This is a genomic window from Leminorella grimontii (genome assembly GCF_039789245.1).
Lineage (GTDB): Bacteria > Pseudomonadota > Gammaproteobacteria > Enterobacterales > Enterobacteriaceae > Leminorella > Leminorella grimontii.
In genome coordinates, this window is record NZ_CP146357.1 from 3895001 (window position 1) to 3952671 (window position 57671).

Annotated in this window: 43 protein-coding genes, 1 tRNA gene, 1 pseudogene and 1 riboswitch (2 of these 46 running past the window's edge); of the genes and pseudogenes, 21 read left to right on the forward strand and 24 right to left on the reverse strand. The window is 54.5% G+C overall.

Going from position 1 to position 57671, the window contains the following annotated elements:
• On the reverse strand, positions 1-1589 hold the 5' portion of the coding sequence (gene btuB / locus V8L73_RS17890) for a TonB-dependent vitamin B12 receptor BtuB (protein WP_422655600.1). 259 nt of this gene lie to the left of the window's left edge; 1589 of the gene's 1848 nt are visible here — the first part of the coding sequence; it begins with the start codon at positions 1587-1589; its stop codon lies off the left edge, out of view.
• Between the two features lie 70 nt (positions 1590-1659).
• Positions 1660-1870, reverse strand: a riboswitch (cobalamin riboswitch).
• 123 nt (positions 1871-1993) lie between these two features.
• On the opposite strand from btuB, the gene trmA reads away from it, so the two are divergent.
• Positions 1994-3097: a tRNA (uridine(54)-C5)-methyltransferase TrmA gene (trmA, locus tag V8L73_RS17895; protein WP_347253629.1), complete on the forward strand. Its 1104-nt coding sequence runs from the start codon at positions 1994-1996 to the stop codon at positions 3095-3097.
• Positions 3098-3152: 55 nt separating this feature from the next.
• On the opposite strand, the gene V8L73_RS17900 is transcribed toward trmA, so the two are convergent.
• The 4 genes from V8L73_RS17900 to oxyR all read right to left on the reverse strand — a co-directional run bounded on the left by V8L73_RS17900 (position 3153) and on the right by oxyR (position 8302).
• Complete coding sequence (locus V8L73_RS17900) at positions 3153-5951, reverse strand: autotransporter outer membrane beta-barrel domain-containing protein (RefSeq protein ID WP_347253630.1); 2799 nt, start codon at positions 5949-5951, stop codon at positions 3153-3155.
• Between the two features lie 293 nt (positions 5952-6244).
• Complete coding sequence (locus V8L73_RS17905) at positions 6245-6619, reverse strand: YijD family membrane protein (RefSeq protein WP_347253631.1); 375 nt, start codon at positions 6617-6619, stop codon at positions 6245-6247.
• A gap of 31 nt (positions 6620-6650) precedes the next feature.
• Positions 6651-7286, reverse strand: coding sequence for an HTH-type transcriptional repressor FabR (fabR, locus tag V8L73_RS17910; RefSeq protein WP_027275062.1), 636 nt, complete (start codon positions 7284-7286; stop codon positions 6651-6653).
• A gap of 98 nt (positions 7287-7384) precedes the next feature.
• Positions 7385-8302, reverse strand: coding sequence for a DNA-binding transcriptional regulator OxyR (oxyR, locus tag V8L73_RS17915; RefSeq protein ID WP_027275063.1), 918 nt, complete (start codon positions 8300-8302; stop codon positions 7385-7387).
• Between the two features lie 160 nt (positions 8303-8462).
• On the opposite strand from oxyR, the gene V8L73_RS17920 reads away from it, so the two are divergent.
• The 4 genes from V8L73_RS17920 to V8L73_RS17935 all read left to right on the forward strand — a co-directional run bounded on the left by V8L73_RS17920 (position 8463) and on the right by V8L73_RS17935 (position 13131).
• The gene (locus V8L73_RS17920) at positions 8463-9194 is read left to right on the forward strand and encodes a glutathione peroxidase (RefSeq protein ID WP_027275064.1); all 732 of its coding nucleotides are present in this window, start codon (positions 8463-8465) and stop codon (positions 9192-9194) included.
• A 146-nt stretch (positions 9195-9340) separates the two neighbouring features.
• Entirely contained in the window at positions 9341-10789 is a 1449-nt protein-coding gene (locus tag V8L73_RS17925) for a dihydrolipoyl dehydrogenase (protein WP_347253632.1), read from the forward strand.
• Between the two features lie 141 nt (positions 10790-10930).
• Positions 10931-11836, forward strand: a complete 906-nt coding sequence (eamA, locus tag V8L73_RS17930; RefSeq protein ID WP_347253633.1) for an O-acetylserine/cysteine exporter — start codon at positions 10931-10933, stop codon at positions 11834-11836.
• Between the two features lie 452 nt (positions 11837-12288).
• Positions 12289-13131 carry a class I SAM-dependent methyltransferase gene (locus tag V8L73_RS17935; RefSeq protein ID WP_347253634.1) on the forward strand — a complete coding sequence of 281 codons (843 nt, stop codon included), beginning with the start codon at positions 12289-12291 and terminating at the stop codon, positions 13129-13131.
• 54 nt (positions 13132-13185) lie between these two features.
• On the opposite strand, the gene V8L73_RS17940 is transcribed toward V8L73_RS17935, so the two are convergent.
• The 4 genes from V8L73_RS17940 to V8L73_RS17955 form a co-directional block, all read right to left on the reverse strand.
• Complete coding sequence (locus V8L73_RS17940; RefSeq protein WP_347253635.1) at positions 13186-13767, reverse strand: hypothetical protein; 582 nt, start codon at positions 13765-13767, stop codon at positions 13186-13188.
• Positions 13768-13869: 102 nt separating this feature from the next.
• Positions 13870-14514 (reverse strand): CPBP family intramembrane glutamic endopeptidase, encoded by a 645-nt coding sequence (locus tag V8L73_RS17945; protein WP_027275069.1) that lies wholly within the window; start codon positions 14512-14514, stop codon positions 13870-13872.
• A gap of 135 nt (positions 14515-14649) precedes the next feature.
• Entirely contained in the window at positions 14650-15948 is a 1299-nt protein-coding gene (locus tag V8L73_RS17950) for an anaerobic C4-dicarboxylate transporter (protein WP_027275070.1), read from the reverse strand.
• A gap of 158 nt (positions 15949-16106) precedes the next feature.
• The gene (locus V8L73_RS17955; RefSeq protein WP_027275071.1) at positions 16107-17537 is read right to left on the reverse strand and encodes an aspartate ammonia-lyase; all 1431 of its coding nucleotides are present in this window, start codon (positions 17535-17537) and stop codon (positions 16107-16109) included.
• A 141-nt stretch (positions 17538-17678) separates the two neighbouring features.
• Between V8L73_RS17955 and V8L73_RS17960 the strand changes: the two genes are divergently transcribed.
• Positions 17679-18626: a LysR family transcriptional regulator gene (locus V8L73_RS17960; protein WP_027275072.1), complete on the forward strand. Its 948-nt coding sequence runs from the start codon at positions 17679-17681 to the stop codon at positions 18624-18626.
• A gap of 67 nt (positions 18627-18693) precedes the next feature.
• Here the strand turns inward: V8L73_RS17960 and V8L73_RS17965 are convergent, their stop codons facing one another.
• The 3 genes and pseudogenes from V8L73_RS17965 to V8L73_RS17975 all read right to left on the reverse strand — a co-directional run bounded on the left by V8L73_RS17965 (position 18694) and on the right by V8L73_RS17975 (position 30492).
• Positions 18694-28680 (reverse strand): autotransporter outer membrane beta-barrel domain-containing protein, encoded by a 9987-nt coding sequence (locus tag V8L73_RS17965; protein ID WP_347253636.1) that lies wholly within the window; start codon positions 28678-28680, stop codon positions 18694-18696.
• A 342-nt stretch (positions 28681-29022) separates the two neighbouring features.
• Positions 29023-29167, reverse strand: a pseudogene (locus tag V8L73_RS19930) (IS1/IS1595 family N-terminal zinc-binding domain-containing protein); the annotation flags it as partial.
• Positions 29168-29919: 752 nt separating this feature from the next.
• The gene (locus V8L73_RS17975) at positions 29920-30492 is read right to left on the reverse strand and encodes a helix-turn-helix domain-containing protein (RefSeq protein WP_036024105.1); all 573 of its coding nucleotides are present in this window, start codon (positions 30490-30492) and stop codon (positions 29920-29922) included.
• A 49-nt stretch (positions 30493-30541) separates the two neighbouring features.
• Here V8L73_RS17975 and V8L73_RS17980 point away from each other — a divergent pair, with 49 nt between their 5' ends.
• The 10 genes from V8L73_RS17980 (at position 30542) to V8L73_RS18025 (ending at position 38461) form a co-directional block, all read left to right on the forward strand.
• A complete protein-coding gene (locus tag V8L73_RS17980; protein ID WP_347253637.1) occupies positions 30542-31060 on the forward strand; it encodes an N-acetyltransferase family protein in 519 nt (172 codons plus the stop codon).
• Positions 31057-31503: a DMT family transporter gene (locus V8L73_RS17985; RefSeq protein ID WP_027275077.1), complete on the forward strand. Its 447-nt coding sequence runs from the start codon at positions 31057-31059 to the stop codon at positions 31501-31503. The genes V8L73_RS17980 and V8L73_RS17985 overlap by 4 nt, the downstream gene beginning before the upstream one ends.
• 77 nt (positions 31504-31580) lie before the next feature.
• Complete coding sequence (locus V8L73_RS17990) at positions 31581-32399, forward strand: helix-turn-helix domain-containing protein (RefSeq protein ID WP_347253638.1); 819 nt, start codon at positions 31581-31583, stop codon at positions 32397-32399.
• Between the two features lie 62 nt (positions 32400-32461).
• Positions 32462-32770 (forward strand): DUF6506 family protein, encoded by a 309-nt coding sequence (locus V8L73_RS17995; RefSeq protein ID WP_027275079.1) that lies wholly within the window; start codon positions 32462-32464, stop codon positions 32768-32770.
• A gap of 388 nt (positions 32771-33158) precedes the next feature.
• Positions 33159-34127 (forward strand): 2-keto-3-deoxygluconate permease, encoded by a 969-nt coding sequence (locus V8L73_RS18000; RefSeq protein ID WP_261832181.1) that lies wholly within the window; start codon positions 33159-33161, stop codon positions 34125-34127.
• 60 nt (positions 34128-34187) lie between these two features.
• Positions 34188-35429 (forward strand): four-carbon acid sugar kinase family protein, encoded by a 1242-nt coding sequence (locus tag V8L73_RS18005; RefSeq protein WP_347253639.1) that lies wholly within the window; start codon positions 34188-34190, stop codon positions 35427-35429.
• 58 nt (positions 35430-35487) lie between these two features.
• On the forward strand, positions 35488-36501 hold the full coding sequence (pdxA, locus tag V8L73_RS18010; RefSeq protein ID WP_347253640.1) for a 4-hydroxythreonine-4-phosphate dehydrogenase PdxA: 1014 nt from the start codon (positions 35488-35490) through the stop codon (positions 36499-36501).
• Between the two features lie 98 nt (positions 36502-36599).
• Complete coding sequence (locus V8L73_RS18015; protein WP_347253641.1) at positions 36600-37355, forward strand: DeoR/GlpR family DNA-binding transcription regulator; 756 nt, start codon at positions 36600-36602, stop codon at positions 37353-37355.
• Between the two features lie 94 nt (positions 37356-37449).
• On the forward strand, positions 37450-37869 hold the full coding sequence (locus V8L73_RS18020) for a helix-turn-helix domain-containing protein (protein WP_347253642.1): 420 nt from the start codon (positions 37450-37452) through the stop codon (positions 37867-37869).
• A gap of 88 nt (positions 37870-37957) precedes the next feature.
• Entirely contained in the window at positions 37958-38461 is a 504-nt protein-coding gene (locus V8L73_RS18025; RefSeq protein ID WP_347253643.1) for a PIN domain-containing protein, read from the forward strand.
• A gap of 86 nt (positions 38462-38547) precedes the next feature.
• Here V8L73_RS18025 and dcuC read toward each other — a convergent pair whose 3' ends face one another.
• Positions 38548-39918 carry a C4-dicarboxylate transporter DcuC gene (gene dcuC / locus V8L73_RS18030; protein WP_261832159.1) on the reverse strand — a complete coding sequence of 457 codons (1371 nt, stop codon included), beginning with the start codon at positions 39916-39918 and terminating at the stop codon, positions 38548-38550.
• A 232-nt stretch (positions 39919-40150) separates the two neighbouring features.
• Here dcuC and V8L73_RS18035 point away from each other — a divergent pair, with 232 nt between their 5' ends.
• A complete protein-coding gene (locus V8L73_RS18035; protein WP_027275087.1) occupies positions 40151-41038 on the forward strand; it encodes a MurR/RpiR family transcriptional regulator in 888 nt (295 codons plus the stop codon).
• Between the two features lie 63 nt (positions 41039-41101).
• Here V8L73_RS18035 and V8L73_RS18040 read toward each other — a convergent pair whose 3' ends face one another.
• The 3 genes from V8L73_RS18040 to V8L73_RS18050 form a co-directional block, all read right to left on the reverse strand.
• Complete coding sequence (locus V8L73_RS18040; RefSeq protein ID WP_347253644.1) at positions 41102-42472, reverse strand: adenylosuccinate lyase family protein; 1371 nt, start codon at positions 42470-42472, stop codon at positions 41102-41104.
• 636 nt (positions 42473-43108) lie between these two features.
• A complete protein-coding gene (gene argG, locus V8L73_RS18045; protein ID WP_027275089.1) occupies positions 43109-44452 on the reverse strand; it encodes an argininosuccinate synthase in 1344 nt (447 codons plus the stop codon).
• 533 nt (positions 44453-44985) lie between these two features.
• A complete protein-coding gene (locus V8L73_RS18050) occupies positions 44986-45270 on the reverse strand; it encodes a SymE family type I addiction module toxin (protein ID WP_347253645.1) in 285 nt (94 codons plus the stop codon).
• Between the two features lie 134 nt (positions 45271-45404).
• Here V8L73_RS18050 and V8L73_RS18055 point away from each other — a divergent pair, with 134 nt between their 5' ends.
• Positions 45405-45596: a toxin-antitoxin system HicB family antitoxin gene (locus V8L73_RS18055; RefSeq protein ID WP_347253646.1), complete on the forward strand. Its 192-nt coding sequence runs from the start codon at positions 45405-45407 to the stop codon at positions 45594-45596.
• 47 nt (positions 45597-45643) lie between these two features.
• Here the strand turns inward: V8L73_RS18055 and V8L73_RS18060 are convergent, their stop codons facing one another.
• The 7 genes from V8L73_RS18060 to xylF form a co-directional block, all read right to left on the reverse strand.
• Positions 45644-46885 carry an N-6 DNA methylase gene (locus V8L73_RS18060; protein WP_347253647.1) on the reverse strand — a complete coding sequence of 414 codons (1242 nt, stop codon included), beginning with the start codon at positions 46883-46885 and terminating at the stop codon, positions 45644-45646.
• 1 nt (position 46886) lies between these two features.
• Entirely contained in the window at positions 46887-47513 is a 627-nt protein-coding gene (locus V8L73_RS18065) for a restriction endonuclease subunit S (RefSeq protein ID WP_347253648.1), read from the reverse strand.
• A 233-nt stretch (positions 47514-47746) separates the two neighbouring features.
• Positions 47747-47841, reverse strand: a tRNA-Sec gene (locus V8L73_RS18070).
• Between the two features lie 150 nt (positions 47842-47991).
• The gene (xylR, locus tag V8L73_RS18075) at positions 47992-49173 is read right to left on the reverse strand and encodes a D-xylose utilization transcriptional activator XylR (protein ID WP_347253649.1); all 1182 of its coding nucleotides are present in this window, start codon (positions 49171-49173) and stop codon (positions 47992-47994) included.
• Between the two features lie 130 nt (positions 49174-49303).
• Positions 49304-50470, reverse strand: coding sequence for a xylose ABC transporter permease XylH (gene xylH, locus V8L73_RS18080; protein WP_347253650.1), 1167 nt, complete (start codon positions 50468-50470; stop codon positions 49304-49306).
• Positions 50460-51989, reverse strand: a complete 1530-nt coding sequence (locus V8L73_RS18085; protein WP_261832153.1) for a xylose ABC transporter ATP-binding protein — start codon at positions 51987-51989, stop codon at positions 50460-50462. Before V8L73_RS18085 ends, xylH begins: the two co-directional genes overlap by 11 nt.
• 101 nt (positions 51990-52090) lie before the next feature.
• Entirely contained in the window at positions 52091-53089 is a 999-nt protein-coding gene (gene xylF / locus V8L73_RS18090) for a D-xylose ABC transporter substrate-binding protein (RefSeq protein ID WP_027275094.1), read from the reverse strand.
• A 571-nt stretch (positions 53090-53660) separates the two neighbouring features.
• On the opposite strand from xylF, the gene xylA reads away from it, so the two are divergent.
• The 3 genes from xylA to V8L73_RS19935 all read left to right on the forward strand — a co-directional run bounded on the left by xylA (position 53661) and on the right by V8L73_RS19935 (position 57358).
• Positions 53661-54980, forward strand: a complete 1320-nt coding sequence (gene xylA / locus V8L73_RS18095; RefSeq protein WP_027275095.1) for a xylose isomerase — start codon at positions 53661-53663, stop codon at positions 54978-54980.
• Between the two features lie 286 nt (positions 54981-55266).
• A complete protein-coding gene (gene xylB / locus V8L73_RS18100; protein ID WP_347253651.1) occupies positions 55267-56721 on the forward strand; it encodes a xylulokinase in 1455 nt (484 codons plus the stop codon).
• 346 nt (positions 56722-57067) lie between these two features.
• Positions 57068-57358: a PsiF family protein gene (locus V8L73_RS19935; RefSeq protein WP_373876173.1), complete on the forward strand. Its 291-nt coding sequence runs from the start codon at positions 57068-57070 to the stop codon at positions 57356-57358.
• 81 nt (positions 57359-57439) lie between these two features.
• Here the strand turns inward: V8L73_RS19935 and V8L73_RS18115 are convergent, their stop codons facing one another.
• Positions 57440-57671, reverse strand: the final stretch of a protein-coding gene (locus V8L73_RS18115) for a hypothetical protein (protein WP_027275098.1). It continues 377 nt past the right edge of the window; only the last 232 of its 609 coding nucleotides appear in the window; its start codon lies beyond the right edge, outside the window; the stop codon is at positions 57440-57442.

Here is a 57671-nt window from a genome sequence, read left to right on the forward strand (position 1 = left end):
CAATCAAGCTGATATTTCGCTTTCTGCTTGGAGCGACGCGCTAAAACTTCATCATCCTTATCGCGACGCGGATCGAGATACTCCAGCGTTATCCGATGTTCAACCGGCCCGGTGCTGAATGTACCGCTCCACTCTACCCCCTTAATGGTCGCCGATTCGATGTTGTAATACTGCCCTTCCCAGGTAACGGGATCGGACTCATAGCCAATCAGGTTAGTCACCTTATTGCGATAGGCCGAAAGGCGCCAATTCAGCGGCCCAGAGTCCCCTTCAAGCCCAACTTCCCACTGGCGGGATTCTTCCGGCTTCAGGCCTTTGTTGGAAGAAATAGAAAAACGTTCTGAACCATACTGTTGGCCCAGAGTAGGCGCCAAGAAGCCGGTGCCATAGGAAAGCGTCAACCGGTAGGAGGGAATGAACTCCCAGGCCGCCGCCGCCTGCCAGGTCTCATGCCAGCCAAACTCTTCGTTGTCGTCGGTGCGTACCGCGCCTTCAAACAGGAAATTACCCAACGCCTGTTGGCCCGTAAAGTAATAGCCTGAGTTGTCTCGCTTATAGCGATCGGAAGCGTAGTTATCCGACGACTCCAGCTTCTCCTGACGCCAGTCGACGCCAGCGTTCAGCACCGTTTTATCAAAGTGATAAGAGTTGCCCCATTGCACGCTGCGCTGCGTTACGTCGTCCAGCGTCGTGCCGTCTTTGTAGCGCCCTTTGATGCTGTCGTAGTTATAGTCCTTATACCTTTGATAGCTGGTGATAAGCTGGGAAGAGAAGCTTCCTTCAAGAAAGCGCAGTCCCATATCATAATTACGGCTGTAAAGCTGGCGCTCGTCACCGTAGCTGCCGTCATATTCCGTATTGTTGCCGTAGCCGTATGCGCGCAGAAAACCGGAAAACTGAGATGAGAACTGTTGGTCAATGCCGGCCCACAGCGACTTGCTTCTGAAACCATCGCGATCGCTGTCGGGTGGGTAAGAAGAAGATGGCTGAATATTGAATCCGCGGGAGTCCTCAAACGAGCCCGCCGCCGTTATTGTCGTTTTCTCGCCAAAAGTATGGCGAACGCTGCCGTCATAAAGCTGATAGTGGTTTGAACCAACGCCGGCCTCAATCTGCCCGCCGTCTTTATCGCGGGTAGTGATAATATTAATCACGCCTCCGATGGCCTCGGAACCGTATACCGCCGAGCGAGGCCCGCGAATAAACTCCACGCGCTGCACCAGAGAAATCGGCACCTGATTAAAGTCCGCCGCGCCCATAATGCCCGATACAGGAAGGCGAATGCCGTCCACCAGCACCAGAACGTGACGGGATTCGGTTCCGCGTACGTAAAGGCTGGTTGACTGGCCGCGTCCACCATTTTGGGAAATATCCACGCCGGGCAAACGGCGCAATACGTCGGTCAGGCTTTTTGACTGCCAGAGGTCTATCTGATCTCGCGTAACGATGTCCATCGGCGCAAGCACGGTCGATACCGGCTGGGGGAAACGATTTGCCGTAACCACCATCGTTTCTGCATCATCATCCGCCCATGCGGAAAAAGCCAACGCGGGAAGCGAGGCCAGTAACATTCTCTTTTTTATAAACATAAGGTTAAGCATCCAACGTCAGTTGCAGGATGCCGCAAAAAGACAGCGCGTAGTACGCGACGGCTGTTTTCCATGCGACAGGATCCCGGCAGGTCTTCGGGCTTAAGAACATTGATGGCCAACGACTTCCCATTTAATAAACAGTGTCTGTATCCAGCCGTAGCCGATACGGTCGCCATCGTTCTATTTACCGCTGCGCGTCAGCTCTGGATTTGCACCAGATTCCCTTTTCACGTTGAAGCCTTAAAGGCTCCATGCAGACCGGAACCACACATGCTACAGGCTGTTAATATGGATGTCTAGACTGCTATTTATTGAAAATCCCTTGAAAGGCTAGACATCATCAGGTCATGCCCTACAATGCCGCCTTAAGATAATTTCAACAGCATCAACCCGAGACGCCGATGACGCCAGAAATACTCCCAATAGAAAACTATGACGCCCAACTGACGGAAAAGACCGAGCGCCTGACCGCCATGATGGCGCCCTTCGGCGCGCCGAAGCCGGAAGTTTTCGCCTCGCCGAAAAGCCACTACCGCATGCGGGCGGAGTTTCACATCTGGCATGAGGGGGATGACCTTTACCACGTCATGTTCGACAGAAATACCAAACAGCGAATTCGCGTTGACGCGTTTCCCGCCGCTAGCGAGCTGATAAATCGGCTCATGCCTCAGCTTCTGAATGAAATCAAGCCTCATCATTCGCTGCGCTACAAGCTGTTTCAAATTGACTATCTGTCGACGGTAAGCGGCGAAGTCATCGTTTCTCTGCTGTACCACCGCAAGCTCGATGACGAATGGCAGCAGCACGCCGCCAGCCTGCGGGAAAGCCTGCAAAAGCAAGGATTCAATCTCCAGCTTATCGGCCGGGCGCTAAAACAAAAGATTTGCCTGGAGCGGGACTACGTGGATGAAAAGCTGACGGTAAGCGGTAAAGAGATTATTTATCGCCAAACGGAAAACAGCTTCACTCAGCCGAACGCCGCCGTAAACGTACATATGCTGGAATGGGCGCAGCGCATAACTGAAGGCTCTCGCGGCGACCTGCTGGAGCTCTACTGCGGCAACGGTAACTTTTCTCTGGCGCTGGCGGGCAATTTCGATCGCGTGCTGGCTACCGAAATCGCCAAACCGTCCGTAGCCGCCGCGCAGTACAACATCGCCGCTAACCGAATTGATAACGTTCAGATCGTTCGCATGTCGGCAGAAGAGTTTACTCAGGCAATGCGGGGCACGCGGGAGTTTAACCGCCTGCAGGGCATCGATTTAACGAGCTACCGCTGTGAAACCATCTTCGTCGATCCGCCGCGCAGCGGGTTGGATGAGCAAACCGTTCGCTTGGTACAGGAATATCCGCGCATTCTCTACGTTTCCTGCAATCCCGAAACGCTGTGCGATAACCTGAAGACGCTGAGCGAAACGCACCGCATTACCCATCTGGCGCTGTTCGACCAGTTCCCGTACACCCATCACATGGAAAGCGGCGTACTGTTGGAAAGAAAAGGTTAACGTTTCCCCCATAAAAAAGCCCCAATCACCGTTGGGGCCTTCTAACTAAAATAAACTAGAACAAATACTTTACGCCAAACTGGGCGCTGGTGTCGCTATAGCCGTCAGCGCCTATCTGCTGGGCCACATTGCCCCAAACGTTAAAGTTCGCGTTGATTTGCCCCTCAACGCCCAGCTTAACCTCACCCACGTCTTTTGCACCGACCTGCCGGTTTTCTTCCCCGCCGATCTCTACCGCAAAATCTCTCATTAGGTGCAGCCAGTTAATTTCCACAAACGGTTGAAACAGGCGCTGTTTATCGGCATCGCTATCGTGGCGCCCCTGCGCGTAGGCGCGCAAGCCTAGACGGGTCAACAGGTTTCCAGACGAGCCGTCCGCAGCCATACTTCCGTTCTCCTCGCGATGGTCATCTGCCTTAATTCCCATCCAGACCACCTGCGCCTTTGGCTGTAGCCAATAGCTATCGTGAGCTTTTTCTCCAACCTTAAAGCTGTATCCCCCCTCCAGAGAAGATGAAATCCCTTTTGAACGATACTTCTCTGTCGCCAAGCCATCACCGTTTACCTGATTTTTAAACCAGCCGTACTGTATCCAACCGTCCAGATAGGCACCGGTTTTATTCGCTTCGTTTGCATACCAGGTTCCATAGGCCCCCACGCTGTAACCTTCGACCTGCCCGCGTGAACGATAGTGGGTCAGCGAAGACTGCGTATTGTTTTGACTATTGCCATAGCCCGCCATTAATCCCAGATGCAGCCGACTGTTGCCATTGCCGTACCACTGCGCGATATCGCCCCCCATCTGGGCTACGTAGCGGTTGCTCTGGGTTTTTAGCTGCTCGCTGCTTTCGCGAAAACGGTTATGTCCGCCAACCTGGCGCAGCCACAGGCTCGTTACGCGGCGTTCGCCCGTTAACACATCGGTATACTGAGTTTCTCCCAGCCTGTCGTGCAGCCGGGTAATAAACATCGTATTTGCCGCTACGCGGTTGGCTAAATAAGAGCCCGACTCTGGACGGACAACCCTGTCGGCTGGCGCAGGCTCCGGTTTGGGATCGGGGATAGGATCGTTCTGAGGATCGGGCTCCGGGTCAGGATTAACGGGCGTAACGGGTGACAGAGCGCTGGTCAGATACCAGTTCTTTTCCGTCGCGCTATCCTGACCACGAACCAAAAAGTAGTCATATAGGCCAGCAACAATCCGCCCTGACTGCTCAAAAGTGCCGTCCGAGTTCCCGCCAACGGTAATCAACTCAATACCGTTTATCGTATCCGCGCCCTGCCCGCCAATATTATTTACGGCGACATAAGTTCTACCCGACGTATTGCCCGCAATCTCTAAACGATCCGTCGGTGAAGCATCATCACCTAGCTGAGTATTAATTACGATAAGGCCGTTTTGGCCGCTGTAGTCACCCGCAACGCTAAGCGTTTTAAACGAAGCTCCGTCGTTAAGAAAATTCAGCGTAGACTGGTTGAGCGCTAAATCCGTCAAAGACGAGTTAGCAGTCATGTCCCAGACGCTGCGCTGACCGCTTAGCGTCAAGTTTACCTGCCCCCCATTTTTTACTGACGTTCTACCCCAGATATAGGAATTATCGCCGGCGTTCGCATTAATTTGTGCGTTAGATGATTCAATGATGCCGTAAGAAGTCAGCTTGCCGTCGTTGACGTTGATAGAAGCGCCGTTAGAGGCATACATTGCATAGAAAGCCTCATCTTTCGTCCTTTCACTGCCCAGGCTGACGTTTTTATTCAGTTGGATATTCCCGTTATCCGGAGCATAAAGGTAAACGACGCTTTTGGCCTTACTGGCGTAGTCTGAAAAATCGGCGGAATAGTTCCCTTCGACAGTTACAGAACCTCGGCGGCTGTATATGCCATAAAAGTTATTACTGCTCTCCGTCGTCGCCTGATTGTTAAAAACAACCGACGTGTCGTTCAAACGCGCATTGGCGTTATCCGCCATAACGCCTCGAAACGTGCTGCCGGTGGAGGTTGCCGCAGCGGAAAGCGTTATCTCGGCAGAGCCGTCCAAAGAAAGGCTGAGGGTATTATTGTTATAAAGATTCTTACCCGAGGCATAAATGCCAATAACTTGCTGAGTCTTTCCTTCGCCCGACAGGCGCAGACTTGTGTTACCGCTGGAGGTTAAATAGCCATTGAGGGAATACAGGCCGTAGCTATAGGCATTATCGTTTTTTACAGACGACGTCAGGGAGGCATTGCGATATGACAGGCCAAGCCCGGCGGACTCAATGCCCCGAGAAGCTTCACCGCCCTGTAGCGTTATCAGCAGGTCTTCCGCCTTGATGTAATTGAGCCCGGCGCTGTTGCATCCGGTCGTACCTCCTGAAGACGCAAGCGGCAGGCACTGAGAAAGAATGCCAGACACCGTTTGGTTACTGGTGACATCAATCGACGTCAGGCCGGTTAACTCCATATGGCTCAGATCGTTAACGCCTACAGAGTCGTTGGCAACGCCAATCGTATATTTTCTGCCGCCGCTGCCTACGGCTTTGACTGTCAAGTCATCGGCTTTAAAAGAGTTGTTATTGCCTCTGATATAAACCGCATAAGTATGGGTAGGATCGCCGGTACCAAATCCGGTGGAAGTCACGCTTGAACCGGAACCAAGATCGAGCGTCCCGTTGCCATCGCTAAACACCAATCCAGGCCAATAGCGGCTTGCGTCAGTCACCGTAACGGAACCGACGGCAGAAATGTTTTTGTTGGTAAAGTCAATGTGAGTGGTATCACCGGAAAGCGTTTCCGCTTGAGACGGAAAACCATGCAAATAAGTTGCGGCAATGATAAAAAAGCCGGCTTTATTCCCTAAGCCAAGATTACGCATAAGTTCCTTCTTATGTAAAAAGCAGACTATATATTCAAGCGGTTAGCGGAACATTCTGTGTTCACACGTATAAAGCGACAGCTTTTGATAAAAACTTAAGCTACCTGATAGATTTATTTTAATTTCTGAAAAGAATTTTCTGAAAAACAAAATTAAACGTGAATACGTTGAAAATAATAATATCACAGAGAGGTAATATTAATAAAATGATTAATAGATACTAAAAAGAGGTAGATAGCCAACTCTTAAATATTTTCAATACCTAAGAGCTGGTCTATTAATGGACATTGCGATTAGTCGGCCTGTTTGGCCACCTTGCGGCGAGAAACGATATTGAGCTTGTGGCCGATCCAGAACACCAGCGCCACGCAGACGATCGTTAGCAGGAAGTTAGAACCCATCCCGTTGTACTGCGCGCGGATAACGGCGCTGTATAAAAACAGCCCCAGCAGGAAGCAACAGCCCGCAAGCGACGGCGTACCTTCCGGCATCGGCTGAGAAACGTAGCGTTGATGCAGGAAATAGATAGAAAACCCCAGCGCAATCAGCGGGAAAATGGAAAAGGAAATAACGGAATCAAACAGCGCATTGAAGGAACCGTTAAGGGATATGCCGACGATAAACGCTATCAGCAACGTGCCGAATTCTTTTTTTGTTTTTTCTGTCATTACTGCTCTCCTTCGTTTCTTCTACCGCGATTTACAGCGAAACGGGCACTGAACCCTTCTCTTGTTCCCGGCGATACCAATAGTACACGCCTTTAGAAATCATCCTCAGCTGTAAGACTAGCCGTTCCTCCAGCTGATTGCGTTGGGCTACGTCAATATCCAACGCTTCTGCGCCGGCGCTGAAAACGATGGTGACCATCGCTTCGGCCTGCGCTTCGGTAAAGCTTCTGGGCATCTGGTTCGCCTGTTCCAGGTAGTCCGCCAGCTCAGCGATAAAGTGCTGAATTTCACGCGCAACGGCGGCGCGAAACGCCGCAGATGTCCCTGAACGCTCGCGCAGCAACAGCCGAAAAGCGTTAGGGTTATGGTCAATAAATTCCATAAACGTGGAAACGGAAGTGCGGATCACGCTGCCGCCCTTAGCGATGCGCTGCCGCGCCTGACGCATCAGCTGACGCAGCATAAGGCCGCTTTCGTCCACCATCGTTAACCCCAACTCGTCGACGTCGCGAAAGTGACGATAGAACGACGTTGGCGCAATACCCGCTTCTCGCGCGACTTCGCGCAGGCTCAGGCTGGCAAAGCTGCGTTCTGCGCTAAGCTGACTAAACGCCGCCTGAACGAGAGAACGGCGCGTACGCTCTTTTTGTAGTGCTCTGACGCCCATCACGTCTTGGTTCCCCACTTGTTTCTGTCTGAAAAACCGCGCATTCGTTTAATGCCGCTCTCTATTGGACCGAGAAACGGCGCAGAATGCTTAGCAACCTATGCCGTTTTTTTCTGTTCCGACTCAATGACGCTCGGCATATGCTCGGCAATACTTTCCGCCAGCTGTTCATAGCGAGCGCGCAGCGGCGAACCAGGGCGATAGACCAAACCGATAGTACGCTTAGGCTCCGGCTTAAAGCAGGGCAAATAGCAAATACCGTCGCGCTCGCGCTCAGGCGGCGTAGCTAACAGGGGCAGCAGCGTAATGCCGCTGGCGGCGGCCACCATGTTGCGCAGCGTTTCCAAGCTGGTCGCTCGGAAATGAGAGTCTTCATCGGCACCGGCCTGGAAGCAGAAACCCAGTGCCTGATCGCGCAGGCAGTGGCCGTCTTCCAGCATCAAAAGCTTCTCGCCGGAAAGCTCCGACATCATAATTTTATCGCGCCCTGCCCACTTGTGATCGGAATAGATAGCCAGGCGCATCGGCTCATCGTACAGCGGGATCTCAATGAAGGACTCCGTCTCTTTCACCAAAGCCAAAATGGCGCAGTCGAGCTTACCGCTGTCCAACTGGGACAACAGATCTTTAGTCTGCGCTTCATGCAGATACATCTCCAGCTTGGGAAACGCCTTGTGCAACATGGGAATGATGTGCGGCAACAGGTAGGGGGCGACGGTCGGTATCAGGCCGATATGCAGCGGTCCGGACATGGTTTCGCCCTGCTGGCTCGCCATTTCTTTTAATACTTTGACTTCCCGCAGCACCTTTTTCGCCTGATCGACCAGCAGCATCCCCGCTTGAGTAAACAGCACTTTACGGCTGGTACGCTCGAGCAGCATAACGCCAAGCTCATCTTCTAACTTGCGGATTTGCCCGCTCAGCGTGGGCTGGCTGACGTGACAGGAATCCGCCGCACGCCGGAAATGGCAGTGTTCCGAGAGCGCGACGAGGTATTCTAAATCTCGAATATTCATAACCTAATCCCTTACCTCAAGATAGACAGTGTCAATAGATAGAATAGTGACTAACGATTATACCTATTAACCTACCACATGGATAATCCACATCAACGAAAACATGACATACGGCCACAAAAAAATGCGCCGTCAAATCAACAGGCTTACGAGGATATCCATGTTTACATCACGCGAAGGACAGAACGTACCGCAAACCACTTTTCATACGCGCCAGGGAGATCGTTGGGTTGATGTCACAACGGACGATTTGTTTGCTAACAAGACCGTCATCGTATTTTCTCTGCCGGGCGCCTTTACGCCAACCTGTTCATCCAGCCATCTGCCGCGCTACAACGAACTGGCGCCGGTGTTCAAACAGCACGGCGTTGACAGCATTCTGTGCGTTTCCGTTAACGACACCTTTGTAATGAACGCGTGGAAGTCCGAACAGAGCGCAGAAAATATTACCTTCATTCCTGATGGAAACGGCGAATTCACTAAAGGCATGGGCATGCTGGTCGAGAAAGCCGAACTGGGCTTTGGCCCGCGCTCATGGCGCTACTCCATGCTGGTACGCAACGGCGTGGTTGAAAAAATGTTTATCGAACCGAACAAGCCGGGCGACCCGTTTGAAGTTTCAGATGCGGACACCATGCTGAAGTACCTGGCGCCGGACTGCAAGCTGCAGGAGTCCATCGCCCTGTTCACCAAGCCTGGCTGCCCGTTCTGCGCGAAAGCCAAGCAAATGCTGCAAGAGCGCGGCCTTCAGTATGAAGAAATTATCCTTGGAACCGACGCGACGACCGTCAGCCTGCGCGCCGTGACCGGTCGCTCAACGGTACCGCAAGTCTATATCGGCGGTCGCCACATTGGCGGCAGCGACGACTTGGAAGCGTTATTTGCGGCCTGATGGTTTCAACCAAGCAATATGATGTAGCGCCCGCAGGCAGAAGCCTGTGGGTGAAAGAGAGCACTCCTGTCTAGTTTTAGTTAGCCAATGGTAAGTTTTGGCGGACTTCGGTCCGCCTTTTTTTTCTCTCAGGGAGCCCCAACAGAATGAAAGAGTTACAGGTTGACGTCGCCGTCATCGGCGGCGGAACCGCCGGCCTCGGCGCATACCGTTCGGCAAAGCGCTTTACCCCCAGCGTAGTGATGATAGAAGGCGGGCCGTTCGGCACCTCCTGCGCCCGCGTCGGCTGTATGCCCTCCAAACTGCTGATCGCCGCTGCTGAAGCGGTGCACGAGATTGAAAAAGCGCCTGAATTTGGCATCCATACGACGGGAGAAATCAAGATTAACGGCCGAGAAGTCATGGGCCGCGTCAAGCGTGAGCGCGATCGCTTCGTCGGCTTCGTGCTGGAAGGCGTTGATGAAATCCCGGCAGAAGACAAAATCCTGGGCTACGCCAGGTTCCTCGACAACAACACGCTTCAGGTTGACGACCATACCCGCATCGTTGCCAGACGCATCGTCATCGCTACCGGCTCTCGCCCAAGCTGGCCCGCACCGTGGAATTCCTTAGGCGATCGCCTGATTATTAACGACGACGTATTCAATTGGGACGACCTGCCCACCTCCGTCGCCGTTTTTGGCCCGGGCGTTATCGGCCTTGAGCTAGGCCAAGCCCTGCATCGCCTTGGCGTCAAGGTGACGATGTTCGGCGTTGGCGGCGCCGTCGGCCCGCTAACCGATGCGGCAATTCGTCAATATGCCGAAAAAACCATCAATCATGAATTTTATCTCGATCCGGACGCAAAGGTTGAGATTATGGAACGCCGCGGCGACGCCGTATTCATCCGCTATCAGGATAAAGCGGGACAGGCGCAGGAAATTACCGTCGACTACGTGTTGGCCGCCACAGGCCGCCGCCCGAACGTAGACAATATCGGTTTGGAAAATACGACGCTTGCGCTGGACCCACGCGGCGTCCCCGTCGCGTCGCCTCAAACGATGCAAACCAGCGTAGCGCACATATTCATCGCCGGCGACGCCAGCAACCAGCTTCCGCTGCTGCACGAAGCCAGCGATCAGGCGCGCATTGCCGGTGAAAACGCAGGATCCTATCCGGAAGTTTCCCCAGGCCTGCGCCGTAGCCCGATATCCGTCGTGTTCTCCGATCCGCAGATCGCCATGGTAGGCTCAACCTATCGTGAGCTTAACCAGAAGTTCAGCGCCTGCGGCTGTTTTGAAGTAGGAGAGGTCTCGTTTGAAAATCAGGGCCGCTCCCGCGTTATGCTGCGAAACAAAGGCCTGCTGCACGTTTACGGCGAACAGGGCACCGGTCGCTTCCTCGGCGCAGAGATGATGGGCCCAGGCGCAGAACACATCGCTCACCTGCTGGCCTGGGCGCATCAACAGCAGATGACCATCGGCCAAATGCTGGACATGCCGTTCTATCACCCGGTTATCGAAGAGGGGCTGAGAACCGCCCTGCGCGATCTTCACGCCAAGCTGCGCCTTGGCGACGATGAAATCGAACGCTGCCAGCGCTGCCCCGGCGATTAAGCCAACCTGCGCCTGCGCGACCAATGCGCGCGGGCGCAGCCTTTTCATCATTAAACGTCCTATAATTTAACGCCGTCAACTATACAAACCATTTTCACCTCGCTACATTCCTTCTTTACCTATAAAAAATCGAGACAAAAAATGACGCGTAAAGACGGATTTCTGGCGCTGCTGGTCGTTATCATATGGGGCATCAACTTCGTGGCGATAAAGATGGGGCTCCAGAATATGCCGCCCCTGCTGCTTGCCGGCCTGCGCTTTCTGCTGGTTGCCGTTCCCGCGATGTTCTTTATAGCCAGGCCCAAAATACCGCTGTCTTTACTACTGGGCTATGGGCTTACCATCAGCTTCGGCCAGTTCGCTTTTTTATTCAGCGCCATCAAGTTCGGCATGCCGGCCGGGCTGGCTTCACTGGTCCTTCAGGCACAGGCGTTCTTTACCATCATTCTCGGCACGCTGACGTTTGGCGAACGCCTACAGGCCAAGCAGTTTATCGGCATTGCGCTGGCCGTCGTCGGCATACTGGTGCTGATTGAGGGAAGCGTCAGCGGGCAGTCCGTTACCGTCCTCGGCTTCCTGCTTACGCTGGGCGGCGCGTTCTGCTGGGCAAGCGGCAACATCTTTAATAAAAAGATCATGCTGCTGCCGGAACGTCCGGCGATTATGTCGCTCGTTGTATGGAGCGCCCTGATTCCCATCGCGCCATTCTTCCTTGCAAGCTACCTGTTCGAAGGCGAAGGCGCCATACGGCAAAGCCTTGAGGCCATCAACATGACCACGATAATTTGCCTGCTCTATTTGTCCTTTCTGTCCACCATCGTCGGCTACGGCCTGTGGGGAACTTTGCTAGGGCGCTATGAAACCTGGCGCGTGGCTCCGCTGTCGCTTTTAGTACCCGTTGTAGGCATGGCGAGCGCAACGCTGTTTTTAGACGAAACGCTTTCCCTTACTCAGATATCGGGCGCGGCGCTAGTTATGGCAGGTTTGTACATTAACGTGTTTGGGCTGAAGATCCGCCGCCGAATGAAAAAAGCGAGTTCGAGTTAAAATTACCTGGTTTATATTCACTAATGCGGCAGCGCCCGGCGGCAAAGTAACAAGTCAATTTAACCCACCTTCCGGTGGGTTTTTGCTGTACGTCACACCTTGAAAAGCGGCTCTCGCGTTTTACAACACTTTCATTTAGAGTGATTGCCAGATCTACTCTTTCCCCTTAACTTCTTCCGAGGTCTGCCTATTGGAAACTGTGTCAAATCAATAAACGCTGCGGCTTAATGCCCGCACGTTGACGCCATGCTTAGCGCGTATGCGCATAGGCAGCGGTCTTTGATTGCACAAAATTCCGGCACGCCTCGCTCATTGAATATTCCATTTGAAAGACAAACTGAGCGCATCGCTTTTCTATTCCGTGTCGGATTTTGTTGCCCGTATTTTTACCGCTCACTCAGGTGAGTAATGAACGGGATAAAACGCCCGATAAACACGTAAGGAATCCACTTATGACGCTCAGCAAACTTATTCATCGCAAAATCCCTCTTACCGCCGATGTGGGAAGTGGAAAAATTCCCTGGAATGAGCCGGAATTCAGCGCCCGCATGCTCAACAATCACCTCAGTCAAGAACACGACTGGGCTAGCCGACGCGGAGAGCTTATTGAACGGCACGTTGAGTGGATAGCCCAGCGCCTTGCGAAAAAAGCCCGCATTCTCGACCTCGGCTGCGGTCCCGGCCTGTATCTACAGATGCTGGCCCGAAAAGGGTATCAGTGCAGCGGCGTCGACTTCTCTCCGGCCGCAATCGACTATGCCCAAAAGCGTGCGAAAGAAGAAACGCTGGCCATCGACTATTGCTGTGAAGACGTAAGGACCTTTTCCCCGGTCGGAAATTACGACTTTATTATGATGACCTTTGGCGAACTGAACGTCTTTAGCCGGGACGACGCTACGCGGTTGGTCAACGGCGCCGCATCGTGGCTTGCGCCAAACGGCCAAATGTTGATTGAAGTACACTCATGGGAAGAAGTTCGTCGTCAAGGCCTACGGCCTTCAACGTGGGAAACGCTGTCGACCGGGCTGTTTTCCGAACATCCTCACCTGTTGTTGACCGAAAGCGCCTGGGACGAACAGAAAGCCGTCGCGTCCACCGCCTGGTGGACTATCGACGCCTGCGCTGAAACGTCCTTTTTTACCAGCCACATGCAGGCCTGGAGAAACGACGAATATCTGGAAATGCTAAAAAGCGCGGGGCTTGAGGACATTTTCCAACTAAAGGATACCGAATGGCCGGTGGGACAAGCGTTTGATAACGGGTTGTTTGTACTTTGCGGGCGAACTCGCAAATAGGCTAAGCCATATACCAGACGGGAAGGAGCGACAACCAAAATGCCCTTCCCTTCTTCATTCCAACGCCTCGCGCTGACGTACTATCCTGTCGATAAGCGCCGAACAGGTTGTCGCCAGCCGCCTTTCATATATCTGCATGTGGTCGATTAAGTTACGCAGATCGGACAGCTCCTGCACCGTATAGGAGACGGCGCCGGGCTTCTTGATATTATTGCGATAGTCTGCTGGATTCGCATTAAGCAGTACGATCGCATCTCGATGAGGCAATCGCTTGGCGGCGAAGTGCGCCAGCAGGTTCCTCTGCGGGCGACAGCGTTTGATTTCCTCTAAATCGGCCTGAAAGGCTTTCAGCATGTCGTCTTCCATATAGGGCGCACAGCCGTCTTTGATAGCGTCGATCATGCGGTGTATCGACAGCTTCCCGCTGATGCTGGGCTTCTGGAAAGAGGGCGTTGACGAGAGAAACGCATACAGCCGCTGAATGTTAAAGTCCATAAAGTTATAGACCTGCACATAAAGCCCGACGAGAACAAAGTCATCCCTGTCGAGATTATCAAGCTCGCCGATGTCCAGACGGCGAAACTCTTCATTTAACGTTACGGCCTCTTCTGCATTCATATCTTCCGGTGAGGTCATTCTTTTTCATCCCATAATGTTGGCGCAACCGTTTAACCATAAGCGTTTTAGGATATATCAGAACAAGCTTTAATATTCAAACGAGAAGAAAACGAACGCTCGCTATAAAAGCGTCACGACGGCGCACCACGTATTAAACAGTGAATGAAGCACGATAGGCATAATCAGCCCTCGGGTATGTATTCTGACAACGCAAAGAATGGCTGAAAAAGCAAACAGGCTTACAAACGTCGTCGGCATGACGTACTGCGTATGCAGGAGAGAAAAGATTAAAGAGGTCGTAACGATACCGACCGTTTTTGAACGCGGGCCCCAGCCGATGCTGGCGTTTAAAAGCAGTCCGCGAAAGATAATCTCTTCATTGACTGGCGCCAGTACGATAAACACCACCGCCAGTGCGACTTTGACCATTGGAGAATGGGAAGGAAGCTCACCGACCCAGGGTTCAGGCATTCCAAGAAACGCACCAATGACTACGAGTATAAAAATCGCCAGCATGGGCAAAGGCAGATCGCGCCATGCAAACTTTCCCAGCGTCAAAAAGCGATAGCGTTTCGAATATTCCCACCAAAAGATCAGCGAACAGGGCAGCAGCAGGAAAAAATGCATGACGAAGGCGGCCATTCCCGATTGATAAAGATAGGCATAGTTCGGCAGCAGCAGCATCACGTACGACAAAGCATACCAACAGAAAAGCGCCGCCAGGCAAAAAAAGGTGTGCTGTAATCTATCCGATTGATTATTCATATCGCTAACTGGCTGTCCCCATATCCGTCTGACGGCGCATTAATTTCAGGAAGCATTATAAATAATCGGCGGGCGGGCGTCTCATGAAAACGGCTACCCGCCCTTTAAGACGGATAGCCATAGATGCCCAAGCCGCTACAACACGAGTTTGGAGAGGACAAAGCCAAAGGGCACTGCGCAGAGTATTGAGATGCATCCTGGCAAAAAGAACGGATGATTAACGACCTTCGAGCCGTTCCAGCGCTTGCTTAAAAACGACCCCGTATCGTCAGTGGCGATAGCAAAGGCGGTCGTTGGATAAATGTTGGTGATGTATAGCGCGCTGACGGCGACGAACCCGGCGAGGATCGCATTGGGACTGATGCCTATCGACGCCGCAATCGGCATCAGCAGAGCGCAGGTCGCTCCCTGGCTGAAAAGCATTGAGCTTGTAAAGAAGAACACTACCGCCAGCAGCGCCGGATACTCCTGCAGCATCTCCTTGGCGAAGTCTTTTATTTCCGGCACGTGTACGCCGATAATCGTACTGCTGAGCCACACAATCCCCAAAACGACAACCAGCGATTCAGCGCCAGACTTAAATAAGGGCGTTTCCTTAATGTCCTTAAACGCGATTTTACAGACAAAGATCGTCACCGTAGACACGATGAACATAGTAATAATAATCAGATCGCGCGAGCTGACGCCGTGTTTGATAAAGGGTTTAAACAGCAGCATGCCGACGACAAAAAGCACGCCAAGCAGGAAAATGCCAACCGAGAGTTTCGCATTTTTCTTAACCAGAACGTCTTCCGGCTTGCGAATATTCACCAGATTGGCCTTCAGGCGCTCCTGATATATAGGATCTTCGGCCAGACTGACGCCCTGCTTATTGGCGATAAACGCCGCGACCAGCATGGCAAACAGCGCGGTCGGAAAAATAACCAACAGCGCAGAGCCGAAGCTAACGCCCATTGTTTCCACCGTCGCGTACATAATCGCCGTCGCCGCCGAGATTGGTGATGCGGTAATTGCAAGCTGTGAAGCCACGACCGCAGAGCTTAAAGGCTGGCTCGGCCTGATGCCGTTATCTTTCGCGACTTCCTGAATAACGTTAAGAACGGACATTGCGGTATAGCCCGTTCCCGATAAAACGGTTAATACAAACGTCACGCTCGGCGCCAGAATATTTAAATACTTTGGATGATTGCGTAATAGCCTGTCGGTAAAGTTGACCAAATAATTCATTCCTCCGGCCTGCTGCATAACGGCCAGTGCAATAATGACGGAAAGAATAATAAGCATAACGTCAATAGGCGGATCGCCCGCCGGTATTCCCAGAATAAAAACGGCGATCCCAAGCCCCACGCCGCCTGCAAAGCCTACGCCAATGCCGCCCCACCTTGCGGCGACCATGATTGTGCCCAATAGCAATACGATATGCAGTATTAACATATTATTCTCCATCGTCTTGTCGTTATATTTATAGAACGAACTTAATTTCTATTTTTTCGTTATTCTGAATTTCGGATAAAAGCCTCCTTTGCCATGGATACGATGAATATCCATGGCCCCAATACAACTCAACTCTCTTTTTCTAATACAGCGGTAAATTAACTTATTCCGTTTTCATCCCGATAGCGTTTCAATGCCGCGGCGCTTCTTTTCGGATCGGTCATCACCATCGGGTCCAACAAATAGTCGGCCTGTTCCGGCGTCAGGAGGTTTTCCTCCAGCACAATCTGTCTTACGCTGCACTTTTTCCCATAGGCGGCTTTAGCGACGCGGGAGCCGACCTGATAGCCGAACAGAGATGAAACGACGGTCGCCAGCGCAGTACTTTCGCGCGCATAGCGTTCGCTCACCTCTTCGTTGATCTCAATGCCCGCCAGGCACTTATCGATAAACAGCGGAATAACGCGGGTAAGCAAAGTACAGGACTCAAACAGCGCCTTGATAATCACCGGTTCCCAAACGTTAAGATCCAGCTCGCCGCCTTCCACCGCCATCGTGACGGCGACGTCGTTGCCGATAACCTGATAGGCTACCTGATTGACCAACTCCGGCATGACGGGGTTAATCTTGCCCGGCATGATGGAAGATCCCGGCTGAACGGCGGGAACCCTGATCTCATTAAAACCCGCGCGAGGGCCCGAGCCCTGAATGCGGAAGTCGGTCGCCATCTTGGACAAAAATGCGGCTATCTTCTTTAACTGCGCGGAAATATCGAGATAAAAATCGCCGTTTTGCAAACCGTCAAAGAAGTCATCCTCCGGACGATACTTTTCCCCCGTCGCGGCCTCGAGGCACTGATAAACCGCGTCCAGATAGCCCTCATGCGTAGACAGCCCGGTGCCGATCGCCGTCGCCCCCAGAGGCAAAGCCAGCGCGTCCTCATTTGCCTGAGCCAGACGTTCCACAAGCCTGGCGACCTGTGAACGATAGCCGCCAAACTGTTGGCCAAAGGTCATCGGCACGGCGTCCTGCAGGCAGGTTCTTCCCAGCTTGACCTTATTTTCAAAGGCACGGCTTTTTTCCGCCAGCGCGGCTTCAAGCTTCTGAAGCTCGGTAACCAGCAGCTTGACGTTAACGCGACAGGTCATTTTCATCGCCGCCGGGATCACGTCGTTGGTGGACTGCCCCATGTTAACGTGGGTATTAGGATGAACGGCGTCATAGCCTATTTTCCCGGTCATGATTTCATTCGCCCGGTTAGCCACCACTTCATTCATATTCATGTTGGTCGACGTCCCACCGCCGCCCTGAAAAATATCGATAGGAAAGTGGGCGTCAAACGCGCCCTCCATAACTTCATCCGACGCCTGAACTATCGCATCGGCAATCCCTGCGTCCAGCGCGCCAATCTGTGCGTTAGCCTGCGCCGCCGCCCGTTTGATAGCGGCAATGGACCAGAGAAAAAAGGGCACGTCGACGGCGGTTCTGCCCGATACGGAGAAATTGTCCACCGCCCGCTGGGTTTGTATTCCGTAATAGGCATCGGCCGGTATCATTAACGTTCCTAATAAATCTGCATCTTCCCGCATAAGAGATCCTCATCAAATAAATAGTCAACAAGGCCACTCTACGTTTTAACCAACGTAGAAAAGCTGATCCACGTCAATGAAAAAAAAGTACAAAAAACATAGATATATTTTATTAAAAAATCTAATAGTTCAACAAACCCTATGAAAGAGATCCTCTTTGACTTCAGGCAAATTCAGGCTTTTCTGGCAGTCGTTGAAACAGGCGCGTTCACGTCGGCAGCAAAGAAGCTGGGGCTAACGCAATCCTCCATCTCCCAACAAATCGCCAATTTGGAAGGCGCGCTGGATACCGAACTTATCAACCGTTCGCAGCGCCCTATTCAAATGACCGTCACCGGGCAGGAGCTCTACCGATTGGGTACCAAACTGGTCAATGAAGGGAAATATCTGCAGGACAGGCTCAACGCTATCCGTCAGGGGCAAATATCCCACCTCAGGATCGGCTTCGTCGATTCCATCAGCAAGACGGTCGGGTTGGATATCCTTCAGTTCTTACAGCCTAAGGTTAAGCATATTTATCAGATAACGGGAACGGCCGCCGGCCTGCTGAGCGCCTTGACCAAAGGGGAGATCAATCTTGCTATCACTATGATGCACACCGAAATGCCAAACAGCGTGAAGATGTATCCGCTGATCGAAGAGGAGTTTCTGTGCATATGTCCCAAAGACTGGCCGGAAACCCGTTTGGAAGAGCTGTGCCAAAATCGGGACTATATCGCCTATACCAGCAACACGCCGACCGGCATGCAGACCCTGAACTGGCTGAAGTGGAACAACCTCCACCCCAACATTCAGTTTGAAATCACCGACGCGGACGACATCCTCAAACTTATCGCTAAAGGCTACGGCTGGACGCTGACCACCCCGCTCTTTATCTCCATCGAACCTGCACTTTCAGAAAAGCTCAAGCTGGTCAAAATTGACCACAAAAAGGCGAACAGAAAGATCGTGCTGCTGTGCAGGGACGACGAGCTATCCGACTTTTATCAAACGCTCGCGCCGGAAGTAAAAACCATTCTGGAAAAAATGCTGGAAAATCGCTTCTACCGCATGATGCGGGCTGAAGGGAAGGCGTTAGGGATTTTTTAGCTGGCGGAGTCCTAAAAAAAGGGAAGGCGCCCCGCCTTCCCTCTCTACTTATCACATTGCCGATAACCTAGAACCGGTACTTAACCCCCAGCATCACCGCCGTATCGCTGTAGCCCTTGTCGCCCAGCTGCTGCGCCACGTTGGTCCACAGGTTCAGATTGCGGTTCAGCTGCCCCTCGGCCCCCAGCTTCAGCTCGCCCACGTTACGGCTGCCCGCCTGGCTTACCGTCACCCCGTCCATCGTCGCGCCCGCCTGCTCGCTGTTGTACAGCCAGTTCGCTTCGGCATAGACGGTGAACAGCTTCTCCTTGCCCTTGTCGACATCGCTCACGCCGTCTCGCGACACCTTCAAGCCCAGCCGCGTCTGCACGTTGTTATCCCCGCTCGACGTTACCCTGGTGCCGTTAGCTTCACGCACCGTGTCCGCCGTTATCCCGCTCCAGGTCACCTGCCCCTGCGGCGTCAGGTAAACCCGTCCGTTGGCGCTCTCGTAGACCGGCATCCGGTAGCCCGCCTCTATAGAGGCGCTGAAGCCGTCCATGTCGTACGACTCGCTCGCCACCTGCTGGCCACTCACCTCCGCATCCAGCCAGCTGTACTGCACCCAGCTGTCCACGTACGCGCCGTTTAGCGTTACCGCGTCCTGATACCAGGTGCCGTAAAGGCCGGTGCTGTAGCCCTTCACCGAGCTGTCCGCCCGATAGCCGGTCTTCTGTGAATCCGTTTTGCTCTTGGCATAGCCGTAGCCCAGCATCACCCCCAGCCCGGCGCGGCCGGTGTCGGAGGTATTGGCGCCAAAGAACTCGCCGCCGCCCTGTATCACGTAGCTGTTGGTCGAGGTATTCAACTGTCCGCTGTTGTCGTGATAGCTCTGGCGACTGCCCGCCTGGCGCAGCCACAGGCTGGAGTTCTCCGCTCTGCCCTCACGGTCCGCCAGCCGCAGCGTAAACAGCCGGTTGGCCGCCGCCATGTTGGCCATGTAGCCCCCTGCCTCCGGGCGGTAGATGGACGGATCCGGATCCGGTGAGTACAGCGACGAACGCAGGTACCAGTCGCCGTCGTCCGGCGAGGTTACGCCCCCCTGATACAGGAAGTATTCGTAGGCTCCGGCTATTGCGCGGCCGCTCAGCGCAAAGGTTCCGTTAGATGCCCCCTGCACCTCGATAAGCTTGATGCCGTTCTCAGTCTGTTCCCCTTCTCCCCGGGCGCTGACCACCGATACTTTGCTGGAACCGCTGGTATTGCCGGTAATCATCAATTTGTCGGTGGAAGAGCTGTCTCCCGCCAGATCGGTATTGAATATTACCGTGCCGCCGTTGCCTACATAGTCGCCGTCAATGGTGAACGTACCCTGACCCGCGCCGGTCAGCGCGTGGCCCATAACCAGATTACCCGCGTTGGTCACGTTGCCCGTCACCGTGCCGTAGCCGCCCAACGCGCCATACTGACCGATGGTAACGTGACTCTGAAGGTTGGCGACGGTTGCCGCGGCGTTGCCCAGCTGCAGCACGCCATTTTCTACAGACGTCAACCCGGCCTGAACGTTGTCTCCATCAATAATGACCGTTCCTGTACCGCGCTTGACCACCGTTCCGCTGCCGCTTACCGCATTGGTCAACGTCCACAGGCTGTCAGTTTCCAGTACAAAGGAACCCGCGTTATTCACCGTGCCGTCACCCAGATTGGCGGCAGCGGTAGCCGTTAGCGTAGTCCCCGCCGTAGTAGTGAAGTTACCGTCGAAGTTCTGGCTGTTGCCGCCCAAATACACGTCAGCGGCATTGGTCAGTAGAACTTCTCCGCCGCCGTTGAGGTTGTTGAACAGCGTGCCGCTGGCCGTATCCAGATTAAGCTGGCCTGCCAGACTGATGTCGCCCAACCCCAGCCCCTGCGGTTTGGTCAGCCTTGCCGTCGCGCCGCTTTGGATATCGGTGGCCGCCGTCAGGCTGCCGTTATTTTGAGTGACGCTTAACGTTCCGCCGGTCAGAGTCAGCTGGCCGCCGCCCGTCAGAGTACCCGCTGCCATACCGCCGTTGCTTACGGTCAGCTCGCCCGCGTTAAGGTTAAGCACAGAGCCGGTAGTGGAATTAAGCTGCCCCACCGTCTGCGCGTTGCCGTTGAGGTCCACGCCCGCGCCGCTCTGCATATTCAGGCTCGACGTCTGGCCAAAGCCGTTGTCGGTAATCAGCACCACCGTACCGCCGTTAACGTCGGTAGCTCCTTGGTAGTCGCTGGCCGCGTTGCCGATGCGCACTGTACCCGTGGCGTTGACGGTAAAGCCGCCGTCACCGGTAAGCTTCGCGCCAAGCTTGTTATCCGTTGCTCCTGCGTTGCTCAAGATCACCGACTGTCCGGCAAAGGCATCCAGCTGAGTCAAACCGTAGCCCAGATACAGCCCGTCGCTCCTCACCGCACCAAAGTAGTTGTAATGAGCGTTGCCCGCTGTAATACCGTTTTGTACCAGCCCCACCACCGTGTCCGGCGCTACCGGCGTTCCGTCTGTCTGGGTCAGCGCCAGCTGCGTACCGTCACCGTTGACCGTAGTCGCCGCCACGATTTGGTCACGTACCTCATCGTCTTGGTCAAACAGCGATGTACCGGTCACGGGCAGAGGATTTGGCAGATTGGCCGGAGTGGTGACGGCAAGCGTGCCGCCGCCGGTTACGTCAAGGCTGTCGACCGTCAGATGCCCCTCTGGACGATGATCACTGCTGCTGTAGTCGACTTCCAGTTGGCCTCCGTCCATCACCAGCCCGCCGATGGCGTGGGAACCGTCAAGCTTCATGCTGCCAAGCTTGCTGCCCGAACCGTTGAGTTGCAGCGTCGCCAACCCCATCGCGGCATCCGCGTTAGCGTCCAGCACAAAGCGGCCGTCGTCCATCGCCACCGTCCCGCTGAAGTTGCCGCCTGAAGCGCTGGCATTGAAAGTAAAGTCATTCGTACCGCTACCCAAATCGACCTTCAGGATGCCGCCGCCCGTAAGTTCGCGGGTAAAGTCCAGATCGGAGGCTGCGGTCTTAAGCACCGATAAGGTACCGCTTGCTCCCAGATTCACCGTACCGGTACCGCTCGCCAAATTATCCATTTCAGCGATTTGCAGAGTACCGCTATTCACGTTGACGTTCGCCGTATTGGCGCTGTTGTCGCCATTCCAAATCAGGGTGCCATCGCCCGCTTTAGTGATGGCGCTGGCGCCGTTGCCCAGGTCGTCCCAACCGTTCATGGTGGCCGCTACGCCGCCGTCAACAATAACGCTGCCGCTTTGATTCAGCGTTACGTTACGCGCGCTGGTCAGGTCTGCCGTGATTTGCAGATTGCCGCCGTTAAGCACCGTCAGGTTGGTGGCGGAGCCGTCGCCCAAATTGGCATCGGCAGAGATAGCCACCGTGCCAGCCTGAATGTCGGTTTTGCCGGAGTAAACGTTGGTTCCATTCAGCGTTAGCGTGTCCGCGTTTTGTTTAACCAGGTCGCCGGTCCCGCTGACGATAGCGTTCAGCGTCATCGAAAGCGCGTTATCGACAACAAGTTGATTAGCGTTTTGAATGCCGCTGGCCCCGCCGAGGTGTTTGGTTTCGCTGACCGTCAGCGTGGAGGCCGCATCGATATCCATGATGCCGCTAAAGCCGCCGTTGTTGCCGCTCAGGCGCACGTCGCTGCCGCTGTGGCTGTTCAGCGCGCCGCTACCGCTGAGCGCATTGGCAAAAGTACCGTCGGCGTTATCCAGCGTCACGTCGCCGTTAGCTACCACGCTACCTGCGCCTAAAGACTGTACGTCCTTAAGCAGCGCCTCGGCTCCGACATCCACCGTCGTCGTTGCGCTCAGGCCGGTATTGGCGTTAGTCACCGCAAGCGTTCCGCCTGCGACAGTCAGGTTGCCGCTGCCGGTTAAGGTACCGGACGACGCGCCGCCGTTAGTCAAGGTCAGGCTGCCGCCGCTAAAGTTCAGGGTTGAACCAGCAGTGCCGGTTAACGCGCCGATGGTCTGGGTCTTACCGCTCAGATTAACGGTGGTGGCCGCCGCCAGCGCAAGCTCGGACGTCTGCCCCAGCGCGTTGTCAGTGCCTACTATCAACGTACCGCTCTGAACGTCCGTCTTACCGGTGTAGCCGTTGTCGAGATTGCTTAGGGTCAGCGCGTCTGCGCCGTTACCCGCGATAATCCCCAGGTCGCCGCTGCCGGTTACCTTGGCCGACAGCGTTTTTTCGTTACTGGCAGCCGTATCGATAACCAACTGGCTGCTGCCGGTGGTCAATAGTTCAAGACGCGTCAGGCCGTAGCCCACGTACAGGCCGTTGGCCGTCCCGCCATTATCTTTGGTAGTCAGGCGGTAGTCGTAGTAGGCGTCCGCCGCATGTACGCCGTTCTGTAACAGGTCAGTTGCCGTGGCGTTGGTGATAGCGCTGCCGCTCTCGTCAACCAGCTGGAGGTTGCCCCCTTCGCCGGTGACGGACGTTGCTGAAGCCAGCTGCACCAGCGTCTCGACCTGCTGGTCCAGTAGCCCTTTGGTCTGATTTGGGATGGCCGGCGCGGCGTTGTCAAAGCTGCTGTGGTTAATCATCACCTTACCGACGCCGCTGGCGTCAAGTGACGTCGCCGCAATGCGGTTAGCCGCAACCGACGCGTTTGGAATATTCACGCCGAAGTCCACCGTACCGCCGCTAAAGGTCAGCCCGCCAATGGTCTGTACTCCGCTGCCCACGGTGGTGGTGTTATTGCCCATCACCGACAGGATGGCTTTGGTCAACGCCGTGGCGTTAAGGCCCGACAGCGCAAAGTCATCGCTGTTCATCTGCACCGTGCCCGCAAACTGCGCGCCGACGTTGGCGCCGAAGTCAAAGACGGTGCCTGACTGCACGTCAACGACACCAGTCCCGCTCAGAGCATGATTGAGGGTATAGGTAGACGCCGGGTTCAGCACCAGTGAAGACGCCCCGTCAATGGCAATCTGCCCCGAGGACGTGGCGGTATCGCCCATCTGAATAAGCTGGTTGGTGGTAAAAGCTGCGCCATTCGCCAGATTCAACCGGTCAAAGTGCTGAACGTCTGCCGTATTGGCCAGCGTATAGTCCGCGCCGTCGAAGGTCAGGCTGTCAGCATTGCCGCCCGTACCCGCATCCAGGGTGTCGAAGGTGGCGCCGTCTTTCACCGTGACGTGATGCTCGCCGCCTGCCGCACCGACAAAGCCGTTGAGGTGAGCATTATCAGACAGCGTGACGATATTTTTACCTGCCCCTGCGGCAATCGAACCGTTAACGACCGCCGTGTCTGTCAGGGTCAGTACGTTATCACCGTCGCCGAACGTCACGTCGTTCATCGTCGTCGCGCCCGAGGCGTTGACGGTGTTGTCGCCGTGACCAAGCGCGATATCGCTAAGCACCGCCGTCGCCAGCGTCAGCAGGCTGTTGCCGTTTCCTGCAGCCACGCCTCCGGCAGTGGTGTCACTAAGGGTTATCGTATTATCCCCGTCACCCAGCAGGCTATCCCCCAATGTCGCGCCGCCGCTGGCGGTCAGCGTGTTGTCACCGTTGCCCAGCGTTAAATTACCCAAGCGTGAGCCTCCGCTCACCGTCACAAGGTGGTTGGCCGTGCCGCTCATCGTCAGGTCGCCCAGCGTAGAGGCCTCTTTCACTTCAACCGTGTTAACCTGATTGCCCGCCAGAACCACGTCACCGGCATGCGTCGAACCGCCAGTCGCCTTCAGCACGTTGGCGCCGCCGCTGGCAAGAATATTCCCGTCAATCGAGCCGCCGCTCAGGTTAAGGGCGTTATTACCGCTGGTGAAGTCCAGCTTACCTACGATGGTACCGGTGTTGGTGAAGGTTTTATTGCCGGAATTGCTCATCGCGATAGCTGCAATGGATGACGACGATGCCTGAATGGTGCCGCTGTTGCTGATAGTGGACGCATCATGCACATTTAGCACGTTGCCGGAGCTGACCGTCGACTGCGATACCAGGTTGCCCGAGTTAGACACCGCCTTCGCGCCGCTCACGTCTATTGCCGAACCGCCCGCCGCACTAAGTACATTAACGCTCGCGCCGGTGTTCACCTCGCGGTCGTTACCGTCCAACGTCGCCTTCACGCCGATACCGCTGCCGCTCACGTTAATGGTCAAATTCGCTGAATCAGAGAAGTCCAAGTTAGCGGCTACCGCGCTGCCGTTCTCGTTCAGGTACAGGATGCCCGTGCCGTTGGTGACGTCAATCGTGCCGGAGTTAGTCCTCGCTAACGACGCGCCGGTCTTGATGCCAATACCCGTCCCCCCCACTTTAATGTGGGTGTTGTCCAACGATATTCCTTCTATCCCCGCCACGTTGTGAATGCCGATACCGCTGGCCGAGGCGTCGCTCATATCGATAATCGTGTTGGCGACGTTCAGGCTTAGCGCGCCGGTATCGAGCAAAATGCCGTCCGCAGTGCCCTTAGCTACGATTGTACCGCTGCCGGACACCGCGCTCAGATTTAGCCCAGCGCCCGCGTCCACGTGAATCGCCGCCACGCCGTTTACCGCCTCGATAGTGCCGGAATTGCTGATGGTGCTGTCAGCGCCTTTGATATGAATGGCCGTGCCGCTGGCCTGAATGTCTCCGGTGTTGACCACGTGGCCGTTATCCAGATCTATCGCAGTATGGCCGCCGCCCTGAGACAGGTTGATATTGCCCTGATTGTTGATGGTACCGCCGTCCTGCGCCAGGAAGGCGGTTGAACCGGAACTGCCGGTAAGCGAGGTTACGGTGGCATGGTTCTCTACCGTACTGCCCGCTCCTGTCGCTTTACCCACCACCGCATTGTCGCCGCTGACGCTAAACGCCGCGCCGGCGGCTATCACTGCCTGTCCAGCGTTCTCCGCCAGCACGCCAGTGGCATTGGTGCCAATGGTTAATTGACTGCCGCCGGCAAGCGTAGCCAATGAACCCGTACCGCTGACTCGAATGCCTGACGTCACCTTGTCGCTGCCGGTTTTGCCGGTAAGCTTCAGATTCAGGTCGCCGTTCATCGTCGCTCCATCGGTGACGTAAAACAGCGTCGCTCCGTCGCCGCTTACTTGGGTTTGAGTACCGCCCGCCAGGGTCTCTATTGCGGAACCTGCGCCGTCTATCCAGAAAGCAACCTGATCGGATTTAGCGCTGTCGAAGTTGACCGCCACTCCGTCATTGAGGGTAACCTTACTCCCCTGAGAGGCGTGAACGCCGACCGTCCCGGCCCCGTTGAGGCTAACCGCCGCCGCGTTGACGCCGTCGCCAATGGTCACTTTCACCTGGCCGCCGCTGGCCATGACGCCGGTAGCCCGGGTCGCGTCGTTCGCACCGTCCCAGTCGCCGTTAAGGATAATGTTGCCCGTTGAGCTCAGGCGGGTTGCCAACGTCGCGGCTGAAGCTGACAGACCAACGCTTCCCGCACCGCCTAGAGTGATATTGCCGCTGTTAGCGCCAACCGCCCCTTCTTCGACCTGAATACCGGTGGCTCCCGTTCCGCTGAAGGTAATGTTGCCAGAGTTGGTAAGCGTCGCCAGATTACGAGCGATATAGCCCACCACGCCGTCAAGGGACGAGCTAAGATCCGCACCGGCAGTCAGCTTAGTAGATTGCTTTTCAGCGTCAGTCATCACCCGCTCAGCGCCGGTCAGGTCATAGCCCTGCCCGTCGGCAATCCCTGCTATCGCCCCAACGCCAGACAGATTAATGGTGGCCGTTGAGCCAATAGTCCCCGTAGCGCCGCCTTCCACCAGAAAGCCCGTCGCATTTTTACCGTTGACGTTAACCGTCATGCCGCCGGAATCCACCGTCGTACCGTTACCGGTAGCGACAATTACGGTCGAGCCCTCCCCCGAAGCGGACATCGTAGAGGTAGCCGCCGCCGAACCGGTAAACGACGCCCCGCCGTCAAGACGCATCAAAGTAGAGTTATTGGTGGTAACGTCCTGAGTACCGGAACTGGTGTTGGTGATTTTGGAGCCCGTGCCGTAAACGTAATAGCCAATCTGATTCTCACCGTCGGCAAAGGTCACCTGGCCGTTGCCGGACAGACCGATCGAGCCTTGGTTACGGGCGTGAACGCCAATCGCGCCATTGCCTTTTAAATTGACAGTGCCCGAGATGTCGACCAGCGAGTTCGCCCCTTCAGACCAAGCCCCGTAGTTACGCAGGCCGGTGGACGGATCGGCGCCGCCGGTGATATTAATCTGGCCGGTTGAGCTTACCTGCCCTCCGCTTAATGTCTTGATGCCAATGGCATTGATGCCCTGAATATCAATCAGGCCCGTATTTTTGAGTCCTTTAGCGTTGCTCTGCGCCTGAATGCCGACGTTTTCTTTAGGAATAAACTGCCCGCCGCCGCCATCGCCCAAGAGAGTGATGGCGCCACTGTTAGTCACATCCAGCGAACCGCCGCTCACCGCAAGAATGCCAAACGCGCCTTCGGCCATCGAACCTAAAACAATTTCACCCTGGTTATCAACTGTCCCTATCGTACCGCCATTAACGCGAATGGCGGTGGAACTATTAGCAGCATAAACGTCGCTGCCGTCTTTAGCTCTGCCGATATACATCACGCCGTTAGCGCCGTTGGTAAAGCTGCCCTGATTGTCAATTCGCGCACCGTATACGTAGCCCAGAACCGCATTGCCCTTATTACCGGCGGTAATGCCAATATTCATCGTGCCGTTATTGACGGCCCGCCCCCCGTTAAGCGTGGAGATCCCCATTGCGCCACCATTTGACGTTGCGCTCCAGAAAGCTGGGGACACGTTCAATATGCCGCTATTGGTAAACAGGCTGTCCGCACCAGATACATAAACGCCAAATCCAGACACTCCACTGTTGGGAGTCCCCGTCGTCAACGTACCGTTATTGAGAAAATGAGAGCCCGATAAAACGGTAGCCGTATAGTGAGTCGTTTCGATTTCGCCATCATTAATGCCCGTCGCGCCGTTGAGCAACCTGAACACGCCTGCGTTAATGACGCCAACGCCCGGCCCGCGAATATCGCCGCTAATTTTGCCGGTTTCGGACAGGCGCACCGTCGCCTTGTCACCGTTGGCCATAAATACCGTCACTACGTTGGCGGGAAGGGTGAGTATCGGATCCACACCGGCTGGCACTTTATTGATCGTATAGTTGGTGGCGACGGTAGTGTAAGCCTTCGACAGCTCGACATCATATTGATTCGCAGCAAGCGCACCGGACTGCACTTTAGCCGTCAACCAGTCGTTGTAGGTTTTAAGATCGCCAAGGGAGTTCACGGCGACGGAGCTGCCGTCAAAAGCAGAAAAACTTCCCTTATAGGTCGTTTTTCTCGCTACCGCAGTTTGAGTTTGGGCTGACGACGCGGAATAGTCGGGTTCAGTAGAAAAAGAGACCGAGTTTTTTGAGTTCCAAGTCGCTTCCGCTGACTGGTTGGTCGACGTACTATCGACGTAAACTAACTGGGTATCCCTGTGTGCGCCGATAAAGTTTACCCCATCGGCATAAATATCGGCCGCCCCTGACGTGACGGTGGCAAACCGGGTTTGGTAGTAGACGTCCACCGGGCCGGTTTTAGCCATGCCAAAACCGCCGTTGGAATAGCCGCTTTCAAATTCCTTAAAAGCCGTGGCGTCATAAACCGAGACGACTTTAGAAGAATTAGTAATAGGATCGATAACCGTAATATTCTTGCTTTTAGAACCTAAATTAACCTGGATTTCGCCAGCGGGAAGCGGTGCCGCGTTTATATATCCGGCGGCAATCATCTGATTTATCGTACTAAAGGTGATATAGCTGCCCGATGCAGAAGAGTAGGAAGAAGGCCCGTTTACGCGATAGCTCTGCCCGTCCGAGATAGTCACCGATCCCGCGCCGTAATTATTGGTCGAAAACGACCAGTTGCTGTCCAGATCGCAAACCATTGTGACGGAGTTACAGCTGCTGGCCTGTGCTGCTGAAACCAACGACAGTCCCAGAGCTACTGCGGCCAACGTTTTGTTGGCAGCGCGCTTGATTTTTCCCCGACCCAGCTCGGAGGTGACCACCCACTGCATTAGCGTACTGTTCCAGATGATGCGGTATATTTTATTCATTTTTAGTGTCCATCTACGGTATTGATTCAAACATCAAAAGGTGTGCGAACTCCCTGCCTGGCCGTCCGCCTTTAATTCGTCGCTCAGAGACGTACAAAGCCCCATAGCCCACTATGGAGTCGGCGTCAGACTAAGTTGGGGATAAGAAAAGAGTTGTTAATGATGTAAATTCCTTTTATTGCGGCTCCTCTTATTGGCGCCAATCCTTGAATTAAGGGGTATGAATAAGCTGCTCCTGATGCAGGAAGCGCTTTACCGTCTCGGCGTTGACTTTTACGCCTAGGCTTATTTCAAAGACGGATTCCCCGGTAAGGTAGCGGGATATAATTTCCTGCCGGAGTTCGGGCTGATAAGCCTGATATATGTATTTGGACTGAAAAGTCCGCTGACAATTTTCACAGCGATAGCGTTGCAAACCGCTTTTTCCTCGCCCGTGCTTACACACTCGGTCGTTTTTTCCGCAGTATTTACACTCCGGCGCCGCCATTAATCTGTATGCATTCCTTGCCATATATCACCCTAACAATACGATGGACGTACTTTTTCCTACGTGATAAAAAATGACAAACAGGCCGAACAGCAACTCATATAAATGAGTTAGCCGCCGAAATATACACGTATTAAAACTCCATTTGTGCATACTAAAACCCGCAAAAAACGGAGGTAGAAGGAAAGACAATAAGGATAGTCTCACCCTCACCAAGCAACATAATAGATCGATTTAACCTGATCAAACAACCTTTTAAGACTGAAAATATCAATTAAACAATATAAACAAAATTAAATATTGTTTATATCAAAAAATGAATAGAAAAGATCGAGGATAATATAAAAACAAGGCATTAACGTTACATATATCCACAATAACAAAAACAACAACCCATTTAGATTTTAGGAAATCAGATAACACTTCAGAAAACCCGACCGTAATACGTGAAGGCCACTTTATTTATAAGAAAAAGCACAGGATATAGAATTCATTAATAAAAAGTATCTGAGCATAAAGAAAGGCGTTGATAGTAGTGATGAACGCTTTGAGTTATACGACAACCTAGGCATGCCGCACGGCAGATGAGCTAGAAAGGCAATTAATTCTTACCATATAGCTACTTTGCTCCATTCCTGGCGCCCGCCCAGGCAAGAGATGCCCCCCTCTCCTAATCCCGGCAGGAAGAAACGGCGTTCGAAAGCGTTATATCGTTATAAATGGCGCAACGAATGGAAGCAAGACAATGAAAATCAGACGACAGCAGCCTTTTGCCCATTAAACCGCACTACCAGATAAACGCAGACGTCCTTGCTCTCATTTTTAAACGCACAGTCGTTCGGCGGGCCAAGTTCAAGGCAGTCCCCAGCGCCCATTTCATGCCGCGCATCCCCTTCGATAAACACCAGCTCTCCACGCTGCACCCAGATAAGGTGGTGAGAGTTTAGGTAAGCGGAGGCGGGCATAGGGATATCTGTTCCCGGCGGAAGCTCGATTTCAACCATATCCAGAGGAAATTCCGACAGAGGTGAAACGTGGCGACGCAGGTAGCCGCTTTGAGGATCGCACCAGACGGGCTGGTGCTCACGGGGCAACAACCTGCCTTCGCGTATTTCAGCGCGGGCAATCAGCGTAGACATGCTGATGCCGAACGCGCCGGACAGGCGGCCCAGCAGCGTAGCCGTAGGGCTGCTCTCCCCCCGTTCGATTTTATACACCATCGCACGAGACACGCCGGCGCGCTGAGCCAGTTCGGCAAGCGACCAACCGCGGGCTTCTCGCTCGATTTTGATTCTTGCACAGATTTGTTGATTTAGATTGTCCATTATATTAATAATGGCATATCACTATAGTGGAAATCAAAGAGTAAAAAATATGCTTATCCGTGATGCAAAGGAACAGGACTGCGCGGACATCGCCAACATCTATAATCACGCGGTGCTGAACACAACGGCCATATGGAACGACAGCGTAGTTGATGCGCCCAATCGTATTGCCTGGATGCAGCAAAGACAGAACGCAGGCTATCCGGTTATCGTCGCAGAACAAGACGGACGCGTCGTAGGCTTTGCCTCTTTCGGCGACTGGCGCGCCTTTGACGGCTATCGCTATACGATAGAACACTCCGTATACGTTCACCCGGATCATCACGGAAAAGGCATTGGAAAAACGCTGATGGCCCGCCTGATAGAGATCGCCCGTAGCCTCGGCAAGCACGCGATGGTTGCAGGCATTGAGTCCGAAAACGCCGCGTCGCTGTATCTGCATCGTCAGTTAGGATTTATCGAAACGGCGCGCATGCCGGAAGTCGGCGCAAAGTTCGGCCGCTGGCTGGATTTAACCTTTATGCTGCTGCGGCTTGATGAACGCGACGGCCCGGAGCCCGCTAAATGAATCAGGGACTCGTCATCGCCCTCGCCATCGCCGCCGGCATTGGATTGGTTTTTCAAAACTGGCTGATGGTGCGCATCACGCTCTCATCGTCCACCGTTTTGGTCGCTATGTTTTTAAACGCGCTGGTCGGCATTACGCTTATTTCCACGCTGCTTATCGGCAAAGAGGGCGCGTCCGGCTTTAAGGCCGTCTTCATGAACCTCCACTGGTGGATGCTTATTCCCGGCCTCCTCGGCGCGTTTTTCGTCTTCGCCAGCATCAGCGGCTACCGCTATCTGGGCGCCGCCGCGACCATCAGCCTGCTGGTCGCCAGCCAGCTCGTCGGCGGGCTGGTGATGGACATCGTTAGAAGCGACGAAGTTGACCTTTCTCGCCTTGCTGCCCCGATTGCCGGCGCCGTTTTACTGGTGATAGGAACCTGGCTGGTCGCTCAAGGGCGGTGAACGGCGCGCCGCTTTCAGTCGCGCGCTAAATATGCTACTTATGGCTGAAATGGAATAAAGAAGACAGCAGACCACGGATGAAGCTCACCGAACTCTATCCCTCCCCCTTGCTTCGCGGCTATATCAGCCGCTACTGGTCGTGGCAGGAAGAAGCCAACCTGCCGCCGCTGCTGCCGGGCTGCGGCGGGGAGATGTTTTTCTATCAGCGGCCCGTAGAAATCACGCGTCCGGGTAGCAAAGAAAGCGAGCGTAAAACCAGCGCGCTGCTGTTGCCCAGAGACGCCGCCTTTCGCTTCCACGCCCACGCCCCCATAAGCTTTATCGCCGTCCGCTTTCGCACCGGCGCGCTGCGCCACTTTTGCCCTTTGGCCGAAACCGAACTGATTGACGTCAGCCTTAGCCCGCCAGAGGTTTGGGGGAAAAGCGCCGCCGAGTTGGAACAGAGGCTTTGGGAAACGCCTCGCGTAGACGATAAGGTTAAAATGATTGAGCGCTTTCTGCTTCGCCAGCTGACGCTAAACAGAAAAGAGCGCCATGTCTGGCTGGATGAAGCCGCTCGCCGAATGTATTACCAGTGTAACCACATAACCCAGCGCGATCTCGTTGAGCTTTCAGGCTTTGGCGAACGCTATTTCCAAAAAACGTTTAAAAACCACTTTGGCGTAGCGCCAAGGCACTTTCAGCGCATCATCCGCGTAGAACAGCTCACCCGCCACCTGCTGCTACACCGACAAAAGGACTATCTGAGCGCAGCGCTGGAATACGGCTATTACGACCAGTCTCATTTCATTAAAGACTTCCGCTTCTTTATTGGCGATACGCCCTCCCGCTTTCTTCAGGAAAGCAACTTCCGTTCGCATTTTTACAATACTCCTTCACGCCAAAACGTAAGCTGAACGACGTCAGAGGCGCATTGCGCCCGACGATTAACGTTAAGTTCAAACAATAAGGAGTCACTATGTCGCTTAAAGCCGCTTTTCTATTTTTAAGCCCGGAAGGGAACGCCAGCATTCACCGCAGCGAAGTCAGCACCGACAGCGTGAGCGTCACCACCTGTGCGGTAAACGACTACCGTGCGGCCTGCGAGCTGGCTAAGAAACTGGTCAATGACGAAGGCATCGTCGCTATCGAACTCTGCGGCGGGTTCGGCACTGAAGGCGTAGCCGAAGTAAAACGGGCGGTTGACGGTAAAGCCGCCGTCGGCGTCGTTCGCTTTGACGCTCATCCCGGCCTTCAATACCAGAGCGGAGATAGCCTGTTTAAATAGCCTCATATCATTTACCGTGGCGCAGCCCGATTTTCTGGTGGATGCGCCACGTTTTGAGATCGCTGACCGAACGACGTACCGCGCATCCCCCCAATGCAGACCAATCGACTTCGTTAATCAAAATGCGCAAAAAAGCGCTATGGCTAAATCTGGGCGCTATCTTTTCCACAGGGCTTATTTTTTATCAAAAAAGACCAATACCACTTAAATTCTTACTAATCGTAGACTTAAGTCTTATTTATAAAATTGCGCATGATGCAATTTTTTGCGTAGATCACGCATTTGAACAATTTATTTGCGCACTTTTATAAAAAAAACTAGAGTCATGCTCAAAGAACGCACTCAATGCGCTCAAACCACGCAACTCAAGGAGATATAAATGGCCCAAATCCGCATTAAACGCGCCATAGAAGCCGTACCGGGAGGCATGATGGTCGTCCCGCTTTTCGCCGGAGCGTTCATTTCAACTTTCTTCCCCCAGACGGCAACCTACTTCGGTTCCTTCACCGGGGCTCTGTTCAACGGCTCGTTAAGCATTCTCGCCGTCTTCTACGTGTGTATGGGCGCAAGCATCGACATTAAAGCGACTCCTTACATTCTAAAGAAAGGTGGAACGCTATTTGGCGTGAAGATCGGTACCGCGGCCATTATCGGTATCGTGTTAGGCCAATTCCTCGGCGAAGCGCCGATCGACAGCGGCCTGTTCTACGGCCTGTCGACGCTGGCAGTCGTCGCCGCGCTGAACGACACCAACGGCGGCCTGTATATGGCGCTGATGGGCCAGTACGGCAAGCCGCGCGACATCGGCGCCTACTCCATCATGTGTCTGGAGTCCGGCCCGTTCCTGACCATGGTCACGCTCGGCCTGGCCGGCCTTTCCGCCTTCCCGTGGCAAACGATGGTTGGCGCTATTCTGCCGCTCGTATTCGGTATGCTTATCGGTAACCTCGACCGTGAAATGCGCGACTTCCTTAAGGTTGCCAGCCCGGTCATGATCCCGTTCTTCGCACTGTCTCTGGGCTTTGGCCTCGATCTGACCAAGATCTGGCAGGCGGGCCTGATGGGCGTCCTGCTGGGCGTGGGCGTCGTTGTCGTCACCGGCTTTACTCTGTTTATCGGCGATCGCCTGACTGGCGGAACGGGGGTAGCCGGGCTTGCCGCGGCCTCGACGGCGGGTAACGCGGCGGCCGTACCGGCGATAGTCGCCGCCTCGAACCCGGCCTATGCGGAAGCCGCCAAGCACGCAACGGCGCTGGTAGCCGCCTGTGTGGTAGTGACGGCTATTCTTACGCCGCTGGTTACCGCGTGGGGTGCGAAGAAATTCGGTGCGCCGAAGGATCTGCCGGATCCGGAATAAGTACTACGACACGATAATAAGATGATATAGACACACAGCGCGTGATTTAGGAGAAACGCTATGCAATCTAACTGGTTCATTGCCGCCGACGACCTGACCGGCGCCGCCGACTGCGCAATCGCCTTCACCAAGGTGGGAACGCCCGCAGCGGTCTGTTGGGGAGAAGGTAACTCAAGCGCGCCCGTCGTGTCGGCCAATATAGAAAGCCGGGCCCTGACGGCGGCGCAAGCCGCTTCGGCCCACCGGGAAGCGCTTGAGCGCTTCTGGTCACCCAATACGCTGCTTTACAAAAAGGTTGACTCAACCCTGCGCGGCCAGCCGGCCGCCGAACTGGTAGCTACCGTCGATTTTCTTAAAGAAAAAGGCGCTGGCGCGTTCGTTATCGTCACGCCCGCCTTCCCCGGTACCGGGCGCACCACCGAAGGCGGCGCCGTGCTGGTTCAGGGGCAGCCGCTGGAGTCTACCCCGCTATGGGCGCGGGATCATACTTACGAAAGCGCCCACATCCCGACAATTTTAACCGAGGCGGGCCTGCCCGCCGAGGCCGTTTCTCTCGCCTGCGTGCGCCAAGGCGCGCAGGAACTGGGTCGTCTCATTGATGAAGCCCGAAGCAAGGGCCTGGCGGCGCTGGTATGCGACGCCGCCAGCGAAGACGATCTGGATATTATCGCCGCGGCGACTTTGCCGCGCGCACAGCACCTGTTTTGGGTCGGTTCAGGCGGCCTCGCCGCCGCGCTCGCCCGGCAGGAAAACAAGGCCACGCATAGCCTTTCTTTAAACTTGCAGGCAAAACGAGGCGGCGTGCTGATCGCCGTCGGCAGCCTGGCCGAAGCCTCGCGCGCCTCAGCGCAACGTCTGGTTGAGTCCGGTAAAGTGCGCCATGCGCTTATCGGCCCGGACGTCATTTTGGCAGACGACAAATCCCGGCTTGACGCGGTAACCGCCTCGGTACTGGCCGACCTCGCCAGCGGGCAGGACGTGCTGGTTGAGGTCGCGCTGACCGAATCGCCCGACCTCACTTTAGGCACTCGCCTGATGGACAGCCTGGCCGCCTCGCTGCGCCCGGCGGCCGACGTTGTCGGCGGGCTTATCGCCACCGGCGGCGACACTGCGGTCGCCCTGCTGAACCACTTTGGCGTCAACGGACTCGATCTTATCGAAGAAGTGGAAAGCGGCATCCCGCTCGGCCTGTCGATTGGGCAGGTCCGCACGCCGGTCGTTACTAAGGCAGGCGCATTCGGCGGCGAGAACACGCTGCCCCGCTGCCTTGAGCGCATTCATGCGTTGAGCGAGCGCCAGTAAAGAGCAAGTTTTGGTAAAATTATGCCCAGTTTCATATTGTTAAAAGGAAACGTTTAATATGCCTAACGCATCAACATTAAGTCCCGTTATTGCCGTCACTATGGGAGACGCAGCCGGTATTGGCCCTGAAATTATCGTGAAGAGCTTAAGCCATCGCTCTGTTTACGAAACGGCCCGGCCGCTGGTAATTGGCGACGCAAAAAGGCTTCAGGAAGCGGCAAAGCTGCTTAAGTCCGACCTCGTCATTAACAGCCTGAAAACGCCGGAAGGCGCGGCTTTCACCTTTGGCACCATCGACTGTATTGATTTGGACATTATCCCCGCCGGGCTGCCGTTTGGTCAGGTTTCCAAAGAGGCCGGCGAGGGATCCTATCGCTTCATCGAGAAGGCCGTCGAGCTGGTAAAAGCCGGTCAGGCGCAGGCCATCTGCACCGCGCCGCTGAGTAAGGAAGCGATGTACCTCGCCGGGCACAAGTTCCCCGGCCATACCGAGACGCTGGCCTACCTTACCGGTACGCCGGAAGTATCGATGATGCTGAGCGCGCCGAACCTGCGCGTGGTGCACGTCACCACCCACATCGGCCTGATTGACGCCATCGCCAAAATCGAACCGGGTCTGGTAGAACGCACCATCGGGCGCGCCCACGAAACGCTTATCCGCGCCGGCATCGAAAACCCGCGCATCGGCGTTTGCGCCATTAACCCGCACGCGGGCGAAAACGGCCTGTTCGGCTACGGCGAAGAAGAGACCAAAATCATTCCTGCCATTACCGCCTGCAAGGCCAAGGGCTGGAACGTGGAAGGCCCGCTACCCGCGGATACCCTGTTCTTCAGGGCCACGCGCGGCGACTTCGACGTGGTGATCGCCATGTACCACGACCAAGGCCACGGCCCGATCAAGGTGATGGGCATCGCCGACGGCGTCAACATCACTATCGGCCTACCGGTGATTCGTACCTCGGTCGACCACGGCACCGCCTTCGACATCGCTGGCAAAGGCATCGCTGACGAAGCCAGCCTGATGGAAGCCCTGCGTCAGGCCGTTATGCTTGCGCCGAAGGGAAGGGCTTAACCTACTGAACGGAGCTCAAATTCTTCCTTCGTCACAGACAATGGCGCTATTTTCTGCCAAAATAGCGCCTAATTAAGCAAAGGGAGGTTTAGGCTACCATGCGCCAAAGCAGAGAACGCCGAGAACAAATTCTGATAGCCCTCGCCGAGGGCGAAGCCGACGTCGACGTGCTGGCGGAACGCTTCGGCGTTTCTCCCTCCACCGTGCGGCGCGATCTGCAGCGCCTTTCCAAAGAAAAAGCGGTTATGCGCACCTACGGCGGCGCCATTCTTGCCCCCATTGGGGTTGAAGAAACCCTGGCGGAGCGCGAAGTGCGCAACATCGAAGCCAAGCAGGCCATCGCACGCGCCGCCGCATCCTACATTCAGGACGAAGAAACCATTATTCTCGACGGCGGATCGACGGTTACCGCTCTCGCTCAACTACTGCGGGAACGAACCCTTCGCGTCATTACCAACAATATGAAAGTCGCCTGGCTGCTGGCCGACGCGCCCGGCATTTCCCTTATTCTGCTCGGCGGCACCATCCGTCCTATCAGCATGACCAGCTACGGCCCTCTGGCGGAAGAAGCGATGCGCACCCTCACCGCCGCTCGCCTGTTCACCAGCGCCGACGGCGTGGTGGCCGACCGGGGCCTATGCGAAGCGACGCTCGAACAGGCCTCTCTCAAGCGCCTGATGATGCGTCAGGCGGCGGAAACCTTCATTCTGGCCGACAGCACCAAGCTTGGCGCCGCCTCCCAGTCCGCCTGGGCGCCGTTCCCGGCAAGGTGGCATCTGATTACCGATAAGTCCGCACCTGACGAAGCCACCGAGCCGTTTGTCGACGCGGGGGGAAAGGTAACGCGGGCGTAGAACAGAAGCCCCTGAAATTTCGTTTATTTCGAATATTGTTATTTTCGTTTATTTCGATTATTCTCTTGAAAACGACGAACAGAGGATAATCGCTATGGCGACAACGTTACCCCATCTTAGCCTTCCCGATCCCCACGAAATTGAGCTGGCCCAGCGGGGAAAACGGGAACTTATCGCGCATCTTTCTACGAAACTGGAAACTCAGCGGATTTCAATTCTGGACGCGGATAGCAAAACCCACACTATCGAGTTGCCAACCAGCGCGCTGACGATGTTAATAGACATCCTTGGAGAGCTGGCAGCCGGCAACGCCGTGCAGATCGTACCGGTTCACGCGGAGCTGACGACGCAGGAAGCCGCCAACATGCTCAACGTTTCGCGCCCTCACATGGTGAAACTGTTGGAAGAAGGCAAGCTGCCGTTTCACAAAACCGGGCGACATCGCAGGGTGCTGTTTGCAGACCTGATGGCCTATAAGAAAGCGCGCGAAGGTGAGGTTGGGTGGACCCAATAAGCCGTGAGCAACGCGGCAATGCGAAAAAAGAGCCCCAGCCCGAAGGGACGCGTGCGTGCTGTATCCCGCGAGGTTAAGGGATTTACTGATGCACTTAGGGATCGTGGGTTTATATCAACCGAAATGGAGCGATCGCATTCAGGATGAATGGCGAACCAACCTGCTGGAGAAACGGCCTGACATCGCGCCTGAAGCACTCAGGCGCACCGTTAGCCTGATGAACCACGCCCTGCCGGACGCGAACGTCACGCGCTATGAACCGTTGATAAAAGGGTTAACGCTTCCCGATGAAGACGATAGGCACGTGCTGGCGGCGGCGATACGCGCCAAGGCTGAAGTGATTGTAACGTTCAACCAAAAAGACTTTCCGCATCACTCACTGGCGCCGTTTAACGTCGAAGCCCTCCACCCGGATGAGTTTATCTCCGATCTGTTCGACCTCAATCGCGGCTTAACGCTTGAAGCCGTGAGACGGCAGCGCCATTCGCTCAAGCATCCGCCAATGGCTGCGGACGTTTTTTTGGATATGCTGTTAAAACAGGGTTTATCGATGACGGTTAACGCATTAAAGGCGTTCGTTCACGCCTTCTAATGCTTTTTACATCTTACAAACACATCGCCCGGCAAACTGCACGTTCACCGGGCGACGCGTTAATTTCGTCAGAAAATGTTCCTGCGTCAAAACACCAGGAAGTTCACCACAAACATCGTCACGATGCCGCCCAGCGCGGGGATCAGCGTTCGTTTTACGATGGCGAACGGCGAACATTCACCGGCCTTGCTGACCGCAATGATGATGCCCGCCACCGGAGAGATAGAGCGCCCCATCCCCGCCATCAGCTGCATCGGCAGGATCATACTGACCGCGCTGGCGCCGAACTTGGTCGCAATGGATGGCGCAAGGCCCGCGAAGGAGAAAAAGGCCGCGACGCCTGAGCCCGTCAGCACCGCCGTGATGCCCACCAGCAGCGTCATCACGATGGTCATGCTGGTAAAGCCGAAGCCCGCGTTCTGCACCGACTCAAGCAGATAGTCGATGGCGCCGATGGTTTGCATCCCTTGCGCATAGATATCGGCGCAGACCAGCAGGGAAACGATGCTGGTGAACATGCCGCCCATGCCTTTGAAAAACACCTGAACGCCCTTGCAGCAGGCGAGGAGGTCGCGTTTGACGATAAGCTCGCACACAAACGCCGTCAGCGTGCCGATAATCATCGCGGTCACGACGTCAATCTTGATGGTGTTGATAACCAGCGGGCTGAACACCAGCACCAGAATCACCGGGAAGACGGGCAGCAGCGCGTAGAAGGTCGGCGCCTGCTCTTCCTTCGGGGCGTTCGCGTCAACCGCGTCTTGAATAACGACGACGTGCCCCTCTTTTTTATCGTAGTACTTGGCGGTAAAGAAAATCAGCACCGACACCACAACCATAACCGCCACGGCAACCGGCATCTGATAGTGCGCAAAATAAACCGCCGCTTCCATCCCCGCATGCTTGGCCGCCAGGTTCGCGGTGCCCACCGCCGGGCCGAGGTCCATAAACGCACACAGGCCGATCATGGCCGCCGCCGCCGCTTTGCTCACGCCTAAGCGAACCAGCACCGGGAAGAAGGTCACCAACAGCAGCATCGCAAGCCCGGCCGCGCTGGAGATCGCCACGTGCAGCATCTGCGCACAAATGTAGCCGAGCGCCAGAATCAGGTACGGTGCCTTAATTACCTGCAAAGGGCGAATGCAGACGTTAACCATCGCGTTCGAGGCCTTAATGTGGTCCATGTAGCTGGCAAAGCCGCCCGCCGCCATGATGATAAGACCGATGCCCGCGATCTGGGTCGTCAGCGAGCCTTTGGCAAAGGCGAAGATATCCAGCCAGACGGAGCCCGTCGACGCCGCCTTGCCGTACAGAATGCTTTTTTCCGGATAAAAAATGGCGGTAATAGTCAGCAGCAAAAGCCCCGCCAGCAGCAGCACGGTCTGCGGCTGATAATTTTTGATAATCAACCATGCGGCAACGATCGTAATCACTATCGCGACGATGAGTGCGGTCATGTGGTGTGTCCTTCTGTTTGTTTTTCCGGGTGGAAAGAACTACGATGAGATCGCTTCGCGCCTAAGTAAATCGTGCGTATGACGTTCTTTGGTTATTGCGCGGATCCTTTACGGAGCCATAGTAGGAGTGGGGGATCTTCAGCTAAATGAGAAACTCTTTTTCTCACAATAAAATGTGCGCGGGATCGCAGTTCGACAGAGCGTCATGGATACAGCTCAGGAGCAGCAGTCAATGAAAAACAACGTCCCGCTGACGCTGGAAGACTATATTGCACAAACGGCCAACCTGCATTCGCTGACCGACTCAGAATGCCGACTCGACGACTACATCAAGAGGCACTTTAGCGAACTCCCCTTCCACGGTATCGTCGATCTGGCCCGCAACGCGGCGGTCAGCAAGGCCACCGTCGGTCGCTTCTTAAACAAGCTGGGATATACCGGCTATTCCGCCTTCCGGCGCGCGCTGGAAGACACCCTGTCGCAGCAAAAGCTGGCACCGCCGTTCGAGCTGGCGTCCCGCGCGCAGGAAAGGCCCAAAACCTCCACGGCGGAGATCGTCGCCGAATTTAACAAGAACGTCTCCGCCCTGTTTGAAAGCTTCAAGAACAGCATCGATATCCAAAGCCTGGACGAGTTCATCAAGCTGATTTTAGACGCCGAGCGGCGCATCTACGTGATTGGCCCTTCTTCTTCTCACGCCATGGCGGAGCACTTCACGACGCTTATCAAGTATTTCAGAGATAAAGTGACGCTGCTTTCCGTCGACGCGGGCGATTTGCCGAAGTCCCTGTTGAATATCTCGAACCGCGACGTGCTGATCGTCTTTTCCTACTACCGGTTTAACCGGGTGGTTATCCGGGTGACGGAGTGGTTTCGCAAGAAGGACGCCGTGGTGGTACTGCTGACCAACTCGGAGTCCAACCCCTACGGCAAGTTCTGCAATTTGCAGTTTGTCCTGCCGAGCGACGCCCAGTCAGTGTTCAAAAGCCGGATTATCGGCTTCTTCTTCGTTGAGCTGGTGCTGCATCTGGCGTACGAACAGGGGGAAGGCGAAGGCAACTTTGACCAGTTGGAAGAGCTGTTCGTCTTTTTTGAGACGTTTTCACCGCTGCCGAAATAGGCTATTTCCAAAAATGAAGCCCCGAAAGATCGCTCTTGCGGGGCTTCATTCCGATAATTCCCGTTACGCTTTCAGCGTTTTCTCCACCGAGTCAAAAAACGCGACGGTTTCATCAATCAGCGCATCGTTGCAGCCGAGGTAGGAAGAAGGATCGCAGGCGGCGAGGATCTCTTCCTCCGTCAGCGTTTCGCGAATTCGCTCACAGCCGAGGGCGAGCTGCTGGAGATCTTTCGAGCCGTCGGCGTCTTTCAGTAGCGCCTTCATGATGTGGTAGCCTTCGTCGCGGCCGATTTTGTCGGCCAGCCTCATCGACACGGATTCGGACATAATGAAGTTTTTCGACGCGCTGAAGTTGTCTCTCATTCTCTGCTTGTCGACTACCAGGTGCGCCACCAGGCGGCAGGCGCGATCCAGGCTGGCGGACAGCGCCAGCGCGGCCTCCGGCAATACCGTCCAGTTGAGCACGCGCATGGATGCGGCCCGGACGTCCTGCTGGTCGAGCAGGTTGGCGGAGCCGGACGCATACATCCAGCCCATGCGGGACAGCGTCTGGATCATGTTGCTGGCGCGCGGGTTGGTTTTGTGCGGCATGGTGCTGGAGCCGCCGCCGCCCTCGCCTTCTCGCACTTCGGCGATCGACGCACGGCCCATATTTTCCACGTCGTTGGCCATCCGGCACAGCGTGCCGTGCACCAACGCGAAGAACTGAACCACCTGCACGACGTTGTCCTGACTGGCGTTCATCATGCCGACAGGTGTGGACAGCCCCAGGGCGTTCATCAGGTTTCTGCGGGTTTCCATGCCGTGCATGCCCACGGACGACAGGTTGCCCACCGCGCCGCCGAACATGCCGGTGATGGCCGTCGGGTACAAACTATCGAGGCGCTGAAGGTGGCGAGCCACTTCCCCCAGATAGCTGCTGACCTGTAGCCCCCAAGTGGTGGCGGACGCATCCATCGAGTTGGTTCTGGCCACCATCACCGTCGCCTTGTGCGCCAGCGCCATGCCCTTCAAATTCTCACCGAGGGTTACGAGCTGACCGCGCAACAGGAGAAGGGACTGCTTCACGCGCATCGCCAGCGCGGTGTCCAGCAGGTCCTGCGTGGTGCATCCCCAGTGGAGATATTTTTTCACCAGCGGCGTACCGGCGTCGGTTATCTGATCGACCAGCGGCTTAATGGCCATGCCGACCGAGCGAGTGTCGGCGGCCAACCGCGGCCAGTCGATCTTAAGCGTACGGCAGGTGGCGGCGATGTCGTCCGCCGCCTGGGTCGGAATAATGTTCAGTTCCGCCTGCACGCGGGCGATGGTCGTTTCAAACGTCAGCCAACAGTTGATCAGGTTTTCATCGGACCAGATCTGCTTCATTTCCGGCTGTGTGAACAGAGATGAATACAGCTCTGAATCGAAGACTGAGCTAAGACTACCGCGCATGAGGGACTCCCGTTTAGGTGAATAAGCGCTGCTATTTATTAGGGTATAACCCAACCGCGCCTATTGCTGCATGAATAGCCGAAATTCTCGGCCAATTGCTTTTTAAGAAAAATGAGAATGTGAGTTTCCCATGGGGAGGGGGGCGGTTAGTGGGGGAAATGTGATGGGGTTAACATAAATGGGGGAATGATTTTTGAGGGTGGATTGAAACGCCGATGGCCTCTATTTAGGCATCTAAAGCCTCATTAAATCGGCTTCAGAGGATATTCCGACCGAAAATACACTGTGCTTATATCACCGCCGTGCTCGGTCGGGAGGGCGCCTTTATTAGTATTGGAGTGCGGCGGGCCTAGCCTTCCTACGGGCAGTTATGAAGCCCTTCGGGCTTCACCCTAAAGGGCCAGCGCAAGCGTTGTTCAAACCAGCTTTGCCGGTTTGTCGTTGGCTTACGCCAAGTCGCCCCCCACGGACAACGCCTTTAGGCGTTGAACAACACGCAGTGTTGGCTCGAAGGGCGAGCGTAGCGAGTAGCGCTCTCCCTCCGTTTAACCCCGTTAATGACTAGAGCCTGTTTCAGATAATGACCAATAGAATAAATTGAGGCCGCCTGACGGCGGCCTTTGGGATATAGCGAAATTATTCCGCCTTGTTTTCCAGATTCTCTACCTGCGGCAGGCCGACGGTGGAGGAGGTGGACAGCAGGCCGACCTGGGTGTAGCCGAACAGCTTCTCCCGCGTGTCGGTGATGTCCAGGTTGCGCATGGTCAGTTGGCCGATGCGGTCATCCGGTGAGAATACTGATTCGCCTTTTTCCATCGTCAGCCGTTCCGGCTTGTAGGTCAGGTTGTCAGAGACGGTGTTAAGGATGGAGTAGTCGTTGCCGCGGCGCAGCTCCAGCGTCACTTCGCCGGTAATGGCGCTGGCGACCCAGCGTTGTAGGGCATCGCGCAGCATCAGCGCCTGAGAGTCGAACCAGCGGCCCTGATAAAGCAGGCGACCCAGTTGGCGACCGTGCGCGTGATACTGCTCAATGGTGTCTTCGTTGTGGATGCCGGTCAGCAGGCGCTCGTAGGCGATGTGCAGCAGCGCCATGCCCGGAGCTTCATAGATACCGCGGCTTTTCGCTTCGATGATGCGGTTCTCGATCTGGTCGCTCATGCCTAGGCCGTGGCGGCCGCCGATGCGGTTGGCTTCCAGCATCATTTCGACGTCGTCGCTAAAGGTTTTGCCGTTCAGCGCCACCGGGTGGCCCCGTTCGAAGCGAACGGTTACTTCTTCGGCGGCGATCTTGACGTTTTCATCCCAGAACTTCACGCCCATGATCGGGTTGACGATCTTCACGCTGGAGTTAAGGAACTCCAGATCTTTGGCTTCGTGGGTCGCGCCCAGCATGTTGGAGTCGGTGGAATAGGCCTTTTCGGCGGACATCTTGTAACCGAAGCCGCAGGCGGTCATAAACTCGGACATCTCCTGACGCCCGCCCAGCTCGTCAATAAAGTCGGTGTCCAGCCACGGCTTGTAGATTTTCAACTCGGCGTTGGTCAGCAGGCCATAGCGGTAGAAGCGCTCGATGTCGTTACCCTTATAGGTGCTGCCGTCGCCCCAGATGTGGACGCCGTCTTCCTTCATAGCGCTGACCAGCATGGTGCCGGTGACCGCGCGGCCCAGCGGCGTGGTGTTGAAGTAGGTCAGCCCGCCGGTGGTGTTATGAAACGCGCCGCACTGGATGGCGGCAATGCCTTCCGCCACCAGCTGCTTGCGGCAGTCGATCAGGCGGGCGTTTTCCGCGCCGTACTCCATCGCGCGGCGAGGGATCTCCTCGTAATCGTCTTCATCCGGCTGGCCCAGATTCGCCGTGTAGGCATAGGGAACCGCCCCTTTCTTGCGCATCCACAGCAGCGCGGCGCTGGTGTCCAGCCCACCGGAGAAGGCAATACCGATACGTTGACCTACGGGGAGATGCTTGAGAATCGTTGTCATAAGATAGAACCCTGCTTGATATGCTGATGGCAAAATCGGTTTATTTTCTTTTAATCACAAAATGCATTTTTATGCATAAAAAATGATTTTAAATTTAACCGCGTTTTACAAGAAAAGGGAAGCGCTTTGTTGATTTTTTTGCCCGGATGGTGGGGGCATGTTTGGGATATTAGGGGTTTTTTTGTGCGCTATCAAGCGATGGTGGACGAAAGGATAAATGACCTGTTGTATTCAGATTTGGCTTCATTTTTAGTAGCGATAGCGCTTTATGGGGGGTCTTGTCAGCTATCGAATGTAGGCGGGAAGCGGGGGTGAGGGGCTGTTGTTCGGTTTTACCGAATAACTGAATTATCGACCGGCTCAAGGCTAGGCTTAGCGCCGCTTCGCAATTATCGAACCTGTAAGTAAGGCTTATAAGTTGCATTTTGTTCAGGCTCGCCTTCTTTATAAATGGATTTGAGAATTAGGAAGGCTTCTCGCATTTCTCTGTTTAAGCGGGGCTAACGAAAATTACCTATCAGCCCCGCGTTGCGTCAAACCGCGATGGCCGTTTTTACATTCTTCACCGCGCATTGAACCTGCTTAAGGCGAGCGCTCAGCACCGTTTCACGATCGGTGTCGGCTATCAATACCAGACAGCCGTTCATCACCTTGACGGTAAACCCTTTGCCGATGTCGAACCCTACTTCTTTTAGCCAAAGGCCGGAGATATTCAGCATCGGGACGTCTCTTTTCGCGTGCAGCGGGCGATATCTCACGTGGTAGCGACGTTCAGTTCGGGAAATGGGGGATTTTGGGGTAGAATGGGGGTTAGCCATGATCAGCTCCTGGGTAGTTGACTGTGGTTAGCCTCCGTTGGGTACTGCAATACTCATCGGAGGCGTTTATTTTCAGGTCGCACCGTGGTAGGGTACGTACCTATAGCGATCATGATAAATCTGTAGGTACGTACATGTCAACGACTAAACGTGATTCCAAACAGTCAAAATCGGGGAAATCTCCCACTTTTCAAATCCGCATTGCGCCGGAGTTGAAAGCGCAGTTTGAAGCTGCGGCGGCGGAGGCTGGGATGAGTTTGGGGAATTGGTTTAAGACGTTGGGGAGGGAAGAGTTAAAGAGATTGGAAAGTAACCCTAAAAAATAATTACCACTCCATATTATATAGAGTAGTAAATTATTTTATTATCGCAATCAAAACAATTTATAGAATTCTTCCTGAAGAATATTAAGTTTATCTTCAAGCTTTTTTTGTTTTTTTATTAAAAAATCAAGGTTTATTATTTCATTCTCTTTAATTTCATCAAAATACTTAGATACTGTTAAATTAAAACCATTACTTCTGATTTCATCAATAGAAACTAATTTTGAATATTTTGTCTCAGATTTCTTATTGTGTAAATTAATAATATATGATAAATCAATATTATTACTAGTACTTAAATCTATCATGAATATTTTTTCTGATTTATTACCTTTATCTATTAATAAAATATTAGCAGAAATTGCTGTACCAGGAAAAATTCCTTTTGGCAAGGAAATAATAGTAGTTATTTTTTTATCTAATACTATTTTCTCTCTTATTTCACGCTCTTTCCCCTGCCTAAATAGAACCCCATCAGGAACTATAATAGCGGCCCTGCCATTTATTGTTAAATTAAAAATAACATATTGAATAAAAGCATAATCGGCATTTGACTTAGGTGGCAATCCATAAATATAACTCTCTTCTCCTCCAGAATAATTTTTCAATGAAAAAGGAGGATTAGTAATAATAACATCACTCTTTATACTTCTAGGGCTGAAATTCCAACCTTCTTTTTTTTCAACACATTCTAATGTATAATTATTTATCAATAGCCTTATTTTCGCTATTTTTACATTTTGCTTATTAACATCTCTACCAGAAATAAATGTTGATTTACTACCCTCACCTAAATAATTAATACAAGAGATCAAAAACTCTCCAGTTCCGCATGCAGGATCATCTATTTTTTCACCGACTTTAGGTGATATTAAAGAAACCATTAATTCCACTATTACCGATGGAGTATACACATCCCCTACACTCAAACTTTTTTGAATAACCCTATCAAGCATCTTATTAAAAAAATCAAGGGAATCGTTACGATTTATGTCCGTCAATATATTAGACACAAGCTTATCAAAGCTATTCAAAAAATAATTATCATTATTACCAGTCGTATTATTCAATTCAAAAAATATAATATTTAAATCACTTCTACTAAGTTTAATAAAATCAGGAAGCACCTCTTCTATGACAAATGAAGGATATGATTTTTTTAATATATTATTCTTATCGTCAAGCGAAAAAAGATATGAAAACGCAATAGCCTCAAGAAATAGATTAGCCTTCCAAAGAACATCCCCTCCGGAAAAACCACCCCATAACTCATCAAAATATTCTTTTTTCATCTTACTTTCCTGAAATTAATTTTCGACATACACTTTCACAAAGACCATCACCATTTTCTATCATTTCATACATAATATCTTTTTGATAAATCCAATTATTATATAGAGATAATACCTTACGTTGTATATCGAAAGTAGGAACTGGAATTTCTATAATCGAAAGTAATTTAATACTCAAATTAGATATTAAACCTCCACTTTTTAATTCAGAAATCTTTCTTTTCCCTTCAGATGAGTTAATATAATACATTACATATTCCGGTAGCGCTATTTCCTTATTAACTGTAATAACAGCGACCTGATTAGTTGTTGTAATAAAGTATTTTTCATCATTTTTTAAAATCATTGCAGCAACCCTATCACCTCTTAAGGGAAGCACAATATCGTCTGTACTTAAATTAATTTTTAATATATCAGATGATATGCTAGCAAAAGGAAGTTTTTGTATATCGCTGAAATACCCCTCTCGAATATCTTTAATTTGCAGTAGACGTACATCCCCCACTGCAGACTCAGCCTTAGCCCTAAAAGTCTGGCCAGCGCCTACACTTGCTATCTCAGAAAGTTTTTTTAGCACCAGTCTCTTCCCTCTTAAAACTAAAGGAGAAATCAACTTTTGTTGATTCAATAACTACGCCCTCTCTCACTTCCTTATGTAGATTAACATCGATAAGAATGCTAGGACTCATAAGAAAAGCAATACAATAAAAAATCTTGCGTCTTGACTTTATCCACTCCATTTCGCCCCTCGTAGTACATTAACGTACTGCATATTCAATGAAACGCAGAGTACCAAGAGAGAGTCTTGTTGTCAACGTAGTACCGATAGTACTGCAAAAATTATATCAGCCAGTATATCTTTGGCGGAAAGCCACAGGAGTCGAACCTGCCAAGGACCGCTGGCGGCCCCATCTGGATTTGAAGTCCAGCCGCCCCACCGGGGACGATGACTTTCCGTTGGCTCAGAGGCGCTGGCGTGAAGAAAAACAACGCCGTACGGAGAGGGGTAAAGCCCGTTGATTATACCGTTAAACGCTCAAGATGGTAGTCCTGAAAACGTCCCCTTTTCACATCCCCGCAACACGGGCGCTTGGTGAAAGCAGGCTCTAATAAACCAACTCCCCATACCTGTCCCGATACTCCTTCGGGGTAATCCCATGCGCCTTCTTAAACACCGAGTAGAAATACTGTAGCGACGGGTAGCCGCACATCTGCGAAATCTCGTTAATCGACAACGTGCTGGCCGCCAGAAACTCACAGGCGCGGTTGAGCTTTTCCTGATGGATAAGGTTATGGATGGTGTTGCCGGTTTCATCGCGGCAGCGCTTCTCCAGGTTGGAGCGAGAGAGGCCGACTTCGTCCAGCACCTGCTCAACCTTGATGCCCTTGCAGGCGTGGTTGCGGATAAAGTGCATCGCCTGAATAACCGCTGGGTCGTGCAGCGAGCGGTAGTCCGTCGAGCGGCGCTCCACCACCTTCATCGGCGGCACCAGAACGCGCTGAACGGGGAGTTCGCCCTGCCCGCTCAGCAGCCGGTGCAGCAGCTTGGCGGCCTGATAGCCCATCTGTCGCGAGCCCTGCGCCACCGACGACAGCGCCACGCGGGACAGATAGCGCGTCAGCTCTTCGTTGTCGATGCCGATAACGCACAGCTTCTCCGGCACCGCAATGCCTAAATGCTCGCACACCTGCAAAAGGTGACGGGCGCGGGCGTCGGTCACGGCGATAATGCCGGTGTGGGCGGGCAGGTTTTGCAGCCAGTCCGACAGGCGGTTTTGAGCGTGCTTCCAGTTCTCCGGCGCGGTCTCCATGCCCTGATAGACCGAGCAGCGGTAGTTGCCCTCTGCCGCCAGCTGGCGAAACGCGTGCTCTCGCTCCTGCGCCCAGCGGTGGGTGTCGTCGTGGGGAAGGCCGTAAAAAGCGAAGTGGTTAAGCCCCTTCTCTTTCAGGTGCTCAAACGCCATCTTGACCAGCGCGTGGTTGTCTGTCGCGATGTAGTGCGCCTTGGGGTAGTCTTCATCGCGGTGGTAGGAGCCGCCGACGCCGACCACCGGGATGTCCGCATCGCTGAGCGCCAGCTCGATGGCCGGATCGTCAAAGTCCGCAATTACGCCGTCGCCCAGCCACGCCTTGACGCTGTCTATCCGGCAGCGGAAGTCTTCATCAATGAAAATATCCCAGTCGCACAGCGACGCCTGCAAATACTCGCCGACACCCTCAATCACCTGGCGATCGTAGACCTTGTTGGCGTTAAACAGCAGCGTAATGCGAAAGCGTTTTTCAAACATGGCGTACAGTTCCCAATAAAGCAGCGCTACCCGTTGATAAACTTACTATAAAATTCAACGCCCCGCACGTTCCCCAATCCCACCCTGCGGCGCAGATCGAAAAAAACGTGCGGGGCGGATCGCCGAAGTATCAGGCCCGCTTCTTGGTCGCCGAGTCCATCCACACCGCCAGCAGCAGGATGGTGCCCTTGACGATATACTGCCAGAAGGTCGGCACGTCGAGCATGCTCATGCCGTTGTCCAACGAGGCCATGATGAACGCCCCCATTACCGCGCCGGCCACGCTGCCCACGCCTCCGGAGAGGCTGGTGCCGCCGATAACGCAGGCGGCGATGGCATCCAGCTCGGCGATGTTGCCCGCCGACGGTGAGCCAGCGCCCAAGCGGGAGCTTAAAATCAGCCCGGCGATCGCCACCATCAGGCCGTTGATGGCGAACACCGCCAGCTTGGTACGCTCAACGTTGATGCCCGACAGCCTCGCCGCGTCGATATTGCCGCCGATGGCGTAAATCCGTCGGCCAAAGGCGGTGCGGGTCGCCATAAAGATGCCGACCATCATCAGCGCCGCCAAAATAAGTACCGGCGTCGGCACGCCGCGGTAGTCGTTCAGCAGCCAAATAGCGCCGAGCAGGATCACCGCCGTCAGGCTCTGACGGCCAACGTCGCTGGAAGCGCCGGCTACCGGCAGGCCCAGCGCTACGCGGTGGGCGCGCTGGCGCCACTGCCAAATCACGAACAGCGCCATTACCGCAAAGCCGATACCAAAGCCGATGCCGTTGGGCAGGTAGCTTTGACCAATCTGCGACATCGCCGCGCTGGTCGGCGATACGGTGGTGCCGTTAGTGATGCCGACCAGAATGCCGCGAAACGCCAGCATCCCGGCGAGCGTGACGATAAACGACGGCACCTTGCGGTAAGCCACCCACCAGCCGTTCCAGGCGCCGAGCACCAACCCTGCGGCCAGCGTCACGACGATGGTCAGCGGCAAAGGCCAGCCGAGCCAGACGTCAAAAATCGCCGCCGCGCCGCCCAAAAGCCCCATCATCGAGCCGACGGAAAGGTCAATCTCCGCCGAAATAATGACAAACACCATCCCGACCGCCAGCACGCCGGTGATCGCCGTCTGACGCAGCAGGTTGGAGATATTGCGCGGGCTGATGTAGGCGCCGTCGGTCGCGACGCTGAAAAACAGGATAATCACGACGATGGCCGCCAGCATCACGAAAACCTGAAGGTTGACGCGCTTGGGCTTTGGCGGTGCGGCCTTCGGCGTATCGGTTAGTACGTTATTCACCATGGTGTTCACTCCTGAGTGCTGCTTCCATAATCTGTTCTTGCGTCAAGCCCTGATTTTGTAGATCGGCCTTAATGCGCCCTTCGTGCATCACCAGCACCCGGTCGCTTAAGCCGAGCACTTCCGGCAGTTCGGACGAAATGACGATAAGCGCGATGCCCTGCTCCACCAGCTGGTTAATCAGCTTGTAGATTTCATACTTGGCGCCGATGTCGATGCCCCGCGTCGGCTCATCGAGAATAAGAATTTTCGGATTGAGCAGCAGGCACTTGGCAAGGATCGCCTTCTGCTGGTTGCCGCCGCTCAGGCGGGCTATCGCCAGCTCTACCGACGAAGTTTTTACCTTAAGGCGCGCGATGGACTCGCCGATCGTCGCCTGCTCTTTGGCGTCGTTCAGCACGCCGAGCGGGCCGCTGAAGTCGTCCAGCGCCGCCAGCGTGATGTTGGCGCCGACGCCCATAATCGGCACGATGCCGTCCTTTTTGCGGTCTTCCGGCACCATAGCGATACCGTGGGCGATGGCGTCCTGACAGCGGCGGATTTTCACCGGGCTGCCGTTAATGAAAATTTCTCCCTGCCAGCGGCCGCGATAGGCGCCGAACAGGCACTGTACGGTTTCGGTTCTGCCCGCCCCCACTAGCCCGGCGATGCCGAGAATTTCCCCTTTGTGCAGGGAAAAGGAGACGTCGTTGACCCGCTTGATGTGGGTGTTGATCGGGTGCCAGGCGGTCAGGTTCTCCACCCGCAGCACCTCTTCGCCGATAGCATGCTCAGACTGCGGATACAGCTCTTTCAGCTCGCGCCCCACCATCATGGCGATAATGTCGTCTTCGCTCATCTCGACGGCCGACCGCGTGCCGATATGCTTGCCGTCGCGGATCACGCAAATCCAGTCGGAGATGGCTTTCACTTCGTTCAGCTTGTGGGAAATGTAGATGCAGGCGATGTCGTGGCTTTGCAGGTCGCGAATGATGTCGAGCAGGATCTCGGTTTCACTTTCAGTCAGTGAAGCGGTCGGCTCGTCCAGCACCAGCAGGCGCACCTGCTTGTTAAGCGCCTTGGCGATCTCCACCAGCTGCTGCTGGCCCAGCCCCAGCTCGCCCACTTTGGCGTCCGGGCTGACGTTCAGCTTCACCTGTTCCAGCAGGCGCTGGCAGCGCAGAAACATGGCGTCGTAGTCCATCACGCCGAAGCGGCAGCGTTCAGAGCCGAGGAAAATGTTCTCAAGCACCGTCATTTCTTTCACCAGCGCCAGCTCCTGGTGAATGATAGCGATGCCCTTTTGTTCGGTGTCACGAATGGTCTTGGCGGCAATCACGTCGCCGGAAAACACGATATCGCCCTGATACTGGCCGTGCGGATAAATGCCGCACAGCACTTTCATCAGCGTCGACTTGCCGGAGCCGTTCTCTCCACAAAGGGAGAGCACCTGGCCCGCGTCAAGCGTCAGGGAAATATCGTCAACGGCTTTAACATCGCCAAAGGTTTTGGTGATGCGCCGCATTTCTAACAGATGTGGCATTGGATGTACTCCACACTACGGGCAACATGACGGAAGGTTCTGCACAACCGACCGTCGCCCATGGGATCCGGGCGCAGGGAACTCCGCGCCCGGTGCGTCCGTCAGTTATAGATACTCTCTTTGCTGTGGAAGCCGTCGGCCACCACGGTAGCGTCGATGTTGGACTTCTCGACTTCAACCGGCGTCAGCAGGTAGGCCGGTACGTCTTTCTTGCCGTTGTTCAGCGTAGCGTTGGACTTCGGCGCTTTGCCGCTGCCCAGATCGACCGCGATTTCCGCCGCTTCGTTAGCCAGAAGCTTGATAGGCTTGTACACCGTCATGGTTTGGGTGCCCGCCACGATACGCTTGATGCCCGCCAGGTCGGCATCCTGCCCGGAGATGGCGACTTTACCTGCCAGCCCTTGAGCAACCAGCGCCTGCACCGCGCCGCCGGCGGTGGCGTCGTTAGAGGCGACCACGGCGTCTATCTTGTTGTTGTTGGCGGTCAGGGCGTTTTCCATGATCTTCAGCGCGTTCTCCGGTAGCCAGGCATCTACCCACTGGTCGCCGACAATCTTGATTTTGCCTTCTTTAATCAGCGGATTAAGCACGTTCATCTGCCCCTGACGGAACAGCTTGGCGTTGTTGTCCACCGGCGAACCGCCCATCAGGAAGTAGTTGCCCTGCGGCACGCGGTCCACCAGGCTCTTGGCCTGCAGCTCGCCCACCTTCTCGTTGTTAAACGAGATGTAGAAATCGATGTCGGCGTCGTTAATCAGACGGTCATAGGCCAGCACCTTGATGCCCTCGCGCTTGGCCTCCGCAATCACGTTGCTCAGCACCTGGCCGTTGTAGGGGATGATCACCAGCACGTCGACGCCGCGGTTAATCATGTTCTCAATCTGCGCCATCTGGGTTTCTTCGTTTCCGTTAGCGGACTGCACGAAGACTTTAGCACCCAACGATTCCGCCTTGGCGACGAAGATGTCGCGGTCTTTTTGCCAGCGCTCCAGGCGCAGGTCGTCAATCGCCATCCCAATCTTTACGTCTTTGGCGTTAGCCATATGCCCTGATAGCGCCAGTGATGCACAAACGGCAAGTAATACATGCTTTAATTTCATTTGTTCACATCCTATTCTTGGTCGAGCTATTTCAGTTGTACGCCCGTATCACTATTCGCTACGTGCGCAGTAGGTAAAGGGTAAATACTCACCGCTATAGTGTTATCAGTTATTTCTACCGTATCAATTACAGATTCTTACCGCCTTATTACGTTTTTTAGTTTATTTTCATTTTTTTGAGAGGAGTCATGTTTTACATATAAAAAGATGAAAGCCACCCAAATGCACGTAAAAATAAAAATCAATTAAAATCATATTGTTAAAATAAAACAAAACAGCATCAAACGAAGAAAAACGTACGCTTATCGTGAAGAAGATCACAGTAGTTAAATTTCATAACTCACTATTTAAATCTGGGAATAACCCCGTTGACTTTATCTCTTTATGATTCTCACCAATATAAGAATCATCGCGACGGAAACGTTGTATTTTCTATTTTATTAAAAAAGAAAATAACCGCTTACGGCGCAGATAAGCGCTAAAGAAAATATTTGCACCCAAGACTGCGCCGAAAAATGCAGTATTTCGCGCGCAAAACCCGGCATCACTCTATTGCTGAAAGGAAACCGTTATGACCCAGTACTTCGACAAGCTAGACAAGGTTCGCTACGAAGGCACCGCCGGCAAAAATCCGCTGGCCTTTCGCCACTACAACCCGGATGAGCTGATTCTGGGTAAGAGAATGGAAGACCACCTGCGCTTTGCGGCCTGCTACTGGCACACGTTCTGCTGGAACGGCGCCGACATGTTCGGTACGGGTTCATTCGACCGCCCGTGGCAGAGCAACGGCGATGCGTTGGAGCGCGCCAAGGCCAAGGCCGACGTGGCGTTTGAGTTTTTCTCAAAGCTGAACGTGCCGTTCTACTGCTTCCACGACATCGACGTGTCTCCTGAGGGCGGCTCGGTAAAAGAATATTTGAATAATCTGGCCGTCATGACCGACGTGCTGGCGAAAAAGCAGGAAGAGAGCGGCGTGCGCCTGCTGTGGGGCACCGCTAACTGCTTTACTAACCCACGCTACGCGGCGGGCGCCGCCACCAACCCGAATCCGGACGTTTTCGCCTACGCGGCTACGCAAGTGGTCAGCGCCATGAAGGCCACCCAGCGCCTGGGCGGCGAAAACTACGTGCTGTGGGGAGGCCGCGAAGGCTACGAAACCCTGCTCAACACCGACCTGCGTCAGGAGCGCGAGCAGCTGGGCCGCTTCATGCAGATGGTGGTCGAGCACAAGCACAAAATCGGCTTTAACGGCACCCTGCTTATCGAGCCCAAGCCCCAGGAGCCGACCAAGCACCAGTACGACTACGACGTCGCCACCGTGTACGGCTTCCTCAAGCAGTTCGGTCTGGAAAAAGAGGTGAAGGTCAACATCGAGGCTAACCACGCCACGCTCGCCGGCCACAGCTTCCACCACGAAATCGCCTCCGCCATCGCGCTGGGCATTTTCGGCTCCGTTGACGCCAACCGCGGCGACGCGCAGCTCGGCTGGGACACCGACCAGTTCCCGAACAGCGTGGAAGAGAACGCCCTTATCATGTATGAAATCATCAAAGCGGGCGGCTTCACCACCGGCGGCCTGAACTACGACGCCAAGGTGCGCCGCCAGAGCGTCGACAAATATGACCTGTTCTACGGCCACATCGGCGCGATGGACACCATGGCGCTGGCGCTGAAAATCGCTGCCAAGATGGTGGAAGACGGCGCGCTGGATCAGAAGATCGCCGAGCGCTACGCGGGCTGGAACGGCAAGCTTGGACAGCAAATTCTGGCCGGCGAAAGCTCGCTGGAGTCGCTGGCCAAGTACGCCGAAAGCAACCAGATCCACCCGCAGCACCCGAGCGGCCAGCAGGAGCTGCTGGAGAACCTGGTGAATCGCTACATTTTTGGTTAGGTTGGTTGGGGCCCCTATGTGCCCCTTTTTTTTGAATAGGTTAAATTAGCTGTTGTGTATATTCCGGCCGAGAATGCGCTGTGCCTATATCACGATAGTGCTCGGCCGGGAAAACGCTTGTATTAGCTCTGGGAGTGCGTCGGGCATAGCCTTCCTAGGGGCACTTCGTTGGCTTACGCCAAGTCGACCCCAACGGAAGACTCTCCCTCCGATTAGCTCCTCTAACTACACGAATATCGGTGCCTGTCTGGCACAAGCGATGACGTCAATAAGTTAAGGACGCTCTATGTATATAGGTATCGATCTCGGCACCTCCGGCGTAAAGGTTATTCTGCTCGACGAGCATCAGCAGGTGCTTGCCACCCATACGGAGGCGCTGTCCGTTTCGCGCCCTCATCCCCTGTGGTCTGAGCAAAATCCTCAGGACTGGTGGCAGGCCACCGACCGGGCGATGCTGGCGCTGGGCGCGCAGCGTAGCCTTAAGGCGGTTAAGGCGCTGGGGCTGAGCGGGCAGATGCACGGCGCGACGCTGCTCGACCAGCATCAAAAGCCGCTCCGCCCCGCTATTTTATGGAACGACGGGCGCTGCGCCGCGCAGTGTGAAGAGCTGGAACGTCTGGTTCCCAACTCCCGGCAAATCACCGGCAACCTGATGATGCCGGGCTTTACCGCGCCGAAGCTGAAGTGGGTGGAGGAGCACGAGCCGGAGATCTTCCGCGCCGTCGACAAGGTACTGCTGCCGAAGGACTACCTGCGCCTGCTCATCACCGGCGAGTTCGCCAGCGACATGTCCGATGCGGCAGGCACCCTATGGATGGACGTCGGCCAGAGGGACTGGAGCGACGCGCTGCTGAATGCCTGTGGCCTCGATCGTAAGCATATGCCGACGCTGTTTGAAGGCTCTCAGGTAACGGGCGTGGTCAAAGCCGACGTTGCCGAACGCTGGGGCATCGGCCAGGTGCCGGTCGCCGGCGGCGGTGGGGACAACGCGGCAGGCGCGGTCGGCGTCGGCCTGTACAAGGCCGGGCAGGCGATGCTGTCGCTCGGCACCTCCGGCGTCTATTTTGCCGTCAGCGACGGCTTCCTGAGCAACCCGGAAAGCGCGGTTCACAGCTTCTGCCACGCCCTGCCGAACGCCTGGCACCTGATGTCGGTAATGCTCAGCGCCGCCTCCTGCCTCGACTGGGCCTGTCGGCTGACCAACACCGCCAGCGTTCCCGCCCTGCTGGCGCAGGTGGAGCAGAACAAGCCCGCCGCTACGCCGGTGTGGTTTCTACCCTACCTTTCCGGCGAACGCACGCCGCATAACAACCCTAACGCCAAGGGTGCCTTCTGGGGCCTGACCCACGAGCACGGCCCGGCAGACTTGGGGCGAGCGGTGCTGGAGGGCGTTAGCTTTGCGCTGGCGGACGGCATGGACGTGCTGCACGCCACCGGCCTCAAGCCTGAAAGCGTGACGCTTATCGGCGGCGGCGCGCGTAGCCCCTACTGGCGGCAGATGTTGGCGGACGTCAGCGGGCAGGCGCTGGAATATCGCACCGGCGGCGATGTCGGCCCGGCGCTGGGCGCGGCCAGGCTGGCGCAGATTGCAGTTAACCCCAGCGTGCCGCTGGCCGAGTTCTGCCCGCCGCTGCCGCTGGAGCAACGCCACGAACCAAACGCAACCCTTCATGAGGAATACCGGGAAAAGCGCGAGACGTTTCGCAGGCTTTACCAACAGCTGCTCCCTTTATGTAAGTAAACCCTCACTTTTCCCGGCGCCCCCCCCCGCCGGGATAAGTTAAGTAAAATCATCAGGTAGCTGTTATTAAACCCTTTTTCGGATTCCCTTTACGTTAAACCTTCCCCTTCGCTCACTACACGTTTATCCCTACAGCAGCTATGCTTATAGCGTTTTCAACTCAACTTTCTTTAAATAAGGAATCGCTATGCGTTTACTTCCCGTACTTTCACTGGTTTTAGGGCTGTGCGCCTTTGCCGGAACGGCCAACGCCGCTGAGGCGCAGACAGCACAGCAGAATAAAATGACCGTTTGCAACAAAGAGGCGACGGACAAAGCACTTAAGGGCGACGAGCGTAAAGCCTTTATGAGCGACTGCCTGAAGGCCAAGCCTGCCGCCGCTGAAAAAGCGATGACCCCACAGCAGCAGAAAATGGCCGACTGCAACAAGCAGGCTGGCGATAAGAGCCTGAAGGGCGACGAGCGTAAGGCCTTTATGAGCGAATGCCTGAAGGCCAAGCCCGCTGCGGCAGAAAAGGCAATGACTCCGCAGCAGCAGAAGATGGCCGACTGCAACAAGCAGGCCGGTGATAAAAACCTCAAGGGCGACGAGCGTAAAACCTTTATGGCGAGCTGCCTGAAGGGGAATGCGGCGTAGTTCTATTTCAAGCTAAATGGCTGCCTGTGGGCGGCCATTTTAAAAAGCGCCAGCGACATTACTTATTAGGAAGCATAAAGATTAATTTTTAATATCACGGCAATCTGGGGATTTTAATGCTGCTTCCCATAAATCTGGATATTTTTTACTACTGACGGTGATATTAAACGTATATCCCGCGTTAAGCGCTCGCAATGACCATCCAGGCTTGCAGAAAATAGAAGTCATCGCTTTCAATGTCTCTTTCTGTTCGGCCTTATCGCTATAAAGATTTTCCGTTCCCTGACCATCGGCCATATAGTACCTTACTTTA

Bases quoted from the DNA above. Each gene is read 5' to 3' on its own strand.
- xylH (WP_347253650.1), bottom strand. From the start codon at position 50,470: ATGGTGAATAACGTACTAACCGATACGCCGAAGGCCGCACCGCCAAAG.
- V8L73_RS18035 (WP_027275087.1), top strand. From the start codon at position 40,151: ATGAAAAACAACGTCCCGCTGACGCTGGAAGACTATATTGCACAAACG.
- oxyR (WP_027275063.1), bottom strand. From the start codon at position 8,302: ATGAATATTCGAGATTTAGAATACCTCGTCGCGCTCTCGGAACACTGC.
- eamA (WP_347253633.1), top strand. From the start codon at position 10,931: ATGACGCGTAAAGACGGATTTCTGGCGCTGCTGGTCGTTATCATATGG.
- V8L73_RS17975 (WP_036024105.1), bottom strand. From the start codon at position 30,492: ATGGACAATCTAAATCAACAAATCTGTGCAAGAATCAAAATCGAGCGA.
- V8L73_RS18060 (WP_347253647.1), bottom strand. From the start codon at position 46,885: ATGAAAAAAGAATATTTTGATGAGTTATGGGGTGGTTTTTCCGGAGGG.
- V8L73_RS18085 (WP_261832153.1), bottom strand. From the start codon at position 51,989: ATGCCACATCTGTTAGAAATGCGGCGCATCACCAAAACCTTTGGCGAT.
- V8L73_RS18050 (WP_347253645.1), bottom strand. From the start codon at position 45,270: ATGGCTAACCCCCATTCTACCCCAAAATCCCCCATTTCCCGAACTGAA.
- V8L73_RS17985 (WP_027275077.1), top strand. From the start codon at position 31,057: ATGAATCAGGGACTCGTCATCGCCCTCGCCATCGCCGCCGGCATTGGA.
- V8L73_RS17905 (WP_347253631.1), bottom strand. From the start codon at position 6,619: ATGACAGAAAAAACAAAAAAAGAATTCGGCACGTTGCTGATAGCGTTT.
- V8L73_RS19935 (WP_373876173.1), top strand. From the start codon at position 57,068: ATGAGCGACTGCCTGAAGGCCAAGCCTGCCGCCGCTGAAAAAGCGATG.
- xylB (WP_347253651.1), top strand. From the start codon at position 55,267: ATGTATATAGGTATCGATCTCGGCACCTCCGGCGTAAAGGTTATTCTG.
- V8L73_RS17935 (WP_347253634.1), top strand. From the start codon at position 12,289: ATGACGCTCAGCAAACTTATTCATCGCAAAATCCCTCTTACCGCCGAT.
- V8L73_RS18020 (WP_347253642.1), top strand. From the start codon at position 37,450: ATGGCGACAACGTTACCCCATCTTAGCCTTCCCGATCCCCACGAAATT.
- argG (WP_027275089.1), bottom strand. From the start codon at position 44,452: ATGACAACGATTCTCAAGCATCTCCCCGTAGGTCAACGTATCGGTATT.
- dcuC (WP_261832159.1), bottom strand. From the start codon at position 39,918: ATGACCGCACTCATCGTCGCGATAGTGATTACGATCGTTGCCGCATGG.
- fabR (WP_027275062.1), bottom strand. From the start codon at position 7,286: ATGGGCGTCAGAGCACTACAAAAAGAGCGTACGCGCCGTTCTCTCGTT.
- V8L73_RS17990 (WP_347253638.1), top strand. From the start codon at position 31,581: ATGAAGCTCACCGAACTCTATCCCTCCCCCTTGCTTCGCGGCTATATC.
- V8L73_RS17955 (WP_027275071.1), bottom strand. From the start codon at position 17,537: ATGCGGGAAGATGCAGATTTATTAGGAACGTTAATGATACCGGCCGAT.
- V8L73_RS17995 (WP_027275079.1), top strand. From the start codon at position 32,462: ATGTCGCTTAAAGCCGCTTTTCTATTTTTAAGCCCGGAAGGGAACGCC.
- V8L73_RS18015 (WP_347253641.1), top strand. From the start codon at position 36,600: ATGCGCCAAAGCAGAGAACGCCGAGAACAAATTCTGATAGCCCTCGCC.
- xylR (WP_347253649.1), bottom strand. From the start codon at position 49,173: ATGTTTGAAAAACGCTTTCGCATTACGCTGCTGTTTAACGCCAACAAG.
- xylA (WP_027275095.1), top strand. From the start codon at position 53,661: ATGACCCAGTACTTCGACAAGCTAGACAAGGTTCGCTACGAAGGCACC.
- V8L73_RS17945 (WP_027275069.1), bottom strand. From the start codon at position 14,514: ATGAATAATCAATCGGATAGATTACAGCACACCTTTTTTTGCCTGGCG.
- V8L73_RS17900 (WP_347253630.1), bottom strand. From the start codon at position 5,951: ATGCGTAATCTTGGCTTAGGGAATAAAGCCGGCTTTTTTATCATTGCC.
- V8L73_RS17950 (WP_027275070.1), bottom strand. From the start codon at position 15,948: ATGTTAATACTGCATATCGTATTGCTATTGGGCACAATCATGGTCGCC.
- V8L73_RS17980 (WP_347253637.1), top strand. From the start codon at position 30,542: ATGCTTATCCGTGATGCAAAGGAACAGGACTGCGCGGACATCGCCAAC.
- xylF (WP_027275094.1), bottom strand. From the start codon at position 53,089: ATGAAATTAAAGCATGTATTACTTGCCGTTTGTGCATCACTGGCGCTA.
- V8L73_RS17940 (WP_347253635.1), bottom strand. From the start codon at position 13,767: ATGACCTCACCGGAAGATATGAATGCAGAAGAGGCCGTAACGTTAAAT.
- V8L73_RS18040 (WP_347253644.1), bottom strand. From the start codon at position 42,472: ATGCGCGGTAGTCTTAGCTCAGTCTTCGATTCAGAGCTGTATTCATCT.
- trmA (WP_347253629.1), top strand. From the start codon at position 1,994: ATGACGCCAGAAATACTCCCAATAGAAAACTATGACGCCCAACTGACG.
- V8L73_RS18005 (WP_347253639.1), top strand. From the start codon at position 34,188: ATGCAATCTAACTGGTTCATTGCCGCCGACGACCTGACCGGCGCCGCC.
- V8L73_RS17920 (WP_027275064.1), top strand. From the start codon at position 8,463: ATGTTTACATCACGCGAAGGACAGAACGTACCGCAAACCACTTTTCAT.
- V8L73_RS17960 (WP_027275072.1), top strand. From the start codon at position 17,679: ATGAAAGAGATCCTCTTTGACTTCAGGCAAATTCAGGCTTTTCTGGCA.
- V8L73_RS17965 (WP_347253636.1), bottom strand. From the start codon at position 28,680: ATGAATAAAATATACCGCATCATCTGGAACAGTACGCTAATGCAGTGG.
- V8L73_RS18055 (WP_347253646.1), top strand. From the start codon at position 45,405: ATGTCAACGACTAAACGTGATTCCAAACAGTCAAAATCGGGGAAATCT.
- V8L73_RS18025 (WP_347253643.1), top strand. From the start codon at position 37,958: ATGCACTTAGGGATCGTGGGTTTATATCAACCGAAATGGAGCGATCGC.
- V8L73_RS17925 (WP_347253632.1), top strand. From the start codon at position 9,341: ATGAAAGAGTTACAGGTTGACGTCGCCGTCATCGGCGGCGGAACCGCC.
- pdxA (WP_347253640.1), top strand. From the start codon at position 35,488: ATGCCTAACGCATCAACATTAAGTCCCGTTATTGCCGTCACTATGGGA.